The following is a 57,039-nucleotide window of genomic DNA, read 5'->3' as shown; positions in this document are numbered from 1 at the left end:
ACGCGCACGGCCAGATAATGCTCAGCGTCTGTGCATTGAGGGGGACCAGAAGTTCGGTAAGACCCGGTAAACCGCCGCTCATGGAGCCTTCATCGCCCACGGTCGGCAGGATTTGACCGGTTGAAACGGTGAACACGGTAAGCACAACAATCGCAATCAGCGGGGAAGGGATGCTTTTGAGATAGCGCGGCACCCACAGCACGATCAGCAGCGTCAGCACGAACAGGCCCACAACCAGCGGGCTTCGGCTCCAGAAATGCGGCACCTGAGCGAAGAAGATCAAAATGCCCAGGGCGTTAACAAACCCGGTCATGACCGACTGGGGAATAAAGCGCATCAGCCTTGCCATGCCCAGCACGCCAAACAGAATCTGAATCACGCCTGCCATCAGCACGGCGGGAAGAATGTACTGTACGCCGTGCTGATGCACCATGGGCCCAATAACCAGCGCTACGGAACCGGCCGCTGCCGTGACCATCGCCGGGCGACCGCCCAGCACGGACAGGGCAAGACACAGCACCACGGAGGCGATCAGGCTGACCTTCGGGTCAACGCCCGCCACCACGGAAAATGAGATGACCTCGGGGATCAGCGCCAGGGCGGTAATCACGCCCGCCAGCGTTTCACGCGTCAGCTGCTTAGGGGAACGCAGTACGTTGGCTACGCGGTCTTCGGGGGATACAGCAGAATGGGGTAAGGACATAACAGTTCGCTGGTTAGGGCAGGCTTCCGTGCGCGCGATCACAAAACGCAACATACTAGCCAGTAAAACCGCGCTTTACCAGACGCATCGATAATTCCTCACAAACAATCCATCATTAAATTTCACAATTACAATAATTTCGTAACCTTTAAACAATATTTAAAAGTTGTTACCGTGCCCCCGCAGCTTTTTTCACCTGCAATTTCCACGCATCAAGCACTTTTACACTAAGGCATAAATTATGAAAAAAATGACTGCCATGCTCTTTTCTCTGGCCGTGGGGCTTAACACCGTCTCTATGGCGGCGAAAGCTGACGCACCAAAAGAGCAGGAAACGGACGTCCTTTTAATTGGTGGCGGTATCATGAGCGCCACGCTGGGAACCTATCTGCAAGAACTGCAGCCGGACTGGTCAATGACCATGGTCGAGCGCCTTGACGGCGTGGCGCAGGAGAGTTCGAACGGCTGGAACAACGCCGGTACCGGCCATTCGGCACTCATGGAACTGAACTATACGCCGCAGAAAAAGGACGGTTCCATTAGTATCGAGAAGGCGGTAGAGATCAACGAAGCATTCCAGGTTTCTCGCCAGTTCTGGTCTCATCAGGTCAACAGCGGCGTGATGCACGACCCGCACTCCTTCATCAACACCGTACCGCACATGAGCTTTGTGTGGGGTGAGCAGAACGTCAACTTCCTGCGCGCGCGCTACGCCGCTCTGCAGCAGAGCACGCTGTTCCGCGGGATGAAATACTCTGAAGACCACGCGCAGATTAAAGAGTGGGCTCCGCTGGTCATGGAAGGTCGTGACCCGAACCAGAAAGTGGCGGCGACCCGTACCGAAATTGGTACCGACGTTAACTACGGTGAAATTACCCGTCAGCTGGTGACGTCTCTGAAGAAAAAAGAGAACTTCAACCTGCAGCTCAGCACCGAAGTGCGCGGTTTCAAGCGCAACGCGGATAACAGCTGGAGCGTGACCGTTGCCGATCTGAAAAACAATGAAGCTGAACACGTCATCAGGGCGAAGTTTGTCTTTATCGGTGCGGGCGGCGCGGCGCTGAAGCTGCTGCAGGAGTCCGGTATTCCGGAAGCGGACGACTACGCGGGCTTCCCGGTGGGCGGTCAGTTCCTGGTGTCCGATAACCCGGAAGTGGTGAACCGTCATCTGGCAAAAGTGTACGGTCAGGCTTCCGTGGGCGCGCCGCCAATGTCTGTTCCGCACATCGACACCCGTATGCTTGACGGCAAACGCGTGGTGCTGTTTGGGCCGTTCGCGACCTTCTCCACGAAGTTCCTGAAAAACGGTTCTCTGTGGGACCTGCTCAGCGCAACCACCACCTCTAACGTCAAGCCGATGATGGACGTGGGTCTGGATAACTTCGACCTGGTGAAATACCTGATTAGCCAGGTGATGCTCTCTGACGACGATCGTTTCGAGGCGCTGAAAGAGTACTATCCGCAGGCGAAGAAAGAAGACTGGCGTCTGTGGCAGGCGGGTCAGCGCGTACAGATCATCAAGCGCGATCCGAAAGAGGGTGGCGTGCTGCGTCTGGGTACCGAAGTGGTAAGCGATAAGGATGGCACCATCGCCGCGCTGCTGGGTGCGTCACCGGGTGCGTCTACCGCTGCGCCAATCATGCTGCACCTGATGGAAAAAGTGTTTAAAGATAAAGTCGCCAGCCCGGAATGGCAGGCGAAGCTGAAAACCATTATTCCATCCTATGGCACGAAGCTGAACGGCAACGTGAGCGCGACGGAGCAGGAGCTGGAATACACCAGCCGCGTACTGCAGCTGCAGTACATCAAACCGCAGGCTGCGGATGCTGCGCCAAAAGCGGAGCTGAAGCCTCAGCCGGAAAACAAACCGGTTGCGGATATCGCGCTGTAAGGTAAAAAAGCCGGGTGGCGCTGACGCCTACCCGGCCTATGTTCGGTGTTGTTTTGTAGGTCGGGTTAGGCGAAGCTGCCACCCGACTTTTAACGTACTACCGCTTGTCCGACAGTCTCTTCTGCCTTCCACACGCGATACTTCACTTCCACGTTTTCAGGCGTATAGACCACGATCGGCAACTTGCTGTTGTAGCGCAGCAGGCTATTGTCGCCCAGATACGCCGTCACAAATTTCTTCTCTTTCTTGCCATCCGGGCAGGCCATCATGGTGGAGACCGGCGAGGTGACTTTATCAAAGACGTAGTAGTCGTAACCCCAGCCTTCCAGCGTTTTGCTTTCCAGCTGACCACCCAGGCGATGCTGGTTGCAGTCCACTTCCAGCGTCTTGCCAATTAACAGTTCCACTTTGAAATTCGCTTCATCCTGCTGTGCCGGCAGCTGAATCACCTGACGCTTCATCCCTTTATCCGCTTTCGGATACGGGGCGACTTTTTCCAGCGGCTGCTCTTTAGGTGTTTCGCTGGCGAAAGCACTGGTGCTGACACACGCGGCGGCGATGAGTGCGATGGCAAATTTAGGTGCGTTTTTCATTGTCATTCCTTTATGTCAAAACGATCCTGCACAGGTTAACATATCAACTATAAATGATTGGTGTTATTTACTTACATTTTCAATATCAATAGCGTAATAAACCACATATTTGCCATTTAGGTAGATGTTTGTCCTGGCGTGGAGTCCGGCAGGCGTTTGTGTTATTTTAGATCCTCTATAATGTTATTCATCTGTAAAAGGGAAGAGAGATGGTTCGAGCAAAACTGAAAACGCCTGAAGGCCGCAAGTTCCTCCTGGCGCTGCTGGTCGTGTTTATGATTGCTGCCGCATGCGTGGGGCGGGCCACCATTGTTGGCGTCATCGAACAGTACAACATTCCTCTCTCTGCCTGGACAACCAGCATGTATGTCCTGCAATCGGCGATGATCTTCGTCTACAGTCTGGTGTTCACCGTTCTGCTGGCCATCCCGCTGGGCATTTTCTTCCTGGGCGGACGTGAGAAGCACTAAGCCTTCACCTCAGATAATGAAGCCAGCCTGCGGGCTGGCTTTTTTTATATCAGATGATTTTTATTCGCATTTCCAGGATATTCTGTTTCGAACAAGACTGTTCGACATAAAGCAGGAGATGCGCAATGTTATCCCGGTTTGCAACGCTCAGCCGGATCCCGAAAGGAGTCTGGGTTGTGGGCGGCGTCAGTATGCTGATGGATATCTCTTCGGAGATCATTCATAGCCTGCTGCCGTTGTTTATGGTTACGACGCTGGGAGCCAGCGTGATTTTCATTGGTTTGATTGAAGGCCTGGCTGAGGCCACGGCGCTGTTTATCAAGGTGTTTTCCGGCGCCATCAGTGACTATCTGGGCAAGCGTAAAGGGCTGGCTGTTCTGGGCTACGGTCTTGGCGCGTTGAGTAAACCGCTGTTTGCTATTGCCTCTTCCTCCGGCATGATCCTTGGGGCTCGCTTAATCGACCGGGTGGGGAAGGGGATCCGGGGAGCGCCGCGCGATGCGCTGGTCGCTGACGTTACGCCGCCGGAACTCCGCGGCGCGGCCTTTGGTTTGCGTCAGTCGATGGACACCATTGGCGCATTTCTCGGGCCGTTGCTGGCCGTAGGCTTAATGCTGCTGTGGAACGATGATTTTCGTACCATTTTCTGGATCGCGGTGATCCCCGGCGTGCTCGCCGTGGCGCTGCTTTTCTTCGGCCTGCATGAGCCTAAAACCCCTGTCGAGCATAAACGAACGAACCCTATCAAAAAAGAGAACCTCAGGCGCCTCGGGAAAGGCTGCTGGTGGGTTATTGGTCTGGGGGCCATCTTCACGCTCGCACGTTTCAGTGAAGCATTTCTTGTGCTTCGCGCTCAGCAGTCGGGTGTGCCGCTGGCGCTGATCCCGCTGGTGATGGTGGCCATGAATCTGCTCTATTTCCTCTCTGCCTATCCGTTTGGCAAGTTATCTGACGGGATGTGCCACACCCGATTACTGCAGTGGGGGCTGGTGATGCTGATTGGAGCAGATGTTGTGTTGGCGCTGAGCACCCACTGGGCTGGAATGCTTCTGGGCGTTGCGCTTTGGGGAGTGCATATGGGGATGACGCAGGGGCTGCTGGCGGCAATGATTGCGAAAACTGCGCCTGCGGATTTGCGCGGTACCGCCTACGGCATTTTTAGTCTGGTCAGCGGCGTGGGATTGTTAGTCGCCAGCCTGGGGGCAGGAGCCATCTGGGAGACGTTTGGCGCAGAATATACGTTCTATGCCGGAGAGGTGATTTGTTTGGTTACGCTGGTGTACCTGCGCAAAACCCCGGACGAGGCGAAATAAAAAAACCAGCCATAAGAGGCTGGTTTTCAATGTGATTTTGGTCGGCACGAGAGGATTTGAACCTCCGACCCCCGACACCCCATGACGGTGCGCTACCAGGCTGCGCTACGTGCCGACGCATGAAAAGAATACTACTCGATTCCGTTTTGAATGCAAGGGAATCCGTCGCTAACTGGTTTATTATTAATCAGTTAGCGATGAAGCGCTTCTCATCCGTCAGAACCTGCAGCAGCAGGCTCAGCTGCGGCTTCTGGTCTTTCAGTCGTTCACCCTGCAGGTTATACGTCTGATAATTCCCGTTGTTGTTCAGCACCAGCGTCAGCTTCGGCGTAGTCACCACCAGCGTATTATTACCCGCAGCCGTGACCCAGTTATGGCGGCGCGCGGCGCTGAAGAGATCCTGGCCCTGCGAATACTCGTTTGCTGGCGTGCTGACGTGCAGCAGGCGTTGCATCAGGGTGGTCATCACATCTTTATGCTCGGTAAGCATATTGATGCGCTGCGCCGGGGTGCCCGGCCAGTGGATCACCAGCGGAACCTGCAGGTTCGGGCGTGACCAGCTCATACTCTTCGTCTCGTCACCTAACGGGACGCCATGGCCTGCGGTCACGATCACCACGGTGTTATCAAGCTTGCCGGACTCACGTAGCGCGTCAAGCACGCGACCAATCTGCGCATCAACATCACCCGCCGCGCGGCCGTAGCGGCGCGCAAAATCACTCTTATTGCTGTTTGCAAGCGTTGTGCCGTTAAAGGCAACCCATGAGAACCAGCGGTTATCTTCCTGGGCGTAGCGCTGCAGCCAGTTTATCCATTGGCTGGCGGTCTGTGCATCAGACTGATTTTGTGCCGTCGGCAGTGAGAAATCAGACAGCAGCGCCTGGCGGTAGAGCGGGCTGTTAAAGCCATCGGATGAGAACAACCCTAACTGATAGCCCTGCTGATTCAGCCCGGTGATCAGCGCCGCAGGTGTGCGGGTAGACAGTACGCCGTCCATATAGCCAGCTGAAATGCCATAGAAGAGGCCAAAGATGCCCGCGTCGGTTGTGTTACCGGAGCTCATATGTTGAGTAAACGAGACGTTTTGACTCGCGAAATTGGCCAGCGCAGGCATCTGCTTCTCGTAACGGGAATAGTTCAGTCCATCGACTGTGATAAGCAGGACGTTTTGGCCTCGTCCCATATCGCGGTAGTTCAGGTCGCTCAGAGGATACTGCACGCTGACAGCTTCCGGGTTACCCTGCTCGATAAGACGGCGCTGATATTCCTGCGCATCAAGCAGGCCGTGTTTTTCGAGGAAGCGACGGGCCGTCATCGGATATGAGAGCGGCAGGTTCGCGCGCTGCATGGTAATAGGACGATAGAAGTTCGCATCCGCCCAGATATACATGATGTGCGAACTGATAAAGGAGACGAAGAAGAGCGCGGCGACGGGCTTCGCGTAATGGCGTCGCCGGGTCAGGCTACGCAGTTTTTGCCAGCTCCAGGTGGCAAACAGCATCTCAATCAACAGGATCACCGGGACGCTGATAAACATCAGCTGCCAGTCACGGGCCGTTTCGTTCTGGTCGGGGTTAATCACCAGTTCCCAGACGATGGGGTTGAGATGCAGGTGGAAGCGGGTGAACACTTCACTGTCGATAAGCAGCAGCGTCATCCCCACCGTCGCAAGGATGGCGGACAAGAATCGCATCAGACGCTGCGACATGACGATAAACGTCAAGGGGAACAGGATCAGCAGATAGGTGGCGAAAACCAAAAAGCTAAAGTGACCGACAACGCTTATCCAGGAGTAGATACGCCCGGTGAGCGTTGTTGGCCAGTCTGCGACAAACAGATAACGACAGCCAATGACCGTCGCCAGCAGAATGTTGAACAGGGCAAACCAGTGCCCCCAGCTGACCATCTGGGAGACTTTTTCACGGTAGCGCTGACGATTCGTCACCATAAACTGTTGTTCGTATCCCTTAATGGGCCGGGTCGTTGCTGACGGACGACTGTAAAGCCTGGGCGAAAGATTTTGCGATCGCCTGACGCTGAGCCGGAGCAACGCTGGTGTTAATCAGGTTGGTGACCATATTTCCCAAAACCATCAGGGAGAGATCGGTCGGCGTTTTATGTTTTTCCAGTACGTTGACCAGCTCACTGAGCAGTTGTTCAACGTGTTCATCACTGTAGCGGGAATGTTGTGGCATAAATCAAAATCAGTTTGTTGATGAAAGGGCAACATATTACCGTAGCAACAGCTTTTTTTCCCCTTTTTTATCTGTTGTTGCACACATGTCCTGGTGGTGGTTGAATACCGCCCGGTCTAAAAGGAGAGTTTATCATGAGTCTGGAAATCAACCAGATTGCCTTGCACCAGCTTATCAAGCGTGATGAGCAAACCCTTGAAGTGGTGCTGCGCGATTCGTTACTGGAACCCACTGCGACCGTTGTGGAGATGATGGCAGAGCTGCATCGCGTCTACAGCGCCAAAAATAAAGCCTATGGCCTGTTCAGCGAAGAGAGTGAACTGGCCGATAGCCTGCGCCTGCAGCGCCAGGGTGAAGAGGATTTCCTGGCGTTTAGCCGTGCGGCAACCGGGCGTCTGCGCGACGAGCTGGCGAAATATCCGTTCGCCGATGGTGGGATCGTGCTGTTCTGCCACTACCGCTACCTGGCGGTCGAGTATCTGCTGGTTACCGTGCTGAATAACTTAAGCAGCATGCGCGTGAATGAGCAGCTGGACATCAGCTCGACGCATTATCTGGATATCAACCATGCGGATATCGTGGCGCGTATTGATTTGACCGAGTGGGAAACCAACCCGGAATCGACCCGCTACCTGACATTCCTGAAGGGGCGCGTGGGCCGCAAAGTGGCGGATTTCTTTATGGACTTCCTCGGTGCCAGTGAAGGGCTTAACGCCAAAGCGCAGAACAAAGGGCTGCTCCAGGCGGTTGACGATTTCACAGCAGAAGCGCAGCTCGATAAATCCGAGCGCCAGACGGTGCGCCAGCAGGTTTACAGCTACTGCAACGAACAGCTGCAGGCAGGGGAAGAGATTGAGCTGGAGTCGCTGTCAAAAGAGCTGGCAGGCGTCAGCGAAGTCAGCTTCCAGGAATTTACCGCAGAAAAGGGCTATGAGCTTGAAGAGAGCTTCCCGGCGGATCGCAGCACGCTGCGCCAGTTAACCAAGTTTGCCGGCAGCGGCGGCGGGTTAACCATCAACTTTGATGCGATGCTGCTGGGGGAACGTATCTTCTGGGATCCGGCCACCGATACGCTGACCATTAAGGGTACGCCGCCGAATCTGCGCGATCAGCTTCAGCGCCGCACCTCGGGCGGTAAATAGCAGGCACAAAAAACCCCGCAGAAGCGGGGTTTTTTTCGACAGGTTTGCGATTACGCGCGAACGAAGTCGATGTGAGTCAGTTTTGGCTTGAACGCGTGACGCTGAACAGCCTGAACTTTCACTTTTTCTTCTTTACCGCCAACAACGATGGTCAGAACTTCGCTGTAGAATTCAGCTTTGGTCTGCAGGTTCCACAGTTTGTCGTGATCCAGTTCGATTGCAACTGGAGCAGCTTCGCCACCGTAAACGATAGCCGGGAACTTGTTAGCGGTACGCAGGCGGCGGCTCGCACCCTTACCCTGCACGTTACGTACTTCTGCTTCGATAGTAAACATTGATTTCTCTCTGTATTTAAAACCCTACTACAGGCGACCCAGCAGCAGGTGAGTGTTCTGCCTCACGGATGTGAAGCGGGCGGCATTTTATACTCAAATGCCCCTCACATCAATGAAAAGTCCCGCTAACCGCGCAATTCGTTGGCGCGACGGAAGCGACCTTCGTAGTCAAAGAGTTTCTCGCGCACCTGCCAGAACTGGCCTTTCTTACGGGCGACCACAAAATCCGGATGGCGCAACAGCACCTGCTGGCGCACGATATCGGCCACGGTGATCCAGCGCAGGGGCACGCCCGGGGTGCGGGTGTGCGGGCGGATAAACAGCTGTTCGAAGGCCGTTCGCTGGGCAGGCGTCTGAAGCCGGAAGCGCTCGCTGACGTCCGCCCCGTCTTCGTCGTAATAGGTGATTTTCAGCCATTCGCCTTTTTCATCGGCGCCGGGCTGCAACGCCATGCCGGAACAGCGCAGTACCAGCGCATCTTTCAGCTTTAATGCTGCTTTCAGCATGTCGTCCGGGTCAACCAGCACCGTGTCACATTCCCGACAGCGGCGAGCGGCAATGTCGTTTTCGGCGTTGCACTGCGGGCAGTTTTTAAAGCGGAAACGAAAATCGCACTGCTCGCGATGCCCGTCATCATCTTCAAACCAGCCCTGACAGCGGCGGCCAAAATGTTCGATCAGCGTGCCGTCGGCGGTGGTTTTGCCCCAGAAAGTGTTGGCAAACCCACAGGCAGGGCAAAAGACCTGCACGGGCACGTTGTCGCTTTTCCCTTTTGGCGCGCCGACTTCAGGCGTATAGAGATCGTGCGGGTTACCTGCATAATCCAGAATCAGGCAGTCGGTTTTCCCGGGGGCCAGGCGCAGGCCGCGGCCAACAATTTGTTGATACAGACTCACCGATTCGGTCGGGCGCAAAATGGCGATCAGGTCGACGTGCGGTGCGTCAAAGCCGGTGGTCAATACCGACACGTTAACCAGATAGCGGAACCGCTGGGCTTTAAACGCGTCAATCAGGCTGTCGCGCTCCGGGCCGGGCGTCTCGCCGGTGATGAGCGCCGCGTCGCCGGAAGGCAGTAACCCGGTGATTTCCCGCGCGTGCTCAACGGTGGCGGCAAAGATCATCACCCCTTTGCGCGTCTGCGCAAACTCCTCTATTTGGCTGATGATGTGCGGCGTAATGCGCTTTTGCTTTTTCAGCTCCTGGTTAAGATCCGCTTCGCTGAATAACCCGTTGCTTTGCGCCTGCAGGCGGCTGAAGTCGTACTGCACCACCGGCATATCCAGCCGTTCAGGCGGCGTCAGGTAGCCATGTTTAATCATGTAGCGCAGCGGAAGCTCGTAAATGCAGTCGCTAAACAGGGCCTTGTCATCGCCGCGCACCATGCCGTGATAATGGTAGCGATAGATCCAGCCTTTCCCCAGGCGAAACGGGGTCGCCGTCAGGCCCAGCAGGCGCAGGTGAGGGTTCACCGCTTTCAGGTGTGACAGGATTTGCTGATACTGGCTGTCGTCGTCATCGCTGATGCGGTGACATTCGTCGACAATCAGCAGCGAAAATTCGCTGCGAAACAGATCCAGATTGCGGGCCACCGACTGCACGCTGCCAAACACCACTTTGCCGTGGCTCTCTTTACGCTTTAGCCCGGCGGCGAAAATGTCGGCTTCCAGCCCAAGTGCACAATACTTGGCATGGTTTTGCGCGACGAGCTCTTTAACGTGCGCCAGTACCAGCACGCGACCGCGGGCCAGACGCGCCAGCTCGGCAATGACCAGGCTTTTGCCTGCGCCGGTCGGGAGCACAATCGCCGCCGGCTCGCGATGTTTACGGAACCAGGCGAGGGTGGCGTCAACGGCTTCCTGCTGATAGGGACGAAGTGTAAAAGTCATGGGGTCTCGGTTTCGTTATTCCGCACATATACCCGTCATACTTCAAGTTGCCTGTGCGTTGGCTGCACTCGTTCACCCCGGTCACTTACTTATGTAAGCTCCCGGGGATTCACTCCTTTGCCGCCTTCATGCAACTCGAATTATTTAGGGTATAGATAGTATGCCACGAAACTTTTTCCCTTGAGTGGCGCAACCAGACCATTATACTGAACCGTTCCAGACTGCTTCTTTTTTCGGACCTGTTGTCCGACTTCCTGCACCATTAAGGCTAAAAAGATTTCATGCGACTTGATAAGTTTATCGCTCAGCAACTCGGCGTAAGCCGCGCTATTGCCGGGCGCGAAATTCGCGCCAGCCGCGTTACCGTGGATGGCAACATTGTGAGAGACAGCGCCTTCAAACTGCAACCTGACCATCAGGTGGAGTATGACGGCAATCCGCTGACCCAGCAGCATGGTCCGCGCTACTTCATGCTCAATAAGCCGGAAGGCTACGTCTGCTCAACGGACGATCCGGATCACCCGACGGTGCTCTATTTCCTCGACGAACCGGTGGCGCACAAGCTGCATGCCGCAGGCCGCCTCGACATCGACACCACCGGTCTGGTGCTGATGACCGACGACGGGCAGTGGTCGCACCGCATCACCTCTCCACGACACCACTGCGAGAAAACCTACCTCGTGACGCTGGAGTCGCCGGTGTCGGATGACACGGCAGAGCACTTCGCGAAAGGCGTTCAGCTGCATAATGAAAAAGATCTGACCAAACCGGCGGTGCTCGAAGTCATCACCCCGACGGAGGTCCGCCTGACCATCAGCGAGGGGCGCTACCATCAGGTGAAACGTATGTTTGCCGCGGTGGGGAACCACGTTGTTGGCCTGCATCGTGAGCGGATTGGTGCGATCGAACTCGATCCCGAGCTGGCGCCAGGCGAATATCGCCCGTTAACGGAAGAAGAGATCGCCAGCGTCGGTCTGCCTTCGCACTAATTTCAGGAGAACTCTGTGACCACCAGGCCACACTCGTCGTTCAAAATCGTCTTCATTCTTGGCCTGCTGGCCATGCTGATGCCGCTGTCTATTGATATGTACCTGCCTGCGCTGCCGGTGATTTCTGCACAGTTTGGCGTCCCGGCGGGCAGCGCGCAGATGACGCTCAGCACCTATATTCTCGGCTTTGCCCTCGGCCAGCTGTTTTATGGCCCGATGGCGGACAGCCTTGGACGCAAGCCCGTCATTCTGGGCGGGACGCTGGTCTTTGCGGCCGCTGCGGTTGCCTGTGCGCTGGCGCAGACCATCGATCATCTGATTGTCATGCGCTTCTTCCACGGTCTGGCGGCGGCAGCGGCAAGCGTGGTGATTAACGCCCTGATGCGCGATATCTACCCGAAGGAAGAGTTCTCCCGCATGATGTCGTTCGTGATGCTGGTGACGACGATTGCGCCGCTGGTGGCACCCATGGCCGGTGGTGCGGTGCTGGTGTGGTTTAGCTGGCATGTGATTTTCTGGATCCTGGCCCTGGCCGCGCTGCTGGCCTCCGCGATGATTTTCTTCTTTATTGATGAAACGCTTCCCGTCGAGCGCCGGCAGAAATTCCACATCCGAACCACCATCGGCAACTTTGCCTCGCTGTTTCGCCACAAGCGCGTGCTCAGCTATATGCTGGCAAGCGGGTTCAGCTTCGCCGGGATGTTCTCATTCCTGAGCGCCGGGCCGTTTGTCTACATCGAGCTGAACCACGTTTCCCCGCAGCACTTCGGCTATTACTTTGCCCTTAACATCGTCTTCCTGTTCATCATGACCATCATCAACAGCCGCTTTGTCCGGCGGGTGGGGGCGCTGAACATGTTCCGCGCCGGGCTGTGGATACAGTTTGTTATGGCGATCTGGCTGGTGGTGAGCGCGTTTCTGGGCGTGGGCTTCTGGGCGCTGGTGGTCGGCGTGGCGGCTTTTGTCGGCTGCGTGTCGATGGTGTCATCCAATGCGATGGCGGTGATCCTGGATGAGTTCCCGCACATGGCGGGGACCGCATCATCTCTGGCAGGGACGTTCCGCTTCGGCATCGGTGCTATCGTTGGCGCGTTGCTTTCGATGGCCACCTTTACGACGGCATGGCCCATGCTGTGGGCGATGGCTTTTTGCGCAACCAGCTCGATACTCTTCTATCTTTACGCCAGTCGACCGCGAAAAGCGGCCCACTAAAACACAGAGAAGGCCCGGCAGGGCCTTTTTTGTTGATGCATATCAACCAAACCCTCGTTCGTTTATTCCGTGTTTGTTTATTTTATGTAAAATCTATTTGTGTAAAAAGTCACATCATTGTATTCAAAAAGGTTGAGTTAGATCGCAGAAACGGGTACATATAGCGCCGACGCGAGCCTGGAAACGGATAAAAAAGCGCTGAATAGTGCAGGCTGGCGATGATGTGTTACTATAAATGTAAATAAATTGTGAAGTAAATTTTGCTTCCGGGGAACGAACGTGAATACATTACAACTCTCCATTGTCCATCGCTTGCCCCAGAGCTATCGCTGGTCGGCGGGTTTTGCAGGTTCGAAAGTTGAACCGATTCCGCAAAACGTCGCGGGCTCCGAAAATTGTCTGGTGGCACTCAAGCTGTTGAGCCCGAGCGACGAAAATGCATGGCGGGTGATGGAGCGTCTCAGTCAGGCCCTGACGGATATTGAAGTGGACAGCTCCGTCCTGGAATGCGAAGGTGAGCCGTGCCTGTTTGTGAAAAGCCAGGACGAGTTTGCCGCCACCTGCCGTCTGAAGAATTTTGGCGTTGCCATTGCTGAACCTTTCTCCGGCCAGTACCCGTTCTGACCGCTAGTCTGCCGACAACAGCTGGCGCGTGTAGCGCTGCGTTGGCGCGCTAAATACGCGCTGGCACTCACCCTGTTCGACCACTTCTCCCTGTCGCAACACTATCACCTGATGACATAGCGCCCGCACCACCTGTAGATCGTGGCTGATAAAGATATAGGCCAGCCGGTGCTTTTCCTGCAGCCCTTTCAGCAGGGCCAGGATCTGCGCCTGAACGGTTCTGTCCAGCGACGACGTCGGTTCATCCAGAATAATCAGCTCCGGTTTCAGAATCAGCGCGCGGGCAATGGCGATACGCTGGCGCTGCCCACCGGAAAATTCCGCAGGGTAGCGGTGGCGCATCTCGGGATCTAGACCCACTTCGGCCATGACCCGAATGACCTCCTGCTCGCGCTGCTGCGCGCTCAGGCCGGGCTGATGGACGCGCAGACCCTCTTCGATAATCTGTAACACGCTGAGCCGCGGGTTAAGCGAGGAGTTAGGATCCTGAAACACCACCTGCATGCGGGGCCGCACGGGCAGCATCTGACGGCGGTTCCAGCGGTGCAGCGGCATATCGTCAAAGAGGATCTCGCCCTGGGAGGCGATCAGGCGCAGCAGCGCCAGACCGGTGGTGCTTTTACCCGAGCCGGATTCGCCCACCAGCCCCAGGGATTCTCCCGGGCTCAGCGAGAAGCGGATGTTTTTCAATACCGGGTTCCGATCGACAATGCGCCGCAGAATACCTTTGCGGATCGGGAACGAGACGGACAGATCCTCAACGCGCAGCAGCGGTGTGCTGTCAGCCGTGAGAGGAACCGGGTCGCCGGAGGGTTCGCTGTCAAGCAGGCGCTGCGTATAGGGGTGCTGCGGCGCGCTCAGCAGCGTTGACGCGGTATTCTGTTCAACACAGCGTCCGTTTTGCATCACCGCGACGCTGTCGGCCAGCTTTCTCACAATGCTCAGGTTATGCGTAATAAACAGCAGGCTCATGTTCAGCTCGTCACGCAGTTCCCGCAGCAGCGTCAGTATTTGCGCCTGTACCGTTACGTCCAGCGCCGTTGTGGGCTCGTCGGCAATCAACAGTTCGGGGCGCGTGAGCAGGGCCATGGCGATCATCACGCGCTGGCGTTCGCCGCCGGAGAGCTGGTGCGGAAAATCATTCAGCCGTTTGGCCGCGTTGCGTATGCCTGTTCGCTCCAGACAGTCCAGAATTTCTCCGCGTGCGGCCTCTTTGCGCATCCCCCGGTGCAGGGAGAGCACTTCATAGAGCTGTTTCTCCAGGCTGTGCAGCGGGTTGAGGGAAACCATCGGCTCCTGGAAGATCATAGCGATTTTGTTGCCGCGAATGCCGCGCAGGGTCTGTTCATCGGCGTGCAGCAGCGAACGGCCGTGAAACAGAATATCCCCTTGCGGATAGCTCACCGGCGGAGAAGGCAGCAGCCGCAGGATGGAGAGCGCCGAAACGCTCTTGCCAGAACCCGACTCGCCCACCAGGGCCAGCGTTTCCCCGGGCTGGATCTGCAGCGACAGGTCGGTAACCACGGTGCGCGTCTCGCCCTGCGTTGAAAAAGCAATCGACAGGTTATCAATACTCAGAAGAGGCTGGGTCATTTTATACCGCCTTGTTCGGATCGAAGGCATCGCGCACGGCTTCGCCAATAAAAATCAGCAGCGACAGCAACACGGCCACGGAAAGAAAGGCGGCGATGCCTAACCACGGTGCCTGCAGGTTGTTTTTACCCTGCAGCAGCAGTTCGCCGAGCGACGGGGAACCCAGCGGTAGCCCGAAACCAAGAAAATCCAGCGAAGTGAGGGTGGTGATGGAGCTGCACAGAATAAACGGCAGGAAGGTGAGCGTTGCTACCACCGCGTTGGGCAGCATATGGCGGAAAATGATCCCGCGGTCACTCACGCCAAGGGCCTGCGCGGCGCGAATATAGTCGAAATTGCGGGTGCGCAGAAACTCCGCCCGCACCACGCCCACCAGCGCCATCCAGCCGAACAGGACGGTGATGCCTAATAGCCACCAGAAGTTGGGCTGTACGACGCTGGAAAGCAGGATGATCAGAAACAGCGTCGGCATGCCTGACCAGACTTCAATAATCCGCTGGCCCCACAGGTCAATTTTCCCGCCGTAGTAGCCCTGAACGGCACCCGCCACGACGCCCATTACGCTTGAGAAGATCGTCAGCATCAGCCCAAAGAGAAGCGAGATTCGCGTGCCGTACAGGATGCGGGCCAGCACGTCGCCGCCGTTCGCATCGGTTCCCAGCCAGTTTTGCGTGGAGGGCGGGGAAGGGAAGGGGGTCGTGGTGGCGAAGTTAATGCTGTTTGCGCCAAAGCGCACCGGTGCCCAGAGCGCCCAGCCGTGCCTGTCGATTTGATCGCGAAGCCACGGATCCTGATATTCAGCCGGGGTCGCAAACGGGCCGCCAAAGTCGCTTTCGGTGTAGCTGGCGATAACCGGCACGTACCAGCGGTCGTTAAAATGCACCAGCAGCGGTTTGTCGTTGGCGATCAGCTCCGAACACATGCTTAAGGCAAACAGCACGGCAAAAATCCACAGCGACCAGTAGCCGCGGCGGTTGTGGCGAAAACGGGCCCAGCGGGCCTGGTTGACGGGGCTTAAACGCGGCATCAGCGGCCCTCAAAATCGATTCGGGGATCGACCAGCGTATAGCTGATATCACTGATGATATTCAGCAGCAGGCCAATCAGGGTGAAAATATAGAGTGTGCCAAACATCACCGGATAATCGCGCGACACGGTAGCCTCATAGCCCAGCAGCCCCAGGCCGTTGAGCGAAAACATCACCTCTATCAGCAGCGAGCCGGTAAAAAACATGCCGATGAACGTGGCCGGAAATCCGGCGATCACCAGCAGCATGGCGTTGCGAAACACGTGTTTCCACATGATCTGCTTCTCGCTCACGCCCTTGGCGCGGGCCGTGACGACGTACTGTTTACGAATTTCATCGAGAAAGGCGTTTTTGGTCAACATGGTCAGGGCCGCAAACCCGCCGATGACCGTGGCCAGCACCGGCAGCGTGATATGCCAGAGGTAGTCGGTGATTTTCTGATACCACGGTAGGGAGCTGAAATCGGCGGAAACCAGCCCCCGCAGCGGGAAGAGGTCGAAATAGCTTCCCCCGGCAAAAAAGACGATCAGCAGGACGGCAAACAGAAACGCCGGGATGGCATAGCCAATAATGATGAACGTGCTGCTCCAGATATCGAACCGGCTGCCGTTGTACACCGCTTTGCGGATCCCGAGCGGAATAGAGACCAGATAGATAATCAGCGTTCCCCACAGCCCCAGCGTGATCGAAACCGGCAGGCTTTGCTTGATCAGCGTCAGCACTGACGCACTGCGAAACAGGCTATCGCCAAAATCGAAGCGGATGTAATCCCAGAGCATTTTGAAATAGCGCTCGTGAATCGGTTTGTCAAAGCCGTAGCGGTGGGTGATCTCGGCGATCACTTCCGGATCCAGCCCGCGTCCGCCGCGGTAGTGGCTTTCACTGATATTCCCTACGCCGGTTCGCGCATGGCTGGCGCCCATCCCTTCACCGCCGCCGCCGGGCATGCCGCCGCTGTTGCCAAATTCAATGGCGGCAATGGCCTGATCGACCGGCCCACCGGGGGCGATTTGCACGATAAAAAAGTTAATCGTGATGATGGCCCACAGGGTGGGGATGACCAGCAGCAGACGGCGGAGAAGATAGGCACCCATGATAATTCCTTATCGCCGCTCAGCGGGAAGTCTGGCGGCTTTGTTAACGTCATACCACCAGGTATCAAAGCCCAGGGAGTAGACAGGGCGCACGGCAGGCACGGAGAACTTATCCCAGCGCGCAAGGCGATCTTCGCCCATATACCACATCGGCAGCATGTAGTAGTTCCAGGTTAAGACCCTGTCGAGGGCGCGCCCGAGCGGCAGGAGCTTTTCTTTATCCCCCTGCGCCGCCACGATTTTCGCAATGAGCGCATCAATCGCCGGGCTTTTAACCCCCGGCGCGTTGTACGAGGAGTCGATGTAGCTGGAGGCCCAGGAGATTTGCAGGTCCGAGCTGGGCCACGGCTGGGCGGGCCACAGGCGCTGCATCATGTCGTAATCACGGCTGCGCATGCGGCTGGTGATCTGCGCGTTATCCACCTGGCGAATGTTCATGGTCACGCCCAGCCGCTCAAGATTGTGCTTAAACGGCAGCACCCACTGATCGTTGCCTCCGGACGAGAGCAGCAGCTCAAAGCTGAGCGGCTTACCCGTTTTGGCATCCACACGCTTTTGATTTTTCAGGTGCCAGCCCGCGTCATCCAGCAGCTTGCTGGCCTTCAGCAGGTTGTCACGGTCGTAGCCGTCACCCTTTGATGCGGGCGGCTGAAACACGGTGGTGAACACCTGCGGCGGAACCTCCGCTTTTAGCGGCGCCAGCAGGACCAGCTCGTCGGCTTTCGGGTAATCGCGCGCGGCGTACTCGGTATTCTGAAAATAGCTGTTAGCGCGGCTGTAGGCACCGTAAAACAGCGCTTTGTTCATCCACTCAAAATCAAAGGCCAGGGAGATGGCTTCCCGCACCCGGCGGTCATTAAATACCGGACGCTGAATATTAAACGCCAGCCAGCGGGTGTCCTGGGCAGACTCATTTTTGTGCTCGTCTTTGACGATATAGCCTTTTGCGAAATTTTTGCCGATATAGCGGGTCGCCCAGTTTTTGGCGCTGCTCTCGACGCGCAAATCGAAGGCCCCGGCTTTGAACGCTTCAAACGCCACGTTATCGTCGAGGTAGTAATCATAGCGAAGGGTGTCGAAGTTCCAGCGTCCGCGGTTTACCGGTAGATTGGCCGCCCAGTAGTCTTTGACGCGGGAATAGACGACATATTGCCCCATGCGCCAGTCGGTAATGCGGTAAGGGCCGCCAGCCAGTGGGGGAGTCGAAAGGGGATCGCTTAGCTTATGATTTTTCCAGAACGATTCAGGCATTATCGGCAGCGAGAACAGGCTCAGCATGTTCTCTTTGTTGGGGTCACTCAGCTCGATGCGCACGGTGAGCGGCGCAATGGCTCTGACGGACGCGCCCTTATATACGATGCGGAACTGGGGCACGCCTTCGGTCATAAATTTATGGAAGGTGAACGCGACGTCGCTGGCCTTCACCGGCGTGCCATCGTGAAAACGTGCCCGCGGGTTAAGCGAGATTTCCGCCCAGGCGAAGTTATCGGCGTAACGCACGTTCTCGGCAATCAGCGGATAGTAGCTGCCGGGTTCATCGTCAGACGTGACAAAGAGCGTATCGTAAAGCGATTCCGTCCGCGCCGCCGCCACGCCGCGCAGGGCGAAGCGGTTGAAGTTGTCGAAGGTTCCCGTGGCGGAAAGCGTCACCTTACCGCCCTTCGGCGCGGCAGGGTTGACGTAATCGAAGTGCGTAAAATTGACCGCGTATTTCGGCTCGCCAATCACCGCGAAGGCGATATTTTCTTTGATGGCTTGCGCCTGGCTGGACAGGCTGGTGAATGCCAACATCAGCAACATAAAGCGCATAAGCATCTCGCGGCGGCTCCCTCTTTTACAGACCGGCTCGGTTAAGCTGAATAATAAGTGACGTCGCGGACAATGTGAAATTAATCGCCCTCGGGCGAAATATCAGGACGCCATTCGCGGAACTGCGCCAGCGGCATCGGACGGCTAATCCAGTATCCCTGCAGGAAGTTAACGTCGTGTTCGCGCAGCCAGGCCGCCTGTTCCGGCGTCTCCACCCCTTCGGCGACGGTCGACATATTCAGTCGTCTTGCCAGCGTCAGAACGGCATCCAGCACCGGCGACGTCACGGTCTCAGTACCGATCGCATTCACAAAACCACGGTCGATTTTGAGGTAGTCCATGGTGAAATGCTCAAGATAAATTAGCGCGCTGTGGCCGGTACCAAAATCATCAATGGCGATTTCAAACCCTTCGTTATGCAGCCATTCGAAGAGGCTGTTGGCTTCCCGATGATTCAGCATGTCACGTTCGGTAATTTCCAGCACGATCTGGAAATAATCCGGCGGCAGTAGCGCTTTGAAGGTGCGCATATCGTCCTTGAAGCTTTCCGCATGCAGATGCCCCGGCGCAATGTTGATGCCCACCTTTGCGCCCGGAGGTAACAGCGTTTGTAATACGGGAGCATCGTGAATGATAAGGTCAAAGAGATGCAGCGTCAGCGGCACGATCAGCTTCTGCGCTTCGGCAAAATTGATAAACGCGTCAGGCGGAATTTCCCCCATTGTCGGGTGCTTCCAGCGCATCAGCACTTCAAGCCCGGTCATTTTGAGCGATTTGGCATCAACGACGGGCTGATAGACCACGTAAAACTGGCCGCGCTTGATGGCGCTTAAAATCTCTTTACCCGGGTTGAGCCGAATGCTGAGGATGTAGTAGTTGAGCGAACCGGCACAAATGCCGCAGACCAGCCCGAAGAACACGGCGTAGAGAATTTCATCGCTGGTCCATGCGTCCGCATACAGGTTGATGGTCAGGGGGATGCCTTTCAGCGTCGCGGCCCGGACCGGGATTTCATGCAGATCGCTCGCGTTAACCAGCGTGCTGGACCGCGTTGACAGCGCATGATCGCCAATGATGATGGCTATACCGGTGAATTCGTCCTGGCGCGCGGTGTAGAGCAGGTAAGGCGTCAGATTGATATTCACCGAGGTGAACACGCCACCGTCCTTCACTAAGGGGTTACGGTACCAGATGGCAATGGCAGGCTTATTGGGCAACATAGGGGTGCCTGGAAGCAATGCCATATCAATCTGCTTATCGATATGCAGCTCGGGTATCAGCTCCTCCATCGGGAAATTCATCGGGCCTGTGGCGGAAGAACAGAACGCCATTTTGTCTCTGACCAGCAGGAACGCGCGAACGTTAATGCTAAAGGCCGCGCGCGAGGTGAGTTCCTGATTGACGTCGTGACAGCTGTTTAACGTAAGCGGCTGGAGGGTGTCGACAGCGTTTTTTAACTCATCGAAATAGCTCTCCATATAGATGCTCACATCGCGGATCAGGGTGTCGAATTTGACTTCCCGCTTGTGGTAGCTCCAGAAAAATTGCAATGAACCCAGGAGCAGGGCGGCGATCAGGCCTGTGATAATGCTGAGGATTAATATCTTGCGATTGCTGGAGAAGTAGCGGGTGAACATAGACGTCGTGATTCCTGAAATGCCGCTGGATGTATTCAGTGTAATGGGCAAAAAAAAACACTGCCGAAGCAGTGCTTTTTTTCATCATATCGTCAGCCAAGGGATAACCAACGATACAATAGTCATATTAACTGCGGGTCAGTACGCGGCGTGCTTCGTTGTAGCGCTTCTTCCAGTACGGTTCATTCATGCTGGAAATGGTCACACCGCTGCTGGTGGAGGCATGTACGAACTGGTCGTTACCAATGTAGATGCCAACATGTCGACCTGTAGAACCGGCACGGAACAGGACTAAATCACCGGTGCGCAGTTTGGTACGTGAAATCGACTTGCCCATCTCCTGCTGTTCATAGGTTGAACGCGGAAGATCTAACCCAAATTGCTCACGGAACGTACGCTGTACAAAACCGGAACAATCAATACCTGTTTTTGTGCTGCCGCCAAGACGATAGCGCACGCCTTTCCAGTCAGCATACTGGTCCATAATGCGGGACTTCACGTCCAGATTACGTACCATATTTTCAAATTCATCCTGAGAGGCTTGCAGTGACGAGGAATCTTCCATTCCCACAACACGCGTCTCAGGATGCATATTCTTTGCGGTGTTCGATGTACTACATGCAGATAACAGTACCGCGACTGCTATCGCCGGGATCCCCCGTAAGATATATCTCAGAAACGGTTGAGATTTGACCATTTTGTTTATTATCCCTTGAAGTCCTTAACGACAAATATCGTTATAAAAATGCCAAACGTGACGAGACTAATTATCTGTTCACATTGAGACAATTCTTTCTGGTCACATTTGTGGCATAGCGCACAAAATTATTCACCATCGAAATAATTATCCCTATGGGGCAAAACGAGTTCGAGATTAACCGATTGCCAGGGGTATTGCGAGTAAAAAAAGCCTTTTTTTTATAAGAAAATGTGATACAGAAAGTAAAAATCCGTAATTGCTTAAAATGCGGTCAGATCCGAGGCTTTATCGCGCAATTGCTTCATTTTTATCATGAATGTGATGACAAGAATATGACACTGGGAAAAGATCGTGGCGGGAAGGCTATCAGGGATCATGTCGATCCCTGATAGCTCACGTTAATTTAGGTTAGTTATTTGTTCAATTATTGTTGCGTTTTACCGGGAAGGTAACGATCGAACAGCGCTATTATCCTGTCGCTCAGTGGGGTCATCAAACACCACGGCAGCGCAATCAGCGCAACGGAGAGCGAACCGACGGCAATATCGGTGAACCAGTGAGCGCCAATCATTACGCGCGGGAAGGCAAAAACCACAAAAATAATCAGGGCTATGGCAAACGCTTTTCTGCCGAAATAGCGAAGCATAATTGCGGAAAAAATAAGCAGCATCATGCCGTGATCGCCGGGGAAACTGTCCTTCGACGCATCTTTTGTTGGAATATGCAGCAGTTCACTCACGCGATAAATATCGGTGAAAAATAGCGTTGGGCTGGAGCGCTTAACCGGAATAATCGCGGTGGCCAGCTGGTTAATGACGACGGCAAATAGCAGCATCACCAGACCGATAATCAGAATACGCCGGCGCCCGGCTTTGTCCTCTTTCAGCCAGAAAGAGAGCATCAGGCAGCCCATCGCCAGCAGCGAGAAGCCGTCGAAGGCGCGGTTGTTGGTAATTGCTACCAGCCACAGGAACGCGTTGCTCTTCACCAGCTCCTGGTTGAAGAAGTGGAAAATGGCAGAATCCAGCGGGAACCAGAAACCATGATCCGCCGGGATATACCAGGAGAAGAAAAGCGCCAGACCGGCGACATTAAGCAGTAATATCAGGGGAAATCGAGTTGTCATAACGTTCTGTATAGTGTGAAAACAGGGGCAACGTTAGCCGCCTGAACTTAAACGAATCCTCAACAGGCTGGACTGGAGGGCATTCCAGTCGGCGTTAACCGCACTAATTAACTCTATACGGCTGTCAGGCGGCGCCACATTTTGCGTTTCAATAAAGAAATCGTCGCCCTGACGGTTGATTCGCACCAGCCCGTCTGGCGTGCGCATGATCCCTTTCACGCGATCGACGGGCGCAAGTCGGGCCCACTCGAGGATCCCGATGGTGTCGAAAACGGTTTCAGCATCAAAAATCCACCCGCAGGCCTGATATCCCTGACCGCTGTTCAGGTTACGGCGCCAGCGCTGGTGCTCCGGCAGACTCAGGGCTGCCAGGCCCTGCTTAACCGGGTGACTGTGCGCATGCTCCGCGCTGGCGGGCAACGCGGTGAGGTTCAGACGTGGAAGGTCAAGCAGGGCGCTATCAATATTCCCCTGGGTGGCCTGCACCCGCGTGCGATTGCCGCCGAAATGCTGCCACCACGACTCCAGCGCGGCCTGGCTTTCAGCCGTGGCGCGATCGGCTTTATTCGCGACTATAACGTCAGCCGAGGCGAGCTGATCGCGGAAGTTCTCATTGGCCAGCGACTTGTCATCCAGAAGCTGACGCGGATCGAGCAGGCACAGGGTGGCGCGCAGATCGATCCACGGCTCGTAAACCGGGGCGGTCAGTAGATCGAGGATCTGCTTCGGGTGACCCAGCCCGGTGGGTTCAATCAGCAGGCGGTCAGGTTTGCCCTGACGCAGCAGGGTATTGAGCCCGACCTGCATCGGCAGGCCATTGACGCAGCACATGCACCCGCCGGGGATCTCTTTAATCATTGCGCCGCTGGATGACAGCAGCGCGCCGTCAATGCCCACTTCGCCAAATTCATTGACCAGCACGGCCCATTTCTCGGCCGGATCTTTATTTGCCAGCAGGTGGAGAATTGAGGTGGTTTTACCGCTGCCGAGAAAACCGGTGATGAGGTTGGTTTTGGTCACGTGCGCTCCGGATGAGAATGGTGATGCTATAACACTATTCTCTATCCTGGCGAAAAACGTGCCCTGTGAGAAGGGGAAGGGCGAACGGAGGCCTCATCCGTTCGCATTAAGCGCAATAATCGTTAAAGATTTAACGTTTCGATAACAGCCTGACGCGCGCCGTGGCGGGTAATGCGCTCATAGGCCTGGCTGACAGCCTCCACAAAAACGCGATTATGCGCAAGATCGTGACCAAAGACCTCGCTCAGCCCCAGCAGCGCGTGGACGCGGTTGGCGTCGCTGCTGGCATTGACGATGGCGCGGATTTTATCGCTAAGTGGATCGCGTACGTCAATCGCGTTTCCACGTTCGTCGGTACCGCTGACGTAGCGTATCCAGCCGGCCACGCCCAGGGCCAGCAGCGACCACGGCGTATTTCGCTCAAGATGAACGCGGATCCCGTCCAGCATTCTTTGGGGCAGCTTCTGGCTACCGTCCATCGCGATTTGCCAGGTCCGATGCTGGAGGGCCGGGTTGGCAAAGCGTTCGATCAGGCTATCGGCGTATGCCGTGAGGTCGACATCCTTGACGCGCAACGTGGGGGCCTGCTCGTCCAGCATCAGCCGACGGGCTGCTTCACGGAACGCCGCGTCCTCCATGCATTCATTTATATGGGCGTAGCCCGCGAGGTACCCCAGATACGCCAGGAAAGAGTGGCTGCCGTTGAGCATGCGTAATTTCATCTGCTCCCACGGCAGCACATCCTGCACCATCTGGACACCCGCGACTTCCCACTCGGGACGCCCGGCGACAAAATTATCTTCTACGACCCACTGAATGAACGGCTCGCAGCTGATGGCGCACGGATCTTCCACGCCGAGCGCGTCGGTGATTTCCGCCAGCGAGGCCTCCGTTGCGGCGGGCACAATCCTGTCGACCATCGTCCCCGGGAAACTCACGTGGCTATCAATCCATTCAGATAACCCTGCGGAACGTTTTTGCGCCATGCCCAGCACCGCGTTTTTCACCACGTGCCCGTTGTCAGGGATATTGTCGCAGGACAGCACGGTAAACGCAGGCAAGCCGCGCTCGCGGCGGCGGTGGAGGGCTTCGACCAGGATCCCTGGGGCCGAATGTGGCTCGGAGGGGTTTTCAAGGTCGTGGACGATCCGGGGGTTATTCAGATCGAGTTTTCCGGTCGCGGGATCGATGCAATAGCCTTTTTCCGTGATGGTGAGCGAGACAATCGCGACCTGAGGCTCACAAAATTTCTCAATAATAGCGGGCAGGGAGTCCAGCTTTGCATTCAGGCATTCATGGACGGCACCGACGATAATGGCCTCATTTCCTTCAGCCCCTTTTTCCAGCACGGTGAACAGATGATCCTGCGCGCGCAGCTGGCTCATCAGCACATCGCCGCTGAAAAGGCTAATCTCACAAATCCCCCAGTCGCCGCCTTTTTCATTCAGCACCCGATTTGTTAACAATGCCTGGTGCGCACGGTGAAACGCGCCAAAGCCAAAGTGGACGATGCGGGAGCGTAATGACTGGCGATCGTAGCGCGGTTGCTGAACCCGGGCAGGAAGGGCGGTGGAGGCAATTGTCTTCATGAGATACACACCTGATTAACCATTAATTAACAATGCTAGTGTAAAGTTATATGACAGCAAATAAAATTGGTAAGCCGTAAATATCCCCGTTATGTGAGTTTGATCAATCAATGTGTGGCGGTGTATTGACCCTTTACGGCAAACATGTATGGTAGTCGTCATTGCAGTAGCACATATTGGTATAACAACTTAAGAGGGTGAGGCAATGGAACAAACCTGGCGTTGGTACGGGCCGAACGATCCGGTTTCTCTTGATGATGTGCGTCAGGCTGGCGCAACGGGTGTCGTCACGGCGCTGCATCATATTCCAAACGGTCAGGTCTGGCCGGTAGAGGAAATACAGACGCGTCAGGCGCTGCTGGCGGAGAAGGGATTAACCTGGTCTGTGGTAGAAAGCATTCCGGTTCATGAAGATATCAAAACCCATTCAGGGGAGTACCAGACCTGGATTGCTAACTACCAGCAGAGCATCCGTAACCTTGCGGCCTGCGGCATTGATACGGTCTGCTATAACTTCATGCCTATCCTCGACTGGACGCGAACCGACCTTGAATATCAGATGCCGGACGGCTCGAAAGCGCTGCGTTTCGATCAGATTGCCTTTGCGGCATTCGAGCTGCACATTCTGAAACGCCCTGGCGCCGAAGCGGATTACACCGCGGAAGAGCAGCAGCAGGCGCGCGCGTGGTTTAACGCTGCCAGTGACGCGGACATCGAAAAGCTGACCCGTAATATTATTGCGGGCCTGCCCGGGGCTGAAGAAGGGTATACGCTGGATCAGTTCCGCGCGCGCCTGGCGGAATACGGCGATATTGATAAGCAGCAACTGCGTGAAAACATGGCGTATTTCCTGCGCGCTATCGTGCCGGTTGCGGAAGAGGTAGGGGTTCGCCTGGCCGTGCATCCGGACGATCCACCACGTCCTATCCTCGGCCTGCCGCGTATCGTGTCTACGATTGAAGATATGCAGTGGCTGAAAGAGACGGTAAACAGCATCTATAACGGCTTTACCATGTGTACCGGCTCCTACGGCGTGCGTGCGGATAACGACCTTGTGCGGATGATTGAAACCTTCGGCGATCGTATCCACTTCACGCATCTGCGCGCGACCTGCCGCGAAGAGAATCCAAAAACCTTCCACGAGGCGGCGCACCTGGGCGGCGATGTGAATATGGTGGCGGTGGTAGACGCCATTCTGGCGGAAGAGGCGCGTCGTAAGCAGGCGGGCGATGTGCGTCCTATCCCGTTCCGTCCGGATCACGGTCACCAGATGCTGGACGATCTGCGTAAGAAAACCAACCCGGGCTATTCGGCGATTGGCCGTCTTAAAGGCATGGCGGAAGTGCGCGGCGTTGAGCTGGCGCTGAAAATGACGAAGTATCCGGAACTTCTGTAACCGGAGTTGCCGGGTGGCGGCTTCGCCTTACCCGGCCTACAAAAACACAAAAACCGGCTTCAGGGCCGGTTTTTTTCGTGGGTCGGGTAAGCATAGCGCCACCCGACAAACGCCGCAATCAGTCAGCGCGACCCATATAGCGTTTTTCTTCGATATGGATGCGGATCTTCTCGCCAGCAGAGAGGTATTCCGGTACCTGCACAACCAGGCCGGTCGTCAGGGTAGCCGGTTTGTTGCGGGCACTGGCGGATGCGCCTTTGATGCCAGGCGCCGTTTCAACGATTTCCAGATCGACGGTCTGAGGCAGTTCCAGCGCCAGCAGTACGCCGTCCCAGGTCAGAACCTGCATGTCAGGCATGCCGCCTTCAGGGATAAACAGCAGCTCTTCTTCAATCTGATCTTTGGTGAAGATGTACGGGGTGTAATCTTCTTTATCCATGAACACGTATTCGTTGCCGTCGATGTAGGAGAAATCAACATAGCGACGGGTCAGGGTCACGGTATCGACGATATCGTCACCTTTAAAGCGCTCTTCCACTTTCAGGCCGGTACGCACATCGGCGAAACGCATTTTGTACAGCGTTGCTGCACCACGGGCGCTCGGGGCCTGAATGTCGATATCTTTCACAATCAGCAGTTTGCCGTTGTAATTCAGCACCATACCTTTCTTAATTTCGTTCGCTCTTGGCATTGCAGTAATCCTGTTTACGGGAGGTAAAAAATATCGCGCCAAATTACTCGCGCGCGGCCTTTCAGGCAAGAGGAATTCGTGGCTTTTGCTATCAATACGCAAAAGGTGTTACTGTGCGCGCGATGCCCGACTCGCGGGCGATCGTCAGCGAAAGAGAGCATTTATGGATTGCCGTCCCGATTGTGGCGCGTGCTGTACTGCACCGTCCATTTCAAGCCCCATTCCAGGAATGCCCGAGGGCAAGCCTGCCAATACCCGCTGCGTTCAGCTCTCGGAAACCAACCTGTGCATGATCTTTGGCTCACCGTTGCGCCCGAAAGTCTGCTCCGGGCTTCAGCCCGCTGCCGAAATGTGCGGCAGCACGCGAGAGCAGGCGATGACGTACCTTCTTGAACTTGAAACGCTCACCGCGCCTTAAACGTCTTTAATTCTCGCCAGGCAGCCCATCGTCAGCGTACACATCACCAGCGCAATCCAGAACACCGTGTGATAGTTCCAGATTTCGGCCACGACACCGGCCATTGAGCCCGCGATAATCCAGCCCACGCGGGTGGTATTAGTATAAAGGGTGGTGGCTGAGCCTGCCTGACCCGGCATCAGATCCTGGAAATAGAGCATGCCTATCCCGGCGAGAATGCCAATATAGATGGCGTTCAGCAGCTGTAACGCCAGCAACAGCCCAGGCGTATGTACCGTCAGCATACCGATATAAAACAGCAGACCGGCGACAGCGGCGATGCGCATTAAAAACCGCTTTCCGAAGCGCTTAGCGTAATAGCCCGCGATGAGCATCGTCGGGATCTCAAGCCCGGCCGCGGTGCCCATCATGATGCCCGCCAGCTTCTCCGACAGGTGCAGTTCATCAATAATAAACAGCGGCATATTGATGATATACAGGCTGTTGGTGCCCCACATCAGCGTGCAGATAACAAACAGGAGCAGGGCATCGCGGCGGTTACGGCGCGGCGCTTCCAGCACGCCCGTTGCCACTTTCGGCTCTTTGCGCATGGACGGCAGGAAGAACCACACCAGCGCGCCGCACGCCACAAACGCAACGGCCGCACTCAGGTACATCACCGTAAAACCAAAACCCATCGCCAGCGCGTAGGCCAGCGGCGGACCAATCACCCATGCCAGCGATACCTGCGCACGCAGGACAGAGCTGAACATCACCGCTTCACGTCCGGTATGGTCGGCGTGTTCGCGGGCAAGGGCGAACAGCTGAGGGTTCGCCGTTGAGCCAAAGCTGCTCAGAAATACCCCGACGAAGAGCAGAATGAAATAGTTGCGGTTCCAGGCAAACAGAACGCAGGCCATGACCCCCAGCAGACAGCAGAAAACAATCAGGCTTTTACGATCGCCTTTTCTGTCGGATCGCCCCGCCAGAAACTGACTGACCAGGATGCCGATGATGGCGCTTCCGGTAAAAAAGAAGCCTACCATCGCCGGACGGACGTGAACCTCATTTGTGAGGAATAAGCTCAATGTCGGCGTCTGTAACGCACCGGCAATGCCCGTGAAGAAGGCAACAACCAGGAATGCCGCAGAGGTCAAATCAAAGGGCTTCGGCGAGACCGCCGCAGGGGTGTTATGCATGTTTTATAATTAGCGAGTAGCAGAGAGGGGCGGAGTTTACGCCGTCAGCTAAAAAATAAACAGTGGGTGCGGTCAATGATGCCACGAAAAATCAAAATGGCATTTCAACTTACACTTCACCGGGCTGACCTTAGCTGAAACTGTCTTGCTGAACTTCAGCAAAATTCAGCTGAAGGAAGAAGAAATGTGCTGTATCTCTAAATTCTGAGATCGGAAATACGAGTTTACTTGCAAGACATTGCAGAAAGCGCAAGACTTTTTGAAACGTTTCAGCGCTATCTTGTTTTAACAAACGGAGCAGGCTAGCGCATTTTTTCTCATTAAAGCTGAAACGATTCAAGTTCAGCAGGAGTGGAGAACCATGTTCCAGTTATCTGTTCAGGATATCCACCCGGGCGCTCAGGCCGGGGATAAAGAAGAGGCTATTCGCCAGGTTGCCGCTGCGCTTGTGCAGGCGGGTAACGTCGCGGACGGCTATGTCAACGGCATGCTGGCGCGCGAGCAGCAGACCTCAACCTTCCTCGGCAATGGCATTGCCATTCCGCACGGCACAACCGATACCCGCGATCAGGTGTTGAAAACCGGCGTTAAGGTTTATCAATTCCCGCAGGGCGTGCTCTGGGGCGACGGTCAGGTGGCCTATGTGGCTATCGGTATCGCGGCCAGCAGCGACGAACACCTAGGCTTGCTGCGTCAGCTGACGCATGTCCTGAGCGATGACGATGTGGCTGAACAGCTTAAGTCCGCCACCACAGCTGAAGAGCTGCGTGCGTTGCTGATGGGCGAAAAACAGAGCGAAGCGCTGAAACTGGATAATGAAACGCTGACGCTGGATGTGGTTGCCTCCGATCTGGTGACGCTGCAGGCGCTGAACGCGGGCCGTCTGAAAGAAGCCGGCGCGGCGGATGCCACGTTTGTGACGCGCGTGATTAACGATAAGCCGTTGAATCTGGGTCAGGGTATCTGGCTGAACGACAGTGCTGAAGGCAACCTGCGCAGCGCTATCGCCGTGAGCCGCGCGGCCAATGCGTTTGACGTAGAAGGCGAGCCTGCAGCCATGCTGGTGACCGTGGCGATGAACGATGAACAGCCGGTTTCCGTGCTGAAGCGTCTGGGCGAACTGCTGCTGAACAACAAAGCTGAAAAACTGCTGAACGCTGATGCCTCCACCGTGCTGGCACTGCTGACCAGTGATGATGCGCCGACTGAAGACGTGCAGACCGCTGAGTTCGTGGTACGTAACGAGCACGGCCTGCATGCCCGTCCGGGCACCATGCTGGTGAATACCATTAAACAATTCGAGAGTGAGATCACCGTGGCGAATCTTGATGGCACGGGCAAACCGGCCAACGGCCGTAGTCTGATGAAAGTTGTCGCGCTGGGCGTGAAGAAAGGGCACCGTCTGCGTTTCACCGCGCAGGGTGCGGATGCTGAACAGGCGCTGAAAGCGATTGGCGATGCCATCGCGGCGGGTCTGGGGGAGGGCGCATAATGAGCAGACGTGTTGCGACTATTACGCTGAACCCGGCTTATGACCTGGTAGGATTTTGCCCGGAAATTGAGCGCGGCGAAGTCAACCTCGTGCGTACCACTGGCCTGCATGCTGCGGGTAAAGGGATTAACGTCGCGAAAGTGCTCAAGGATCTCGGTATCGACGTCACCGTAGGTGGATTCCTCGGTAAAGATAACCAGGATGGTTTCCAGCAGCTGTTCAGCGAGCTGGGCATTGCCAACCGTTTTCAGGTTGTTCAGGGCCGTACCCGTATCAACGTTAAGCTGACGGAGAAAGACGGTGAAGTGACTGACCTGAACTTCTCTGGCTTCGAAGTGACGCCGTCAGACTGGGAGCGTTTTGTGAACGATTCTCTGACCTGGCTCGGTCAGTTTGACATGGTCTGCGTCAGCGGCAGCCTGCCGTCCGGCGTGAGCCCGGAAGCGTTTACCGACTGGATGACGCGCCTGCGCAGCCAGTGCCCGTGCATCATTTTTGACAGCAGCCGCGATGCGCTGGTTGCGGGCCTGAAAGCCTCGCCGTGGCTGGTGAAGCCGAATCGCCGCGAGCTGGAGATCTGGGCGGGTCGTAAGCTGCCAGAATTAAAAGATGTGATTGACGCTGCCCATGCGCTGCGCGAGCAGGGTATCGCTCACGTAGTGATCTCGCTTGGTGCAGAAGGCGCGTTGTGGGTTAACGCGTCTGGCGAATGGATCGCCAAACCGCCGTCAATGGAAGTTGTGAGTACCGTTGGCGCAGGGGATTCCATGGTTGGCGGCCTGATTTATGGTCTGCTGATGCGTGAATCCAGTGAACATACTTTACGTCTTGCCACTGCCGTTGCTGCCCTGGCCGTCAGCCAGAGCAATGTCGGTATTACCGATCGTACCCAGTTAGCCGCGATGATGGCGCGCGTTGACTTAAAACCTTTTAACTAACAGCAGGAGAGGAATAATGAAAACGCTGCTGATCATTGACTCCGGTCTCGGACAGGCTCGCGCCTATATGGCGAAGACCTTGCTGGGCGCGGCGGCACAAAAAGCACATCTGGAGATTATCGATAATCCAGGCGATGCAGAACTGGCCATTGTACTGGGCGACAAAATCCCGGCTGACAGTGCGCTGAACGGCAAAAAAGTGTGGCTGGGCGATATTAATCGCGCGGTGGCACACCCGGAACTCTTCCTTAGCGAAGCGAAAGGTCACGCGTCTGTCTACAGCGCGCCTGTCGCAGCGGCACCGGCTGCGGCCACGGGTCCGAAACGCATTGTTGCGGTGACGGCCTGCCCGACGGGGGTGGCTCACACCTTTATGGCGGCTGAAGCCATTGAAACCGAAGCGAAAAAACGCGGCTGGTGGGTAAAAGTTGAAACGCGTGGCTCCGTCGGTGCCGGCAACGCTATCACCCCAGAAGAAGTGGCTGAGGCCGATCTGGTGATCGTGGCGGCGGATATCGAAGTGGACCTGGCGAAATTTGCCGGTAAGCCAATGTACCGTACATCTACCGGCCTGGCGCTGAAAAAGACCGCGCAGGAGTTTGATAAAGCGCTGGTAGAAGCGAAGCCGTATCAGGCAACCGGCGCGCGTCAAACCGCGACAGAAGGTAAGAAAGAGTCTGCGGGCGCCTATCGCCATCTGTTGACCGGCGTGTCTTACATGCTGCCGATGGTGGTGGCGGGTGGTCTGTGTATCGCTCTCTCGTTCGCGTTTGGTATCACCGCGTTTAAAGAGCAAGGCACGCTGGCCGCTGCGCTGATGCAGATCGGCGGTGGCTCAGCCTTTGCTCTGATGGTGCCGGTACTGGCGGGCTTTATTGCCTTCTCCATCGCTGACCGTCCTGGCCTGACGCCGGGCCTTATCGGCGGTATGCTGGCCGTGAGCACGGGTTCCGGCTTTATCGGCGGGATTATCGCGGGCTTCCTGGCCGGTTACGTCGCGAAGCTCATCAGCTCGAAGCTCAAGCTGCCGCAGAGTATGGAAGCGCTGAAACCGATCCTGATCATCCCGCTGATTTCCAGCCTGGTGGTCGGTCTGGCGATGATTTACCTGATTGGTAAGCCGGTTGCGGGCATCCTGGCGGGTCTGACCCACTGGCTGCAAACCATGGGTACCGCAAACGCGGTTCTGCTGGGTGCAATCCTCGGCGGCATGATGTGTACCGACATGGGTGGTCCGGTGAACAAAGCGGCGTACGCCTTTGGTGTTGGCCTGCTGAGTACCCAGACCTACGCGCCAATGGCGGCGATCATGGCGGCCGGTATGGTGCCTCCTCTGGCTCTCGGCCTGGCGACGATTATTGCCCGTCGTAAGTTCGATAAAGCACAGCAGGAAGGCGGCAAAGCGGCGCTGGTGCTGGGTCTGTGCTTCATCACCGAAGGGGCGATTCCGTTCGCGGCCCGTGACCCAATGCGTGTACTGCCTTGCTGTATCGCGGGTGGCGCGGTAACGGGGGCAATCTCCATGGCGATTGGCGCGAAGCTGATGGCACCACACGGCGGTCTGTTCGTGCTGCTGATCCCTGGCGCTATCACGCCGGTGCTGGGCTACCTGCTGGCCATCGTTGCCGGTACGCTGGTGGCGGGTCTCTCTTACGCGGTGCTGAAACGTCCGGAAGCGGAAGTCGTGGCAAAAGCAGCGTAAGCGATAAACAACAAAAAAGCCGGGTTGCATTACGCACCCGGCTTTTTTTATGCCGCCTGTTCAGCGGTTTGCTGTGCCTTCAGCCAGGCAATCTCTTCTGCCCAGATATCCGGATTAATGGTTTCCAGCACCATCGGAATACCGTCGAAGCGGGCGTCCTGCATAATGAAGCGGAACGCATCGTGGCCAATGTTGCCTTCGCCGAGGCTGTGGTGGCGGTCAACGCGGCTGCCAAAGGCGCTTTTCGCATCGTTTAAGTGCATGCCGCGCAGGTACTTAAAGCCCACAATGCGCTCGAACTCATCAAACGTGTTTTTCGTTGCCTCGGTTGTGCGCAGGTCATAGCCGGCGGCGAACGCGTGGCAGGTATCAATGCACACGCCAACGCGGGATTTATCCTCCACGCCGTCGATAATCGCCGCCAGATGTTCGAACCTGAAGCCGAGGTTGCTGCCCTGACCGGCGGTATTCTCAATCACCGCGGTGACGCCTTTGGTCTTGTCCAGGGTGATGTTGATGGACTCGGCAATGCGCGCCAGGCAGGCATCTTCGTCGATCTGCATCAGATGGCTGCCCGGATGGAAGTTCAGCAGCGTCAGCCCGAGCTGTTCGCAGCGCTGTACTTCATCAAGAAACGCCTCGCGGGATTTTTCCAGCGCCTCTTCAACCGGGTGACCGAGGTTGATCAGGTAGCTGTCGTGGGGAAGGATTTGGCCTGGCCCGTAGTGGTACTTCTCACAGGCAGCCTTGAAATCATCAATCACTTCAGCGGTGAGCGCTGCGGCGCGCCACTGGCGCTGGTTTTTGGTGAACAGGGCGAAAGCGGTCGCCTCGATTTCGGCGGCGCGAATGGCGGCATTCGCAAGGCCACCTGCAGCGCTGACGTGCGCTCCAACATATTTCATAAAAAAACTCCTGCTAACCCGAAACGCTTATGATAGCGGGTTAGCAGGAGAAGGACGAGATGGTTTATGCCATCAGGCTGTGCACCGCGAGGTTAATGGCACCGCCGCCGACAATCAGCCAGATGAAGAGCACCAGCGCCATCAGCAGCGGTTTGGCACCGGCTTTTTTCAGCGCGCTGACGTGCGTTGTCACCCCCAGCGCTGCCATGGCCATCGCCAGCAGCACGGTATCCAGCATCACCAGCATATCCACCACCGCTTTCGGCAGCAGGTGGAAGGAGTTGAAAATCGCCACCACGATAAACAGGATCGCAAACCACGGAATGGTGATTTTGCTTTTCTCGCTGCCGCCTGCCGGTGCCAGCTGCTTAACCCGCGCCGCGAGGAAAATCAGGAACGGTGCCAGCATCATCACGCGCAGCATTTTGGCAATCACCGCCGCGTTTTCAGCTTCCGGGTTAATGGCATGTCCTGCCGCCACCACCTGGGCCACTTCGTGCATGGTCGAACCGATGTAGATGCCGTAGGTTTCCGGGCTAAACCAGTGCGCCACCAGCGGATACATCGCCGGGTAGAGGAAGATCGCCAGCGTACCGAAGATCACCACCGTCGCCACCGCCACGGTCACCTTGCTGGCTTCGGCTTTAACGACGGGCTCTGTTGCCAGCACCGCCGCGGCCCCACAGATACTGCTCCCGGCACCGATCAGCCAGCTGGTTTGCTTATCCAGGCCAAAGACTTTCTGGCCGATAAAGCAGGCCAGTAAAAAGGTGCTGGTCAGGGTCAGGACGTCGATGGCAATCCCGCTCACCCCCACGTCTGCAATCTGCGAAAAGGTGAGGCGGAAGCCGTAAAGGATGATCCCGAGACGCAGCAGGTGCTGTTTGGCAAAGATCACGCCGCCGTCGCAGGATTTCCAGATATGTGGGTAAACGGTATTTCCCACGACCATGCCGAGCAAAATGGCGAGCGTCAGCGCGCTAAAACCCGCGCCTGCGATAGCCGGGATGCTGCCGCCCCATAATGCAACGGCGGTCACTGCTGCGCTAAGCGCGAGGCCCGGCACGAAGTGCCACACTGTACGATGATGTTGTAAGGTGATTTCTGACATAACCTTCTCCTTTGTCTGGCTAAAGGTTACGGCGCTCTGGCTTAAAAATAAAATTGATTATATACTTATAATCAATCTATATAAGTGGTAAGCAACCATGCACATTACATTGCGTCAGTTGGAAGTGTTTGCCGAGGTGCTGAAAAGCGGCTCGACGACCCAGGCGTCACAAATGCTGGCGCTCTCGCAGTCTGCGGTCAGCGCGGCGTTGACCGATCTTGAAGGACAGCTGGGCGTGCAGCTTTTCGACAGGGTAGGGAAGCGTCTGGTGGTCAACGAGCACGGTCGTCTTCTTTATCCACGCGCGCTGGCGCTGCTGGAGCAGGCTATCGAAATCGAACAGCTGTTCCGCGAAGACAACGGCGCGATCCGCGTCTATGCCAGCAGCACCATTGGGAACTACATCCTGCCGGAAGTGATTGCCCGCTACCGCCGGGATTTCCCGACCCTGCCGCTGGAGATGAGCGTGGGCAATAGCCAGGACGTTATCAACGCGGTGATCGATTTCCGCGTGGATATCGGCCTCATCGAAGGGCCTTGTCATAACGTCGATATCATTGCCGAGCCCTGGCTGGAAGATGAGCTGGTGGTGTTTGCGTCCCCGGCCTCGTCGTTATTGCAGGGCGAGGTGACGCTGGAGCGCCTGGCGCAGGCGCAGTGGATCCTGCGCGAACAGGGCTCCGGCACGCGTGAAATTGTCGATTATCTGCTGCTTTCCCATCTGCCGCATTTCCAGTTAGGGATGGAGCTGGGGAACTCTGAGGCCATCAAGCACGCGGTGCGTCATGGCCTGGGGATCAGCTGTCTTTCCCGGCGCGTCATTGCCGAACAGCTTGAAACGGGGTCGCTGGTTGAAATCCCGGTTCCGTTGCCGAAGCTGGTGCGTACGCTGTGGTGCATTCATCATCGTCAGAAACACCTTTCCAGCTCGCTGCAGCGTTTTCTGCGCTATTGCGAGATGTAATCTTCCCCTCATCCTGACCCTCTCCCCAAAGGGGAGAGGGAAAAATTATGCTTTACTTATAATCCTGGCCGAGTCATGAAGCTCTCTTATAACTGAGTATTTCTGCCGGAAGGAACGCGGATCGTCTGCTACAATCGCGCCTCATTTATTAAATGGACAGCATTTTCATATGGTTTCAGAAATTAAAACCACAGAAGCGCCCACGCTACGTCGTGAACTCAAGGCGCGTCACCTGACGATGATCGCCATTGGAGGCTCAATCGGTACAGGTCTTTTCGTTGCCTCTGGCGCAACGATTTCGGCAGCCGGCCCGGGTGGGGCACTTTTCTCTTATATCCTGATTGGCCTGATGGTGTACTTCCTGATGACCAGTCTCGGCGAACTGGCCGCGTACATGCCGGTATCCGGTTCGTTTTCGACCTACGGTCAAAAATACGTTGAAGAAGGCTTCGGCTTCGCGCTGGGCTGGAACTACTGGTACAACTGGGCGGTCACTATCGCCGTTGACCTTGTCGCCGCGCAGCTGGTGATGAACTGGTGGTTCCCCGATACGCCGGGCTGGATCTGGAGCGCCCTGTTCCTGGCCGTCATCTTCCTGCTGAACTACATCTCCGTGCGCGGTTTCGGCGAAGCGGAATACTGGTTCTCTTTGATCAAAGTGGCAACCGTCATCATCTTTATCGTCGTCGGTGTGGCGATGATCGTTGGTATTTTCAAAGGCGCAGAACCTGCGGGCTGGAGTAACTGGACAACAGGCGATGCGCCGTTTGCCGGTGGACTGTCGGCGATGATTGGCGTGGCGATGATTGTCGGTTTCTCCTTCCAGGGGACCGAGCTGATTGGTATCGCTGCCGGTGAGTCAGAGAACCCTGAGAAAAATATTCCGCGCGCGGTCCGTCAGGTCTTCTGGCGTATCCTGCTGTTCTACGTGTTCGCGATCCTCATTATCAGCCTGATCATTCCGTACACCGATCCAAGCCTGCTGCGTAATGACGTTAAAGACATTAGCGTCAGTCCGTTCACGCTGGTCTTCCAGCACGCCGGTCTGCTTTCTGCTGCGGCAGTGATGAACGCCGTTATCCTGACCGCTGTGCTTTCAGCCGGTAACTCCGGGATGTACGCGTCCACCCGTATGCTCTACACGCTGGCATGCGACGGTAAAGCCCCGCGTATCTTCGCGAAGCTGTCCCGTGGCGGCGTTCCGCGTAACGCGCTGTATGCCACCACGGTGATTGCCGGTCTGTGCTTCCTGACCTCTATGTTTGGCAACCAGACGGTGTACCTGTGGCTGCTTAACACGTCCGGGATGACGGGCTTTATTGCCTGGCTGGGGATTGCCATTAGCCACTACCGTTTCCGCCGTGGCTTCGTCAAGCAGGGTCACGATATTAACTCGCTGCCGTATCGCTCCGGCTTCTTCCCTCTGGGTCCCATTTTCGCCTTCATTCTGTGCCTGATCATTACGCTTGGACAGAACTATGAAGCGTTCCTGGCGGATACCATTGACTGGGGCGCCGTCACGGCAACCTACATTGGCATTCCGCTGTTCCTCGTCATCTGGTTTGGTTACAAGCTGACGAAAGGAACAAAATTCGTTCGCTACAGTGAAATGGAATTCCCGGAACGATTTAAACAATAACCGCACTTCCTCTCTATTAGCCCGCTCGTTTGAGCGGGCTTTTTTATTCCCACATTCTGAAACAAAGATATATTTCTTAACAATTCAATTGATAATAATTATCGTTTGCTTTATCGTTATCAAAAATAAGCGTGCTACCGACCCACCGCAGATGTGGGCGGCAGGGAAGACGCTGTGAGCAATGATGATTTGATTGAGTTGTATTTACCTCATGGAGATATGGAATGTTTAGGTTGAATCCCTTCGTCAGGGGAGGACTTTGCGCGTCCGCAATGTCCCTGGCCCTGCCTGTTATCGCAGCGGAATCCGGCGACACAATGGTTATCACGGCCTCCGCGACCGAGCAAAACCTGAAAGACGCACCGGCAAGCATCAGCGTCATCACCCAGGAAGATTTGCAGCGCAAACCCGTTCAGAATCTGAAAGATGTGTTACGGGAGGTGCCGGGCGTTCAGCTCACGAGCGAAGGGGACAACCGTAAAGGGGTAAGTATTCGTGGACTGGACAGCAGCTATACGCTGATCCTGATCGACGGCAAGCGCGTCAATTCCCGTAACGCAGTGTTCCGCCATAATGATTTCGACCTCAACTGGGTGCCGGTTGACGCCATCGAACGAATTGAAGTGGTGCGCGGCCCGATGTCTTCTCTTTACGGCTCCGATGCGCTGGGCGGCGTGGTGAACATTATCACCAAGAAAATCGGCCAGAAATGGACGGGTACCCTGAGCGCCGATTCCACAATTCAGGAACATCGCGACCGTGGAGACACCTATAACGGGCAGTTCTATACCAGCGGGCCGCTGGTGGACGGCCTGCTGGGGCTGAAAGCCTACGGTAGCCTCGCGAAGCGTGAGAAAGACGGTCAGCAGAAGTCCTCTACCACGGCGAGCGGTGAAACGCCGCGCATTGAGGGCTTCACTAGCCGCGATGCGAATGTGGAGTTCGCCTGGACGCCGTCTGAAAATCACGACTTTACGGCGGGCTACGGTTTCGATCGTCAGGATCGTGACTCGGATTCCCTCGACAAAAACCGCCTTGAGCGTCAGAACTACTCTCTCAGCCACAACGGTCGTTGGGGCGTCGGCAACAGCGAGCTGAAGGTCTACGGCGAAAAGGTGGATAACAAAAACCCGGGCAACAGCAATCCGATCACCTCCGAGAGCAACGCGGTGGACGGAAAATACGTGCTGCCGCTGGGCGACATCAACCAGCTGCTGACCTTTGGCGGCGAATGGCGTCACGATAAGCTGAAGGATCCGGTCAACCTGACGGGCGGTTCCAGCAGCAGTACGTCGACAAGCCAGTATGCCCTGTTCCTTGAAGATGAGTGGCGTCTCTTTGAACCTCTGGCGCTGACCACCGGTATCCGTATGGACGACCATGATACCTACGGCGACCACTGGAGCCCGCGCGCCTATCTGGTCTACAACGCGACCGATACCGTAACGGTGAAAGGGGGCTGGGCGACCGCGTTTAAAGCGCCATCACTGCTGCAGCTGAGCCCGGACTGGGTCACCGGCTCGTGTCGTGGTGCCTGTGAGATTGTCGGTAACCCGGATCTGAAACCGGAGACCAGCGAGAGCTTCGAGTTCGGTCTTTACTACAGCGGGGAAGAGGGCTGGTTAGAGGGCGTGCAGGCCAGCGTCACCACCTTCCAGAATAACGTCGATGACCGCATCAGCATCAGCCGTACGGCCAATGCGAAACAGGCCCAGAGCTACCCTAACTACGTTGGCCTGAATGCCGACGGTGAACCGATTTTCCGCTACTACAACGTTAACAAGGCGCGCATCCGCGGGGTGGAGACCGAGCTGAAATTCCCGCTGGCGGAAGACTGGAAAGTGACCCTTAACTATACGTACAACGACGGTCGTGATATCAGCAACGGCGGCAACAAGCCGCTGTCCGATCTGCCGTTCCACACCGCCAACGGGACCGTTGACTGGAAGGCGACGCAGGACTGGTCGTTCTATGTTCAGGGCAACTACACCGGTGAGAAACGCGCGCTGACCAGCAGTGAACCAACGCCGGGTGGCTATGTCATCTGGAATACCGGCGCCGCGTGGCAGGCGACGAAAAGCGTGAAGCTGCGTGCGGGCGTGCAGAACCTGCTGGACAAAGATCTGAGCCGCGACGATTACAGCTACACGGAAGATGGCCGTCGCTACTTTGTCGGCGTGGATTATAAGTTCTGATGGGGTAATGTGCCGGGTGGCGGCTGCGCCTTACCCGGCCTACATAAGGGCACAGGCCCGTAGGCCCGGTAAGCGAAGCGCCACCGGGCAAAACAGGCAGCGCTTATGCAAATAAATGCTCCGCATGGAAGCGGAGATGATCTTCGATAAAGGACGCAATGAAGTAATAGCTGTGATCGTATCCCGGCTGAATGCGCAGCGTCAGCGGCCAGTCCTTCTGGCGCGCGGCTTCAGCAAACACCGCAGGCTGCAGTTGTCCGGCGAGGAACTGGTCCGCATCACCCTGATCGATAAGGGTGGGAATCGCCGCTTCCGCTTTGCTGGCCAGCATTAGCGCACAGCTGTCCCATTCCTGCCAATTCGCTTCATCTTCCCCCAGATAGTTCGCGAAGGCTTTCTGCCCCCACGGCACCTGAGTAGGGTTCACAATTGGCGCAAATGCCGACACGCTGACGTATTTTCCTGGATTTTTCAGCGCCATGATGAGCGCGCCGTGTCCGCCCATGGAGTGGCCGCTAATCGCGCAGCGGTCGCTTACCGCAAACCCGGACTGTATCAGCGCGGGCAGCTCATCGCGAAGGTAATCATACATGCGGTAGTGGCGCGCCCAGGGCTGCTCGGTCGCATTGAGATAAAACCCGGCGCCTTTGCCCAGGTCGTATCCGGCATCGTCGGCCACATCATCGCCACGCGGGCTGGTGTCTGGCATCACCAGCGCAATGCCCAGCTCGGCGGCAATACGCTGCGCGCCCGCTTTGGTGGTGAAGTTTTCGTCATTGCAGGTCAGACCTGACAGCCAGAACAGAACCGGCGGATTTTCCGTCGGGGGCAGGAAAACGCTGAACGTCATCGCACAGTTCAGGACGGTGGAGTCATGCCGCCAGCGCTGCTGTCGACCTTCAAAACAACGGTGCTCTTCGAGCAGTTCCATGCAGGGCTCCTTAATGAGAATGCGTATTCATAAAAACCATAATACAGCCTTTTCATTGACCTGTGAGTAACTTTCACTTTCGCCAGAGGGCGAGATGCTGCATCATAAATTTACTTTTCTTTAACAATTGGAGCGGTCATGGCGCTGCGTATTGCGCTCAGTGGGTTTATCGTGCTGGTGGTGGCGATGGGGATAGGGCGCTTTGCTTTTACGCCCCAGGTGCCGCTGATGATTGCTGCCGGACAGCTTACGCTGACCAGCGCGGGTCTGGTGGCGGCGATGAATTATCTGGGCTATCTGGTGGGCGCGTGGGATGCGATGCGTGCGCACCGCTTCGTTGAAACGCGCCTCTGGCTTGGCATCACCGGCGCGGTTGCGCTGACGCTGCTCTCCGCGGCGGCGGAAAACGCCGTCGTGCACGGCCTGCTGCGTTTTGTCATCGGCTGCATGAGCGGCTGGTCGATGGTACTCATTGCCGCCTGGACCAACGAACGGCTGGGGCAGCTCGGTAAACCGGGGCTGAGCGCTGCGGTGTTTGCCGGACCGGGGGCGGGCATCGCCCTGAGCGGGCTGCTCGCCGTCTATATCCAGGCGAAATCCCTGTCGGCCGGGGCGGCATGGCAAATCTACGGCGTGCTGGCGCTGGTGCTGATTGCACTGGTGGCGCGCTACCTGCCGCGATCCGGGCAGCTCCATCGACCCGGCACCGCGCCGGAGCCGCTGCTGCTGACGGCGGATTTAAAGCGCCTGGTCTGGAGCTACAGCCTGGCCGGGTTTGGCTATATCCTCCCGGCGACCTTCCTGTCGCAAATGGCGGCGGTGCGTTTTCCCGGCAGCATGTTTGCCCAGTTTGTCTGGCCGATTTTTGGTCTCGCCGCCGTGGTGGGCATTGCGCTAAGTATTCTTTTACGCCACACCTCAACGGCTAACCGCAGGCTGGCTATCGTGCTGTGGTTACAGGGGGCGGGCGTGCTGGCGGCCTGGCTGCTGCCGGGGATTGGCGGTTTGCTGACGGGCGGGCTGCTGGTGGGAGGCGGCTTTTTGTGTGCCGTGCAGCTCTCTCTTTTATACGGTCGCGAGCTGGCGCCAAACCACACGCGCTATATGGCCGGCCTGCTCACCACCGGGTATGCGATAGGGCAATTGATTGGCCCGATGACCTCGGCGTTATCAACCTGGCTTACCCACCGGCTGGAGCCCGCGCTGGGGCTGGCGGGCGTGGCGCTGTTCGTCGGCGGAGCCCTGGTCTGGAATCGTCACGCTGAAAGGCAACAGCAATTGCAATAATTATCGTCGTGAATACTGGATTATGTGCGCCGCCTCACGCACAATGAACGCATACTTTTGCCACAACGAGGGCAAAAGACGCCACACCTGCAGGAGAACAAAATGTCATCACTCAGTAAAGAAGCTGCCCTGGTCCACGAAGCCCTGGTTGCGCGCGGTCTTGAAACGCCACTGCGTCCGCCCGTACAGGATTTGGACAATGAAACCCGCAAGCGTCTGATTGCCGGTCATATGACCGATATCATGGAGCTGCTGAATCTCGATCTGAGTGACGACAGTCTGATGGAGACGCCGCACCGCATCGCGAAAATGTACGTCGACGAAATTTTCTCGGGTCTGGATTACGCCAACTTCCCGAAAATCACCGTCATTGAAAACAAGATGAAAGTGGATGAGATGGTGACGGTCCGCGATATCACGCTGACCAGCACCTGCGAACACCATTTCGTGACCATCGACGGTAAAGCGACCGTGGCGTATATCCCCAAAGATACGGTGATTGGCCTGTCGAAGATCAACCGCATCGTGCAGTTCTTTGCTCAGCGTCCGCAGGTGCAGGAGCGCCTGACCCAGCAGATCCTGACCGCGCTGCAAACGCTGCTCGGCACCAATAACGTGGCCGTCTCTATCGACGCGGTTCACTACTGCGTGAAGGCGCGTGGCGTGCGCGATGCCACCAGTGCGACCACCACAACCTCGCTGGGCGGTCTGTTTAAATCGAGCCAGAATACCCGCCAGGAGTTCCTGCGCGCCGTACGTCACCACAACTAAGTCTTACAGGGCAGGGACCATGGAGCGAAACGTCACGCTCGATTTTGTTCGCGGCGTCGCCATTCTCGGTATCCTGCTGCTTAATATCACCGCCTTCGGTTTGCCGAAGGCGGCTTATCTCAATCCTGCATGGTATGGCGACATCACCCGCAGTGATGCCTGGACGTGGGCGATCCTCGACCTCTTTGCGCAGGTCAAATTCCTCACGCTCTTTGCCCTGCTGTTTGGCGCAGGCCTGCAGCTTCTCCTCAAACGCGGTACGCGCTGGATCCAGTCGCGCCTGACGCTGCTGGTTATCCTCGGCTTTATTCACGGCCTGTTCTTCTGGGACGGCGATATTCTTCTCGCGTATGGGTTAGTCGGGCTCATCTGCTGGCGTCTGATTCGCGATGCGCACAGCGTTAAAAGCCTGTTTAACACCGGCGTGATGCTCTATGTCATGGGGCTTGCCGTATTGCTGCTGCTGGGGATGATCTCCGGCGAGGCGACTAACCGTGCCTGGATCCCGGATGCCGCTAACCTGCAGTACGAGCAGTTCTGGAAGCTGAAAGGCGGTACGGAAGCAATAAGCAACCGCGCGGATATGCTGGGGGACAACCTCCTTGCGCTGGGGGCGCAATACGGCTGGCAGCTGGCGGGCATGATGCTGATGGGCGCGTCACTGATGCGCACCGGCTGGCTGAAAGGCGAATTCAGCCTGCGTCACTATCGCCGTACCGGCGTCGGTCTGGTGCTGCTCGGCGTGCTGATTAATCTCCCGGCGGTGATGGTGCAGTGGCATATCCACTGGGATTACCGCTGGTGCGCGTTCCTGCTCCAGGTGCCGCGTGAACTGAGCGCGCCGTTTCAGACCATCGGCTACGCGGCGCTGATCTATGGCTTCTGGCCAACGCTTTCCCGCCTGTGGATCGTCAGCGCTATCGCCTGCGTGGGCCGTATGGCGTTGAGCAACTACCTACTGCAAACGCTTCTCTGCACCACGCTTTTCTATCGCTTTGGCCTGTTTATGAAATTCGACCGCCTCACGCTGCTGGCGTTTGTTATCCCGGTCTGGGTGGTTAACCTGGCGTTTTCTGTTCTCTGGCTACGTTATTTCCGCCAGGGACCGCTGGAGTGGGTGTGGCGTCAGTTAACCGCACATGCTTCAGGGGTATCATTGAAAAACACATCCAGATAACGATCTGGATCACAATCATTAACAAAACGGATGTAAGCGTTTTCATGAGTGTGAGCTTCTTCACGTAGTCCCCTTTCTCTCGCTGCCAAAATAGCCACCTTGCTAAACACAGGGGGTGTCTGTGAGTTGCTGCAATCCTTTGAAGGATGGTGAATATGATCACCATTCGTGACGTCGCCCGTCAGGCGGGCGTTTCTGTGGCTACCGTCTCGCGCGTGCTGAACAACAGCGCGCTGGTCAGCCCTGAAACCCGTGAAACCGTAATGAAAGCCGTGACCCAGCTCGGGTACCGGCCAAATGCCAATGCGCAGGCGCTTGCGACGCAGGTCAGCGACACCATCGGCGTGGTGGTGATGGATGTATCAGATGCCTTTTTCGGCGCGCTGGTGAAAGCGGTCGACGTGGTCGCCCAGCAGCATCAGAAATACGTCCTGATCGGCAACAGCTATCATGAGGCGGAAAAAGAGCGCCATGCCATCGAAGTGCTGATCCGCCAGCGCTGTAACGCCTTGATTGTCCACTCAAAAGCCTTGAGCGATGAAGAGCTAACCGGCTTTATGGATCAGATCCCGGGCATGGTGCTGATTAACCGTATCGTCCCCGGCTATGCCCATCGCTGCGTCGGGCTGGATAACGTCAGCGGCGCCATGATGGCCACGAAAATGCTCATTAACAACGGGCATCAGCGGATTGGCTATCTGGCCTCCAGCCATCAGATCGAAGATGATGACCTGCGGCGCGAGGGGTGGCAAAACGCCCTGAAAGAGCACGGCATTATGCCATCCGAAAGCTGGGTGGGAACCGGTACGCCGGACATGCAGGGCGGTGAAGCGGCGATGGTCGAGCTGCTGGGCCGCAACCTGCAGCTGTCTGCGGTGTTTGCCTATAACGACAGCATGGCGGCAGGGGCCCTGACTGCGCTGAAGGATAACGGCATTGCGGTGCCACAGCATTTATCACTCATTGGATTTGATGATATTCCGATTGCCCGTTACACCGACCCGCAGCTGACAACGGTGCGCTACCCCATTGCCTCTATGGCGAAACTGGCGACTGAGCTGGCGTTACAGGGGGCGGCAGGGCTGCTGGATCCGGGCGCAACGCACTGTTTCATGCCGACTTTAGTGCGTCGCCACTCCGTCGCGGCCAGGCAAACTGTGGTTCCGATCACTAACTGATTACATGAGGTGATGTAACCGTTTTCAATCTGTGAGTAAATTCACAGTATCTTAACAAGGCGCTGACTATGATGTCAGCGTTTTAGGAGCTGAAACGCTATGTAACGGTGATTATTCACTTTCACTATAGCCAACGTGCCGCAAACAACGAATAAAACGCATTTCTGGAGCGTTACCGAACACGGAAGATAGAAATTTTATAAGTGAACTTCGGCTGTCAGTAACGTTTTATTAACACCTGCCCGCCGATCGTTATTCACAAGAACTACCCTGCATAAAAAAACCGGAGATACCATGAATAAGAAGGTGTTGACCCTGTCTGCTGTAATGGCAAGCATGCTTTTTGGTGCAGCAGCGCACGCTGCGGATACCCGTATTGGTGTGACCATCTATAAATACGACGACAACTTCATGTCTGTTGTGCGTAAAGCGATTGAGAAAGATGCGAAAGCAGCGCCAGACGTTCAGCTGCTGATGAACGACTCCCAGAATGACCAGTCCAAACAGAACGACCAGATCGACGTTCTGCTGGCGAAAGGCGTGAAAGCCCTGGCCATCAACCTGGTTGACCCGGCTGCAGCAGGCACGGTTATTGAAAAAGCGCGCGGCCAGAACGTGCCGATCGTCTTCTTCAACAAAGAACCTTCCCGTAAGGCGCTGGATAGCTACGACAAAGCGTATTACGTTGGTACCGACTCCAAAGAGTCCGGTATTATTCAGGGCGATCTGATCGCCAAACACTGGGCGGCGAACCCGAACTGGGACCTGAACAAAGACGGTCAGATTCAGTTCGTGCTGCTGAAAGGCGAACCAGGCCACCCGGATGCTGAAGCGCGTACCACTTACGTTATCAAAGAGCTGAACGACAAGGGGCTGAAAACCCAGCAGCTGGCGTTAGATACCGCGATGTGGGATACCGCTCAGGCGAAAGATAAGATGGACGCGTGGCTGTCCGGCCCTAACGCGAACAAAATCGAAGTGGTTATCGCCAACAACGATGCGATGGCAATGGGTGCGGTAGAAGCGCTGAAAGCGCACAACAAATCGTCCATCCCGGTATTCGGTGTGGATGCGCTGCCAGAAGCGCTGGCGCTGGTTAAATCCGGTGCGATGGCCGGTACCGTGCTGAACGATGCCAACAACCAGGCGAAAGCGACCTTCGATCTGGCGAAAAACCTGGCCGATGGCAAAGGCGCGGCAGATGGCACCAACTGGAAAATTGAAAACAAAATCGTTCGCGTACCTTACGTGGGCGTAGACCAGTCCAACCTGGCTGAGTTTATCGGTAAATAAGTTAGCGGTACTGTCTCCACTGGGCGCAATTCGTTGCGCCCTTTTATAACGCGATATGCGAGGCCAACAAGGTATAATTATGGTCAGCACAACTACTCAGTCATCCGGTGAATACCTGTTGGAAATGAGCGGTATCAACAAGTCATTTCCCGGCGTTAAGGCACTCGATAATGTTAATTTAAAAGTTCGTCCTCACTCTATTCACGCCTTAATGGGTGAGAACGGTGCGGGTAAATCAACATTATTAAAATGTCTTTTTGGGATCTATCAAAAAGATTCTGGCAGCATTCTTTTTCAGGGGAAAGAGATCGATTTCCATTCAGCGAAAGAAGCACTGGAAAACGGTATCTCGATGGTTCACCAGGAATTAAACCTGGTGCTGCAGCGTTCAGTCATGGATAACATGTGGTTGGGGCGTTATCCCACCAAAGGTGTCTTTGTCGATCAGGACAAAATGTATCGCGACACCAAAGCGATTTTCGACGAGCTGGATATTGATATCGATCCGCGCGCCCGCGTGGGAACATTATCCGTCTCCCAGATGCAGATGATCGAAATCGCCAAAGCGTTCTCCTATGATGCGAAAATCGTCATCATGGACGAACCGACATCGTCATTAACGGAAAAAGAGGTTAATCACCTTTTTACCATTATTCGCAAGCTGAAAGATCGCGGCTGCGGCATTGTGTATATCTCTCACAAAATGGAAGAGATCTTCCAGCTGTGCGATGAGATCACCATCCTGCGCGACGGCCAGTGGATTGCCACACAGCCGCTGGAAGGACTGGACATGGACAAGATCATCGCCATGATGGTCGGCCGTTCCCTGAACCAGCGCTTTCCGGACAAAGAAAACAAGCCGGGTGAAGTGATTCTGGAAGTGCGCAATCTGACCTCATTGCGTCAACCGTCTATCCGCGATGTCTCCTTCGACCTGCACAAGGGTGAAATCCTGGGGATTGCCGGGCTGGTGGGGGCAAAGCGTACCGACATCGTGGAAACCCTGTTTGGCATTCGTGAGAAAGCCGAAGGCACCATTACGCTGCACGGAAAGAAAATCAATAACCACAACGCCAACGAAGCCATTAATAATGGTTTTGCGCTGGTGACGGAAGAGCGTCGTTCGACCGGTATTTATGCCTATCTGGATATTAACTTTAACTCGTTAATTTCTAACATTCGCAATTACAAAAACAAAGTCGGGCTACTGGATAACTCCCGCATGAAGAGCGATACCCAATGGGTGATTGACTCCATGCGCGTGAAAACGCCAGGCCACCGCACCCAAATTGGTTCGCTGTCAGGCGGTAACCAGCAGAAAGTTATTATCGGCCGCTGGTTATTAACCCAGCCAGAAATTCTGATGCTGGATGAACCGACCCGCGGTATTGACGTCGGCGCGAAGTTTGAAATTTATCAGCTGATTGCCGAGCTGGCGAAAAAGAATAAAGGGATCATTATTATTTCTTCCGAAATGCCGGAATTGTTAGGGATCACAGACCGTATCCTGGTTATGAGCAATGGTCTCGTCGCCGGTATTGTTGACACCAAAACGACAACGCAAAACGAAATTTTGCGTCTTGCGTCTTTGCACCTTTAAGATCAGGGGCTCCTCATGAGTGCGTTAAATAAAAAAAGTTTTCTCACTTACCTGAAAGAAGGCGGTATTTACGTTGTTCTTTTAGTACTGCTGGCTATCATTATTTTCCAGGACCCTACGTTCTTAAGCCTGCTGAACCTGAGTAACATTCTGACCCAGTCCTCCGTGCGTATTATCATTGCGCTGGGCGTGGCGGGCCTGATCGTGACCCAGGGGACGGACCTTTCTGCCGGTCGTCAGGTAGGTCTGGCGGCGGTTATCGCGGCAACCCTGCTGCAGTCGATGGAAAACGCCAACAAGGTCTTCCCGGAAATGGCCACTATGCCGATTTTCGTGGTGATCCTGATTGTCTGCGCCATCGGTGCGGTGATTGGTCTGATCAACGGTATTATCATCGCCTACCTGAACGTGACGCCATTTATCACCACCCTGGGTACGATGATCATCGTTTACGGTATCAACTCCCTGTATTACGACTTTGTCGGTGCTTCACCCATCTCGGGCTTTGACAGCGGCTTCTCGACCTTTACGCAAGGGTTTATTGCGCTGGGCAGCTTCCGCCTGTCGTATATCACCTTCTATGCGCTGATTGCGGTGGCCTTCGTCTGGATCCTGTGGAACAAAACGCGCTTTGGCAAAAACATCTTCGCTATCGGCGGTAACCCGGAAGCGGCGAAAGTGTCCGGCGTAAACGTTGCCCTGAACCTGCTCATCATCTATGCCCTTTCCGGGGTGTTCTATGCCTTCGGCGGGATGCTGGAAGCCGGCCGTATCGGCTCTGCAACCAACAACCTTGGCTTCATGTACGAGCTGGATGCGATCGCAGCCTGTGTGGTGGGCGGCGTCTCCTTCAGCGGCGGTGTGGGTACCGTACTCGGCGTGGTGACCGGTGTGATCATCTTCACCGTCATCAACTACGGGTTGACCTATATCGGCGTGAACCCGTACTGGCAGTACATCATCAAAGGCGCCATCATTATCTTCGCCGTTGCGCTGGATTCACTGAAGTACGCGCGTAAGAAATAATCGTCTCTCGCGATACCTGGCCCGCTCACCGAGCGGGCTTTTTTTATGCCTTATGCCAGCTGTGACTCCTCTCGGGTCACAATGCGTTCAAACCAGTCGAGTTCAGAGAGCTTGCAGGCGATCCACTGTTCGGAAAAGGCGTCGCCCAGGCTGTCGGTGAGGTACTGACAGCGGGCAAAAGTCTCAATCGCCTCCTGCTGAAACAGCGGCAGTTCAGGTTGATCGTGCTGCGGTTCGGGCAACTCCTCCTCGTCGATATTTTCCAGCCCGTACAGCATGCCGGTCAGAATAGTAGCAGCCACCAGATACGGATTGGCGTCAGCCCCGGCCAGCCGGTACTCGATACGACGGTTGTGGTCTTCCGAGCAGGGAATACGCAAAGCGGCGGAGCGGGTGTTATAGCCCCAGGAGTTAAATACGGGTTCCGTCAGGTTTTTACGCAGGCGACGAAACGCGTTGACGCCTGGCGCAAGAATGGCGATAGAGGCGGGCATTAGCGCCAGCTGGCCCGCGATGCACAACCGCACCATGCTGTTCAGCGCGTTAACCGGGGAAGCAAAGACGTTGTCGCCGCGGCTGTCGTTGAGGCTGAAATGGAAGTGCAAGCCGCTGCCGGAAAGTTCGCTGAAGGGCTTGGCCATAAAGTTGGCCTGCAGGCCGTGCTTTTCGGCAACGTATCGGGTCAGGCGACGCAGCGCCAGCACGTTATCGCAGACCTCAACGACGCGATGGCTGTGCTTCAGGTTTAATTCGTACTGACCGGACTCGGCTTCCGCTACGACCCCTGACAGCGGGATGTGCTGCAGGTGCGCCAGCTGTTCCAGCTCGTCAAACAGCGCGGCATGCGCCGACGAGGTATCCATATGAAAACAGCCCTGATTTTGCGGATCCCGATCGTCATGTCCCGTCAGATAGAACTCGATTTCCGGGGCAATCACCGGGAAAAGGCCGTGCCGGTGGAAGCGGGCCAGCACGTTCTGCAGTATCACGCGCGGCTCAAGCGGGCAGGGGCTATCGTCGCTGTCTTTCATCGTCAGCAGGATCTGCGCGTTGTGCTGTGGATCCTGCGGACAGGGACGCAAAGAGCCGGCGACCGGAACGCACAGCCGGTCCGGTTCATCATAAAGCGGGGCGGCGATTTTTCCTTTCTGATCCATCGAGTAGACCGAAAGGGGAAAGTAACAGCCTTTTTCCAGACTCAGCATGCTCTCCACCGACAGACGCTTGCCACGCATCGTGCCGTTGATATCGTTCAGGTAAACGTCTACATGTTTCGTCTGCGGGTAACGTTCCAGGTAATCGGCTACTTCCACTGAAATGTTGTGCTGCAGGGCGTCAATTTTTTCATCAAGCCAGAGACTGGAATTGAGTGCGCCAGGAAGTGATAAACCGGGAAGGTTAAAATACGGACGGAGACTTTTGAGGAAAAACGCATTCATTATCGAGTTCATAGTCATTCTTCAATGAAGCCGTAGCGGCAGTGAACTCAGCTTAAAAGAGCCGACGTAAAGGGGAGATAAAAAGCGTCAGGCCCGGCGTAAAGAAATTATAAAGGCGGTGCTGTTATTTCTCTTTTTTCTGCATATCGAGCAGCTGCTCGGGCGTGACGGCCGGGTAACCCTGCGCGTCTTCCGGCACTTCATGCATCGCTGGAATCGGCACCAGCGGGCCTAAAAAGCGCGGTTCGCGTTTGAAGATATACAGATCGGCCAGGGCACCAAAGCGGGCACCGAACTCGCGGACGCGCACGCTCAGCATATCTTTTGGCGACGGCACCGCGTAGCACTGTGCCTGAATGCCCATATGCAGGGCGATAAACAGCGCGCGTTCGCAGTGGAAGCGCTGGGTGATGATGATGAAGTCGTTGGTGTCGAAGACTTTGCGCGTGCGCACGATGGAGTCCAGGGTGCGGAACCCGGCGTAGTCGAGCACGATATCGGCAGGATCCACGCCCGCGGCAATCAGGTCCTTACGCATCGTCACCGGTTCATTGTAGCTTTGCAGGGCGTTATCCCCGCTCAGCAGCAGGTAGTTCACCTTGCCGCTGTTGTAGGCATTCAGCGCGCCCTGAATGCGGTAACGGTAATACTGGTTAATGACGCCGGTGCGGTAATACTTGGCGGTGCCGAGCACCACGCCAACCTGACGATAGGGCAGGTCCTGCAGGTCGTCAAAGATGTAGGGGGCGGTTTTCCAGCTCATCCAGCGGTCGAGACCGAGCACGATCAACAGCAGTATGCCGACCAGGACAGACAGGCTGTAAAAAACGCGCTTTAACATGCAGATGGCTCGTGCGTGGATGAAATTTAACTCAGGCTACTTTACCCGCCTGGTTAGCGCAAGAAACAGCGACTCAACTGAGGGGTTTTTCAGCAAACTGGCGGGCATTTCTGCCCGCCGGAAGGATTACGCCAGCAGTACGCGGTCAATTGTCGTACAGCCCAGCGCTTTAAGCGTTGCGGCAGTGGCATCCCACTGGATCAGCGGCGCATCGGCAATCTCGGCCAGAATGGCGCGCTGAATGTCCGGATAGTCATAGCCGTTCAGGCTCAGCAGGTTAAGTGCGCCCTGCAGCGGCGGCAGCGTCGGGTTAAACGCGGCGTTTTCCGCATAGCTGCCGGTGAAGATTCGGCCATCGCGGCACTGCAGCGCCACGCCGCTCGGAGACTTGCTGTACGGCGTGTGGCTCTTGTTGGCGGCGGTAATCGCCGCCTGGCTCAGGTTATCGCCGGACAGGGCGAAACCGTGGTTCTGCTCGTCCATCAGCAGGGTTTTGATCTCCAGATCTTTCGGGCCAAACGCGTCAGGCAGATAATCCCCCAGCGTGTGCGGCGCGCGGCCTGGCAGGTTGATGCGCAGCTGCAGCCCGCTGTTCAGCTCGTTCATGAACTGACGGCAGTGGCCGCAGGGGGTGTAGTTAACGGTAATGGCGCTCAGGGCTTTTTCACCGCGCAGCCAGGCGTGGCTGATGGCGCTCTGCTCGGCGTGAACGGTCTGCTGCATGGTTGCGCCCAGGAACTCCATGTTGCCGCCGAAGTACCAGGTGCCGCTGACGCCCCGCGCAATGGCCCCGACGTTGAAGTGGGAGAGATCGGCCCGCGCGCAGGCAGCAGCCAGAGGAAGCAGTGCGAAAGCCAGCGCGTCTTCATCCAGTCCCGTTGCCTGTTTCAGCATCGTGACCTGCTCCGCGGTCAGCAGGGCGGGGAAGTGTGCATCTGCCAGAACGGGAGCAAGGGCTGACTGCAAATTCTCTGCAAGCTGGGCGAAAGCAGCTTGAAAACGTGGGTGCATGGCGTTTGCCTCATAAAGGTTAATGGATCGGTAGTTTACGGAGCCGTCAGGGCTTTATATGTGATCCGCTTCTCATTATGTATGCAACTTATGAAATCAAAATGAAATTTGCGCGACGCATCGCAAATTTTAGCCCATCACCGCCAGAATCAGCGGGAAAATGAATGGGGCCAGCAGGGAGGTAATAATCCCGCAGATCACCAGCGCCAGGGAGCTAAACGCCCCTTCCTGATAATCCAGCTCCGCGCAGCGGGCCGTGCCCAGCGCGTGGGAGGCGGTGCCCATCGACAGCCCCCGTGCCGCTTTAGTATGAATACGCATCGCGTTCAGCAGGGTGTGGCCAAACACCGCGCCTAGAATACCGACGAAAATGACGCACATCGCGCTGATGGCCGGAATACCGCCGAGGCTGCCCCCAACCGCCATCGCGATAGGCGTGGTCACCGATTTTGGCAGAATAGAGGCGGCAATCTGCGGCGAGGCACCCATCATCAGCGCCACCGACGTACCGGTGATCATCGCCACCAGGCTCCCGACAAAACAGATGGTAATGATGGATTTCCAGCGGGCGCGGATCTGGTGCAGTTGCTCATATAAAGGAAAGGCGAGCGCCACGACGGCGGGCTGCAGCAGGTCGTTTAAGATTTTGCTGCCGGCAAAGTAGCGTTCGTAAGGAATGCCGGTGAGCAGCAGGAACGGAATAATCACCACCATCGCCACCAGCAGCGGGTTCAGCAACGGCATTTTGAAACGCGCGGCAAGCTTACGTGCGGCGAAAAAGACTGCAAGGGTGAGCGGCAGGGACCACCAGATATTGTCCATCATTTTTTTGTTTTCTCCCCAATCACGTTACGTTCGCCATGCACCAGATGTGAACTCCAGCTCACCACCAGGAAAACCACCAGCGTACTGACCGCGCAGGAGACCACAATCGGGCCGAACTGGGCTTTGAGCAAATCAAAATACTGCATGACCCCGACGCCGATAGGCACGAAAAGCAGCGCCATATAGCGAATAAGGACGAAGCAGCCGGGGTTGACCCACTTTGCGGGCAGGATTTGCAGCGCCAGCAACACGAAGAGGATCAGCATGCCGATAATGCTGCCGGGGATGGTGATGGGCAGCAGCGACGCGATGAAAATCCCGGCATACAGGCAGGCGTAAATCAGGACGAATGCGCGCAGATATTGCCAGATAATGTTCAATGATTTGCTCATGGTGATAGTCCTTGCTGAAACGCATTCATCATACAATTAAACCTAAAAATGTGCCATGGATCACATCATGAATTTTGAGCATACCAGACATTCCGGAATGGAACGCCGAGCTTTCCACACACATACAGAGCAGATACTATAGCGCGTCTTTTTTCACAGGTACTGCTATGCGTGTTTTACTGGCCCCAATGGAAGGCGTGCTCGACTCCCTCGTGCGCGAGCTTCTGACCGAGGTGAACGATTACGATCTCTGCGTGACGGAGTTTCTGCGCGTGGTCGATATGTTGTTGCCGGTAAAATCCTTCTTCCGCCTGTGCCCCGAGCTGCACAACCAGAGCCGGACCTCTTCCGGCACGCTGGTGCGTATTCAGCTGCTCGGCCAGTATCCCGAATGGCTGGCGGAAAACGCCGCCCGCGCGGTTGAGCTGGGCTCTTACGGGGTGGATCTCAACTGCGGCTGCCCGTCGAAGCTGGTCAACGGCAGCGGCGGCGGGGCGACCTTGCTGAAAGATCCTGAGCTGATTTATCGCGGCGCGAAAGCCATGCGTGAGGCCGTGCCTTCGCATTTGCCGGTGACGGTTAAGGTGCGCCTGGGGTGGGACAGCGACGCGCGGCAGTTTGAAATCGCCGATGCGGTGCAGCAGGCCGGGGCCACCGAGCTGGTGGTGCATGGCCGTACCAAAGAAGATGGCTACAAAGCCGATCGCATTAACTGGCAGGCGATCGGTGAGATCCGCAAACGCCTCACCATTCCGGTGATCGCCAACGGCGAAATCTGGGACTACGAGAGCGCGCAGGCCTGTCTGCAGGCCACCGGCTGCGATGCGGTCATGATTGGCCGCGGCGCACTGAATGTGCCGAACCTCAGCCGGGTGGTGAAATATAACGAACCGCGGATGCCGTGGGCAGACGTCGTCACGCTGCTGCAAAAATACAGTCGTCTGGAAAAGCAGGGGGACACCGGTTTGTATCACGTCGCGCGAATTAAGCAGTGGCTGAGTTATTTACGTAAAGAGTACGATGAAGCGCTGGGGTTATTTCAGGAGATTCGTACATTACAGACGTCCTCTGATATTGCACGGGTTATTCAGTCAAAGTAATTTATTCATTTGGTGAATAATTTTCTGATTATGTAAATGTATAACAATTTACGGATTGCCACGCATTACTAAAAAAATAAATAGTATCAAGCGTATTTTTCGCCTTTATTTTTTGAGTATATGGCGTAATGAAACGTTCTCTTATTTTATCTCTGAGTGTCCCCTTTGCATTAATTCTGGCAGCCTGCGCACCTGAACATTCCACCGTCTCTCCGCTAAATACACAACCGGCCGCCAAGTCTGTGAATACCTCATTGCATTATACCGACTGGCCGAAAAATGCGTGGTGGAAGGCGTATAACGATCCCCAGCTTAACGGGCTTATTGCGAAAGCATTAAGCGATGCGCCGGATATGCAGATTGCCCGTCAGCGGATTACGCTTGCCGAAGCCCAGGCAAAAGCCACTATGGCTGCCGACGGCCCGCAAATTGATTTTTCCGCCGATGCGGAACGTCAGAAAATGTCCGCCGAAGGGCTGATGGGACCCTTTGCCATTACCGACCCGGCGGCAGGGACCACCGGGCCGTGGTACACCAACGGCACCTTTGGCCTGACCGCAGGCTGGGATCTCGATCTGTGGGGTAAAAATCGCGCGCAGGTCGAAGCCCGGATTGGCAAAGTGAATGCGCAAAAAGCGGAGCTGGAGCAGACCCGTCAGCTGCTGGCCAGCAGCGTGGCGCGGCTTTACTGGGAATGGCAAACGCAGGCCGCCGTGGGGGAGGTTCTCGCGCAGATCAAACATGAGCAGGACAATATTATCGGTGCCGATCGCGAGCTGTACCAGCACGGCATCACCTCCTCCGTGGAGGGTGTCGAAACGGATATCAACGCCAGCAAAACCGAAGAGCAGCTGGCCGAGGTCAACGGGAAGATGAAAGCCATAGAGGCGCGTCTGGTCGCGCTGACGAACTCCTCCTCCGTGAAGCTAACGCGGCACGCCTTGCCGACGGTGGAAGCCTCGTTACCGTCGACGCTCGGATATGAACTGTTGGCACGCCGTCCGGATCTTCAGGAGGCGCACTGGTATATCGAAGCCTCCATGAGCGAGGTAGAGGCCGCCAGAGCGGCGTTCTATCCTGACGTGAACCTGATGGCGTTCTTACAGCAGGATGCCCTCCACCTGAGCGATCTGTTCCGTTCATCCGCGCAGCAGATGGGCGTCACCGCCGGGCTGACGCTGCCAATTTTTGACAGCGGCAGGCTGAACGCCAGCCTGGATATCGCTCAGGCGCAGAACAACCTTTCGGTAGCCAACTACAACAAAGCGGTGGTGGAGGCCGTCAATCAGGTGGCACGCACCGCCAGCGAAGTCGAAACGCTGATGGCGAAGAACGGCCAACAGCAGCAGGTTGAAAAAGATGCGGCACGGGTTGTGGCGCTGGCACAGGCGCGTTTCAGCGCGGGGATTATTGCGGGCTCCCGTGTCAGTGAAGCCAGAATACCGGCCCTCAAAGAGCACCTCGAAGGCGTGCTGCTGAAGGGGCAATATGTCGACGCTACCCTGCAGCTGACCTCGGCGCTGGGCGGTGGCTATCATCATGGCTAAAAAAGGCCATTATCTATACTTACCTCTTTGCAGTTTTTCAGGAGGTGAGTATGACCAGAGTAGCGATTGTTACCGCATCGGATTCCGGGATTGGGAAAACCACGGCCCTGATGCTGGCTGAGCGCGGGTTTGATATTGGCGTCACCTGGCACTCGGATGAGAAAGGGGCGCTGGAAACCTGCCGCGAAGTTGAAGCGCAGGGGCAGCGCGCGGAGGCTATCCATCTTGATTTAAGCACGCTGCCGGAAGGCGCTGAGGCTATTGAAACGCTGATTGCGCGTTTTGGTCGGCTGGACGTGCTGGTCAATAATGCAGGGGCGATGACCAAAGCGCCGTTCCTCGAGATGCCGTTTGACGACTGGCGGAATATTTTCACCGTCGACGTGGACGGCGCGTTTCTCTGTTCACAAATTGCCGCAAGGCAGATGGTGAAGCAGGGGAAAGGGGGGCGGATTGTAAACATCACTTCGGTGCATGAGCACACGCCGCTTCCTGAGGCCAGCGCCTATACGGCGGCGAAACACGCGCTCGGCGGGTTAACCAAATCCATGGCGATGGAGCTGGTTAAGCACAATATTCTGGTGAACGCCGTCGCGCCGGGTGCCATTGCCACGCCGATGAATGACATGGACGACAGCGAAGTGAAGGACGGTTCAATGCCGGAAATCCCGCTGGCAAGGCCGGGCCATACCAAAGAGATTGCCAGCCTGGTCGCGTGGCTGTGCGACAGCGACGCCAGCTATACAACGGGGCAATCGTTTATCGTCGACGGGGGCTTTATGCTGGCGAACCCTCAGTTTAAGCCGGAGGGGTAGATTCCTTTCTCCCTCTCCCACAGGGCTGAGGAATCCCCAGTCATTTTTTACCTGAAGCGATGAACGTTGCTTCAGCAAAATTAATAGATTACAGCGACGCCCTGGTCCGGCTGTAAATCGCCGAAGCGTTTCCGTAAGGCCGGGGCGAGGCGCAGGGATGCGCCGAGAGGGCGTGGCCTGCAGGGATGCAGGCTCATGCCCGACCCGATAGCCTGAAGGAATAAGCTGA

Annotated in this window: 50 protein-coding genes and 1 tRNA gene (1 of these 51 only partly in view); 25 read left to right on the top strand and 26 right to left on the bottom strand. The window is 56.1% G+C overall.

Annotated features, from left to right (window positions below; translation table 11 throughout):
- Positions 1-757, bottom strand: the 5' portion of a protein-coding gene (locus AC0TN7_RS00850; protein ID WP_267216888.1) for a SulP family inorganic anion transporter. It extends 533 nt beyond the left edge of the window; the window shows 757 of its 1,290 coding nt (coding positions 1-757); it begins with the start codon at positions 755-757; the stop codon falls past the left edge of the window.
- Between the two features lie 187 nt (positions 758-944).
- Here AC0TN7_RS00850 and mqo point away from each other — a divergent pair, with 187 nt between their 5' ends.
- Positions 945-2,594 carry a malate dehydrogenase (quinone) gene (gene mqo, locus AC0TN7_RS00845; protein WP_126786710.1) on the top strand — a complete coding sequence of 550 codons (1,650 nt, stop codon included), beginning with the start codon at positions 945-947 and terminating at the stop codon, positions 2,592-2,594.
- 89 nt (positions 2,595-2,683) lie between these two features.
- Here mqo and eco read toward each other — a convergent pair whose 3' ends face one another.
- Complete coding sequence (gene eco / locus AC0TN7_RS00840) at positions 2,684-3,187, bottom strand: serine protease inhibitor ecotin (protein WP_048991686.1); 504 nt, start codon at positions 3,185-3,187, stop codon at positions 2,684-2,686.
- 209 nt (positions 3,188-3,396) lie between these two features.
- Here eco and AC0TN7_RS00835 point away from each other — a divergent pair, with 209 nt between their 5' ends.
- Complete coding sequence (locus AC0TN7_RS00835) at positions 3,397-3,657, top strand: DUF2534 family protein (RefSeq protein WP_008500962.1); 261 nt, start codon at positions 3,397-3,399, stop codon at positions 3,655-3,657.
- 125 nt (positions 3,658-3,782) lie between these two features.
- On the top strand, positions 3,783-4,970 hold the full coding sequence (locus AC0TN7_RS00830) for an MFS transporter (RefSeq protein WP_473701763.1): 1,188 nt from the start codon (positions 3,783-3,785) through the stop codon (positions 4,968-4,970).
- Between the two features lie 38 nt (positions 4,971-5,008).
- On the opposite strand, the gene AC0TN7_RS00825 is transcribed toward AC0TN7_RS00830, so the two are convergent.
- The 3 genes from AC0TN7_RS00825 to AC0TN7_RS00815 all read right to left on the bottom strand — a co-directional run bounded on the left by AC0TN7_RS00825 (position 5,009) and on the right by AC0TN7_RS00815 (position 7,165).
- A tRNA-Pro gene (locus AC0TN7_RS00825) sits at positions 5,009-5,085 on the bottom strand.
- Between the two features lie 72 nt (positions 5,086-5,157).
- On the bottom strand, positions 5,158-6,918 hold the full coding sequence (yejM, locus tag AC0TN7_RS00820; RefSeq protein ID WP_048991690.1) for an LPS biosynthesis-modulating metalloenzyme YejM: 1,761 nt from the start codon (positions 6,916-6,918) through the stop codon (positions 5,158-5,160).
- Between the two features lie 19 nt (positions 6,919-6,937).
- Positions 6,938-7,165 (bottom strand): YejL family protein, encoded by a 228-nt coding sequence (locus tag AC0TN7_RS00815; protein WP_008500958.1) that lies wholly within the window; start codon positions 7,163-7,165, stop codon positions 6,938-6,940.
- A 134-nt stretch (positions 7,166-7,299) separates the two neighbouring features.
- Here AC0TN7_RS00815 and yejK point away from each other — a divergent pair, with 134 nt between their 5' ends.
- Positions 7,300-8,307: a nucleoid-associated protein YejK gene (gene yejK, locus AC0TN7_RS00810; RefSeq protein ID WP_008500957.1), complete on the top strand. Its 1,008-nt coding sequence runs from the start codon at positions 7,300-7,302 to the stop codon at positions 8,305-8,307.
- A gap of 50 nt (positions 8,308-8,357) precedes the next feature.
- On the opposite strand, the gene rplY is transcribed toward yejK, so the two are convergent.
- Both rplY and radD read right to left on the bottom strand, forming a co-directional pair.
- Positions 8,358-8,642 (bottom strand): 50S ribosomal protein L25, encoded by a 285-nt coding sequence (gene rplY, locus AC0TN7_RS00805; protein ID WP_008500956.1) that lies wholly within the window; start codon positions 8,640-8,642, stop codon positions 8,358-8,360.
- A 125-nt stretch (positions 8,643-8,767) separates the two neighbouring features.
- Complete coding sequence (gene radD / locus AC0TN7_RS00800) at positions 8,768-10,528, bottom strand: DNA repair helicase RadD (RefSeq protein WP_473701762.1); 1,761 nt, start codon at positions 10,526-10,528, stop codon at positions 8,768-8,770.
- 281 nt (positions 10,529-10,809) lie between these two features.
- On the opposite strand from radD, the gene rsuA reads away from it, so the two are divergent.
- The 3 genes from rsuA (at position 10,810) to AC0TN7_RS00785 (ending at position 13,353) form a co-directional block, all read left to right on the top strand.
- Complete coding sequence (gene rsuA / locus AC0TN7_RS00795; protein ID WP_148768844.1) at positions 10,810-11,517, top strand: 16S rRNA pseudouridine(516) synthase RsuA; 708 nt, start codon at positions 10,810-10,812, stop codon at positions 11,515-11,517.
- 15 nt (positions 11,518-11,532) lie between these two features.
- Complete coding sequence (locus AC0TN7_RS00790; RefSeq protein WP_045402783.1) at positions 11,533-12,729, top strand: Bcr/CflA family multidrug efflux MFS transporter; 1,197 nt, start codon at positions 11,533-11,535, stop codon at positions 12,727-12,729.
- A gap of 279 nt (positions 12,730-13,008) precedes the next feature.
- Positions 13,009-13,353 carry a YejG family protein gene (locus tag AC0TN7_RS00785; RefSeq protein ID WP_024908185.1) on the top strand — a complete coding sequence of 115 codons (345 nt, stop codon included), beginning with the start codon at positions 13,009-13,011 and terminating at the stop codon, positions 13,351-13,353.
- Positions 13,354-13,356: 3 nt separating this feature from the next.
- Here AC0TN7_RS00785 and yejF read toward each other — a convergent pair whose 3' ends face one another.
- From yejF to AC0TN7_RS00740, 9 genes are all read right to left on the bottom strand, one after another.
- Positions 13,357-14,946, bottom strand: coding sequence for a microcin C ABC transporter ATP-binding protein YejF (gene yejF, locus AC0TN7_RS00780; protein ID WP_463727105.1), 1,590 nt, complete (start codon positions 14,944-14,946; stop codon positions 13,357-13,359).
- Position 14,947: 1 nt separating this feature from the next.
- On the bottom strand, positions 14,948-15,973 hold the full coding sequence (locus AC0TN7_RS00775; RefSeq protein ID WP_463727106.1) for an ABC transporter permease: 1,026 nt from the start codon (positions 15,971-15,973) through the stop codon (positions 14,948-14,950).
- Positions 15,973-17,067 carry a microcin C ABC transporter permease YejB gene (locus AC0TN7_RS00770; protein ID WP_024908182.1) on the bottom strand — a complete coding sequence of 365 codons (1,095 nt, stop codon included), beginning with the start codon at positions 17,065-17,067 and terminating at the stop codon, positions 15,973-15,975. The genes AC0TN7_RS00775 and AC0TN7_RS00770 overlap by 1 nt, the downstream gene beginning before the upstream one ends.
- A gap of 9 nt (positions 17,068-17,076) precedes the next feature.
- Positions 17,077-18,882 (bottom strand): extracellular solute-binding protein, encoded by a 1,806-nt coding sequence (locus AC0TN7_RS00765; protein ID WP_463727108.1) that lies wholly within the window; start codon positions 18,880-18,882, stop codon positions 17,077-17,079.
- A 74-nt stretch (positions 18,883-18,956) separates the two neighbouring features.
- Positions 18,957-20,513: a cyclic di-GMP phosphodiesterase gene (locus tag AC0TN7_RS00760; protein ID WP_473701761.1), complete on the bottom strand. Its 1,557-nt coding sequence runs from the start codon at positions 20,511-20,513 to the stop codon at positions 18,957-18,959.
- Positions 20,514-20,640: 127 nt separating this feature from the next.
- Entirely contained in the window at positions 20,641-21,210 is a 570-nt protein-coding gene (gene mepS, locus AC0TN7_RS00755; protein ID WP_008500946.1) for a bifunctional murein DD-endopeptidase/murein LD-carboxypeptidase, read from the bottom strand.
- A 427-nt stretch (positions 21,211-21,637) separates the two neighbouring features.
- Entirely contained in the window at positions 21,638-22,339 is a 702-nt protein-coding gene (locus AC0TN7_RS00750; RefSeq protein ID WP_032645294.1) for a phosphatase PAP2 family protein, read from the bottom strand.
- A gap of 33 nt (positions 22,340-22,372) precedes the next feature.
- A complete protein-coding gene (locus AC0TN7_RS00745; RefSeq protein WP_024908179.1) occupies positions 22,373-23,359 on the bottom strand; it encodes a CobW family GTP-binding protein in 987 nt (328 codons plus the stop codon).
- A gap of 122 nt (positions 23,360-23,481) precedes the next feature.
- Positions 23,482-24,948, bottom strand: a complete 1,467-nt coding sequence (locus tag AC0TN7_RS00740) for a mannitol dehydrogenase family protein (RefSeq protein ID WP_473701760.1) — start codon at positions 24,946-24,948, stop codon at positions 23,482-23,484.
- A gap of 205 nt (positions 24,949-25,153) precedes the next feature.
- Between AC0TN7_RS00740 and uxuA the strand changes: the two genes are divergently transcribed.
- Positions 25,154-26,344, top strand: a complete 1,191-nt coding sequence (uxuA, locus tag AC0TN7_RS00735) for a mannonate dehydratase (protein WP_048991705.1) — start codon at positions 25,154-25,156, stop codon at positions 26,342-26,344.
- A 118-nt stretch (positions 26,345-26,462) separates the two neighbouring features.
- Here uxuA and yeiP read toward each other — a convergent pair whose 3' ends face one another.
- A complete protein-coding gene (gene yeiP, locus AC0TN7_RS00730) occupies positions 26,463-27,035 on the bottom strand; it encodes an elongation factor P-like protein YeiP (RefSeq protein WP_008500940.1) in 573 nt (190 codons plus the stop codon).
- 163 nt (positions 27,036-27,198) lie between these two features.
- Between yeiP and AC0TN7_RS00725 the strand changes: the two genes are divergently transcribed.
- Positions 27,199-27,453: a YkgJ family cysteine cluster protein gene (locus AC0TN7_RS00725; RefSeq protein WP_032645293.1), complete on the top strand. Its 255-nt coding sequence runs from the start codon at positions 27,199-27,201 to the stop codon at positions 27,451-27,453.
- Here AC0TN7_RS00725 and setB read toward each other — a convergent pair.
- Positions 27,450-28,631: a sugar efflux transporter SetB gene (setB, locus tag AC0TN7_RS00720; RefSeq protein WP_157189479.1), complete on the bottom strand. Its 1,182-nt coding sequence runs from the start codon at positions 28,629-28,631 to the stop codon at positions 27,450-27,452. The two genes, AC0TN7_RS00725 and setB, sit on opposite strands and share 4 nt — an antisense overlap.
- 361 nt (positions 28,632-28,992) lie before the next feature.
- On the opposite strand from setB, the gene fruB reads away from it, so the two are divergent.
- Genes fruB through fruA form a run of 3 tightly spaced genes read left to right on the top strand, consistent with a single transcriptional unit; the run spans position 28,993 to position 32,763 of the window.
- Positions 28,993-30,123 carry a fused PTS fructose transporter subunit IIA/HPr protein gene (gene fruB / locus AC0TN7_RS00715; protein ID WP_208763092.1) on the top strand — a complete coding sequence of 377 codons (1,131 nt, stop codon included), beginning with the start codon at positions 28,993-28,995 and terminating at the stop codon, positions 30,121-30,123.
- On the top strand, positions 30,123-31,061 hold the full coding sequence (gene fruK, locus AC0TN7_RS00710) for a 1-phosphofructokinase (RefSeq protein ID WP_008500936.1): 939 nt from the start codon (positions 30,123-30,125) through the stop codon (positions 31,059-31,061). Before fruB ends, fruK begins: the two co-directional genes overlap by 1 nt.
- A 16-nt stretch (positions 31,062-31,077) precedes the next feature.
- On the top strand, positions 31,078-32,763 hold the full coding sequence (gene fruA / locus AC0TN7_RS00705; RefSeq protein ID WP_024908174.1) for a PTS fructose transporter subunit IIBC: 1,686 nt from the start codon (positions 31,078-31,080) through the stop codon (positions 32,761-32,763).
- A gap of 47 nt (positions 32,764-32,810) precedes the next feature.
- Here the strand turns inward: fruA and nfo are convergent, their stop codons facing one another.
- Together nfo and AC0TN7_RS00695 are read right to left on the bottom strand one after the other, a co-directional pair.
- Entirely contained in the window at positions 32,811-33,668 is an 858-nt protein-coding gene (gene nfo, locus AC0TN7_RS00700; protein WP_024908173.1) for a deoxyribonuclease IV, read from the bottom strand.
- Positions 33,669-33,732: 64 nt separating this feature from the next.
- Positions 33,733-34,779 (bottom strand): YeiH family protein, encoded by a 1,047-nt coding sequence (locus tag AC0TN7_RS00695; RefSeq protein ID WP_248202546.1) that lies wholly within the window; start codon positions 34,777-34,779, stop codon positions 33,733-33,735.
- A gap of 97 nt (positions 34,780-34,876) precedes the next feature.
- On the opposite strand from AC0TN7_RS00695, the gene yieE reads away from it, so the two are divergent.
- From yieE to cirA, 3 genes are all read left to right on the top strand, one after another.
- A complete protein-coding gene (yieE, locus tag AC0TN7_RS00690) occupies positions 34,877-35,743 on the top strand; it encodes a DNA-binding transcriptional regulator YeiE (protein WP_024908171.1) in 867 nt (288 codons plus the stop codon).
- 169 nt (positions 35,744-35,912) lie between these two features.
- On the top strand, positions 35,913-37,382 hold the full coding sequence (locus AC0TN7_RS00685; RefSeq protein WP_024908170.1) for an amino acid permease: 1,470 nt from the start codon (positions 35,913-35,915) through the stop codon (positions 37,380-37,382).
- A 224-nt stretch (positions 37,383-37,606) separates the two neighbouring features.
- Positions 37,607-39,577, top strand: a complete 1,971-nt coding sequence (cirA, locus tag AC0TN7_RS00680) for a catecholate siderophore receptor CirA (protein ID WP_473701759.1) — start codon at positions 37,607-37,609, stop codon at positions 39,575-39,577.
- Between the two features lie 103 nt (positions 39,578-39,680).
- Here the strand turns inward: cirA and fghA are convergent, their stop codons facing one another.
- On the bottom strand, positions 39,681-40,508 hold the full coding sequence (gene fghA / locus AC0TN7_RS00675) for an S-formylglutathione hydrolase (RefSeq protein WP_473701758.1): 828 nt from the start codon (positions 40,506-40,508) through the stop codon (positions 39,681-39,683).
- Between the two features lie 138 nt (positions 40,509-40,646).
- Between fghA and AC0TN7_RS00670 the strand changes: the two genes are divergently transcribed.
- The 7 genes from AC0TN7_RS00670 to mglC all read left to right on the top strand — a co-directional run bounded on the left by AC0TN7_RS00670 (position 40,647) and on the right by mglC (position 48,840).
- On the top strand, positions 40,647-41,795 hold the full coding sequence (locus AC0TN7_RS00670) for a YbfB/YjiJ family MFS transporter (protein WP_473701757.1): 1,149 nt from the start codon (positions 40,647-40,649) through the stop codon (positions 41,793-41,795).
- Positions 41,796-41,897: 102 nt separating this feature from the next.
- Positions 41,898-42,566 (top strand): GTP cyclohydrolase I FolE, encoded by a 669-nt coding sequence (gene folE / locus AC0TN7_RS00665; protein WP_008500927.1) that lies wholly within the window; start codon positions 41,898-41,900, stop codon positions 42,564-42,566.
- 19 nt (positions 42,567-42,585) lie between these two features.
- Entirely contained in the window at positions 42,586-43,743 is a 1,158-nt protein-coding gene (gene yeiB / locus AC0TN7_RS00660; protein ID WP_024908166.1) for a DUF418 domain-containing protein YeiB, read from the top strand.
- A gap of 155 nt (positions 43,744-43,898) precedes the next feature.
- Positions 43,899-44,921 carry an HTH-type transcriptional regulator GalS gene (gene galS, locus AC0TN7_RS00655; RefSeq protein ID WP_024908165.1) on the top strand — a complete coding sequence of 341 codons (1,023 nt, stop codon included), beginning with the start codon at positions 43,899-43,901 and terminating at the stop codon, positions 44,919-44,921.
- A gap of 294 nt (positions 44,922-45,215) precedes the next feature.
- Positions 45,216-46,214 carry a galactose/glucose ABC transporter substrate-binding protein MglB gene (mglB, locus tag AC0TN7_RS00650; RefSeq protein ID WP_024908164.1) on the top strand — a complete coding sequence of 333 codons (999 nt, stop codon included), beginning with the start codon at positions 45,216-45,218 and terminating at the stop codon, positions 46,212-46,214.
- A 79-nt stretch (positions 46,215-46,293) separates the two neighbouring features.
- Positions 46,294-47,814 (top strand): galactose/methyl galactoside ABC transporter ATP-binding protein MglA, encoded by a 1,521-nt coding sequence (mglA, locus tag AC0TN7_RS00645; RefSeq protein ID WP_008500922.1) that lies wholly within the window; start codon positions 46,294-46,296, stop codon positions 47,812-47,814.
- A 15-nt stretch (positions 47,815-47,829) separates the two neighbouring features.
- Positions 47,830-48,840 (top strand): galactose/methyl galactoside ABC transporter permease MglC, encoded by a 1,011-nt coding sequence (gene mglC / locus AC0TN7_RS00640; protein ID WP_008500921.1) that lies wholly within the window; start codon positions 47,830-47,832, stop codon positions 48,838-48,840.
- A gap of 50 nt (positions 48,841-48,890) precedes the next feature.
- Here the strand turns inward: mglC and AC0TN7_RS00635 are convergent, their stop codons facing one another.
- From AC0TN7_RS00635 to AC0TN7_RS00615, 5 genes are all read right to left on the bottom strand, one after another.
- The gene (locus AC0TN7_RS00635; RefSeq protein ID WP_473701766.1) at positions 48,891-50,279 is read right to left on the bottom strand and encodes a glutamine synthetase family protein; all 1,389 of its coding nucleotides are present in this window, start codon (positions 50,277-50,279) and stop codon (positions 48,891-48,893) included.
- A 124-nt stretch (positions 50,280-50,403) separates the two neighbouring features.
- Complete coding sequence (gene sanA / locus AC0TN7_RS00630; protein ID WP_008500918.1) at positions 50,404-51,120, bottom strand: outer membrane permeability protein SanA; 717 nt, start codon at positions 51,118-51,120, stop codon at positions 50,404-50,406.
- Positions 51,121-51,246: 126 nt separating this feature from the next.
- Positions 51,247-52,131: a cytidine deaminase gene (gene cdd / locus AC0TN7_RS00625; protein ID WP_473701756.1), complete on the bottom strand. Its 885-nt coding sequence runs from the start codon at positions 52,129-52,131 to the stop codon at positions 51,247-51,249.
- A 129-nt stretch (positions 52,132-52,260) separates the two neighbouring features.
- Positions 52,261-52,956 (bottom strand): CidB/LrgB family autolysis modulator, encoded by a 696-nt coding sequence (locus AC0TN7_RS00620; protein WP_473701755.1) that lies wholly within the window; start codon positions 52,954-52,956, stop codon positions 52,261-52,263.
- A complete protein-coding gene (locus tag AC0TN7_RS00615) occupies positions 52,953-53,348 on the bottom strand; it encodes a CidA/LrgA family protein (protein ID WP_014884558.1) in 396 nt (131 codons plus the stop codon). Before AC0TN7_RS00615 ends, AC0TN7_RS00620 begins: the two co-directional genes overlap by 4 nt.
- 167 nt (positions 53,349-53,515) lie before the next feature.
- Here AC0TN7_RS00615 and dusC point away from each other — a divergent pair, with 167 nt between their 5' ends.
- The 3 genes from dusC to AC0TN7_RS00600 all read left to right on the top strand — a co-directional run bounded on the left by dusC (position 53,516) and on the right by AC0TN7_RS00600 (position 56,810).
- Positions 53,516-54,448 carry a tRNA dihydrouridine(16) synthase DusC gene (gene dusC, locus AC0TN7_RS00610; RefSeq protein WP_267216901.1) on the top strand — a complete coding sequence of 311 codons (933 nt, stop codon included), beginning with the start codon at positions 53,516-53,518 and terminating at the stop codon, positions 54,446-54,448.
- Positions 54,449-54,576: 128 nt separating this feature from the next.
- Positions 54,577-55,995 (top strand): multidrug resistance outer membrane protein MdtQ, encoded by a 1,419-nt coding sequence (mdtQ, locus tag AC0TN7_RS00605; protein ID WP_267215073.1) that lies wholly within the window; start codon positions 54,577-54,579, stop codon positions 55,993-55,995.
- Between the two features lie 50 nt (positions 55,996-56,045).
- On the top strand, positions 56,046-56,810 hold the full coding sequence (locus AC0TN7_RS00600; RefSeq protein ID WP_024908156.1) for an SDR family oxidoreductase: 765 nt from the start codon (positions 56,046-56,048) through the stop codon (positions 56,808-56,810).
- Positions 56,811-57,039: the final 229 nt, after the last annotated feature.

This window comes from Enterobacter sp. PL_is511, assembly GCF_055816065.1.
The sequence above is the reverse complement of the archived record's forward strand: the minus strand, read 5'-3'. Positions and strand labels throughout refer to the sequence as shown.

What these genes read in the sequence shown, in the direction of transcription:
- setB (WP_157189479.1), bottom strand. Translation starts at nt 28,631, where the DNA reads ATGCATAACACCCCTGCGGCGGTCTCGCCGAAGCCCTTTGATTTGACC.
- fruK (WP_008500936.1), top strand. Translation starts at nt 30,123, where the DNA reads ATGAGCAGACGTGTTGCGACTATTACGCTGAACCCGGCTTATGACCTG.
- yejM (WP_048991690.1), bottom strand. Translation starts at nt 6,918, where the DNA reads ATGGTGACGAATCGTCAGCGCTACCGTGAAAAAGTCTCCCAGATGGTC.
- AC0TN7_RS00750 (WP_032645294.1), bottom strand. Translation starts at nt 22,339, where the DNA reads ATGACAACTCGATTTCCCCTGATATTACTGCTTAATGTCGCCGGTCTG.
- AC0TN7_RS00725 (WP_032645293.1), top strand. Translation starts at nt 27,199, where the DNA reads ATGGATTGCCGTCCCGATTGTGGCGCGTGCTGTACTGCACCGTCCATT.
- rplY (WP_008500956.1), bottom strand. Translation starts at nt 8,642, where the DNA reads ATGTTTACTATCGAAGCAGAAGTACGTAACGTGCAGGGTAAGGGTGCG.
- radD (WP_473701762.1), bottom strand. Translation starts at nt 10,528, where the DNA reads ATGACTTTTACACTTCGTCCCTATCAGCAGGAAGCCGTTGACGCCACC.
- rsuA (WP_148768844.1), top strand. Translation starts at nt 10,810, where the DNA reads ATGCGACTTGATAAGTTTATCGCTCAGCAACTCGGCGTAAGCCGCGCT.
- cdd (WP_473701756.1), bottom strand. Translation starts at nt 52,131, where the DNA reads ATGCACCCACGTTTTCAAGCTGCTTTCGCCCAGCTTGCAGAGAATTTG.
- mdtQ (WP_267215073.1), top strand. Translation starts at nt 54,577, where the DNA reads ATGAAACGTTCTCTTATTTTATCTCTGAGTGTCCCCTTTGCATTAATT.
- fruB (WP_208763092.1), top strand. Translation starts at nt 28,993, where the DNA reads ATGTTCCAGTTATCTGTTCAGGATATCCACCCGGGCGCTCAGGCCGGG.
- galS (WP_024908165.1), top strand. Translation starts at nt 43,899, where the DNA reads ATGATCACCATTCGTGACGTCGCCCGTCAGGCGGGCGTTTCTGTGGCT.
- uxuA (WP_048991705.1), top strand. Translation starts at nt 25,154, where the DNA reads ATGGAACAAACCTGGCGTTGGTACGGGCCGAACGATCCGGTTTCTCTT.
- yeiB (WP_024908166.1), top strand. Translation starts at nt 42,586, where the DNA reads ATGGAGCGAAACGTCACGCTCGATTTTGTTCGCGGCGTCGCCATTCTC.
- cirA (WP_473701759.1), top strand. Translation starts at nt 37,607, where the DNA reads ATGTTTAGGTTGAATCCCTTCGTCAGGGGAGGACTTTGCGCGTCCGCA.
- AC0TN7_RS00635 (WP_473701766.1), bottom strand. Translation starts at nt 50,279, where the DNA reads ATGAATGCGTTTTTCCTCAAAAGTCTCCGTCCGTATTTTAACCTTCCC.
- AC0TN7_RS00760 (WP_473701761.1), bottom strand. Translation starts at nt 20,513, where the DNA reads ATGTTCACCCGCTACTTCTCCAGCAATCGCAAGATATTAATCCTCAGC.
- yejK (WP_008500957.1), top strand. Translation starts at nt 7,300, where the DNA reads ATGAGTCTGGAAATCAACCAGATTGCCTTGCACCAGCTTATCAAGCGT.
- eco (WP_048991686.1), bottom strand. Translation starts at nt 3,187, where the DNA reads ATGAAAAACGCACCTAAATTTGCCATCGCACTCATCGCCGCCGCGTGT.
- dusC (WP_267216901.1), top strand. Translation starts at nt 53,516, where the DNA reads ATGCGTGTTTTACTGGCCCCAATGGAAGGCGTGCTCGACTCCCTCGTG.
- AC0TN7_RS00765 (WP_463727108.1), bottom strand. Translation starts at nt 18,882, where the DNA reads ATGCTTATGCGCTTTATGTTGCTGATGTTGGCATTCACCAGCCTGTCC.
- AC0TN7_RS00835 (WP_008500962.1), top strand. Translation starts at nt 3,397, where the DNA reads ATGGTTCGAGCAAAACTGAAAACGCCTGAAGGCCGCAAGTTCCTCCTG.
- mglB (WP_024908164.1), top strand. Translation starts at nt 45,216, where the DNA reads ATGAATAAGAAGGTGTTGACCCTGTCTGCTGTAATGGCAAGCATGCTT.
- AC0TN7_RS00685 (WP_024908170.1), top strand. Translation starts at nt 35,913, where the DNA reads ATGGTTTCAGAAATTAAAACCACAGAAGCGCCCACGCTACGTCGTGAA.
- mepS (WP_008500946.1), bottom strand. Translation starts at nt 21,210, where the DNA reads ATGGTCAAATCTCAACCGTTTCTGAGATATATCTTACGGGGGATCCCG.
- yeiP (WP_008500940.1), bottom strand. Translation starts at nt 27,035, where the DNA reads ATGCCAAGAGCGAACGAAATTAAGAAAGGTATGGTGCTGAATTACAAC.
- AC0TN7_RS00740 (WP_473701760.1), bottom strand. Translation starts at nt 24,948, where the DNA reads ATGAAGACAATTGCCTCCACCGCCCTTCCTGCCCGGGTTCAGCAACCG.
- AC0TN7_RS00620 (WP_473701755.1), bottom strand. Translation starts at nt 52,956, where the DNA reads ATGATGGACAATATCTGGTGGTCCCTGCCGCTCACCCTTGCAGTCTTT.
- nfo (WP_024908173.1), bottom strand. Translation starts at nt 33,668, where the DNA reads ATGAAATATGTTGGAGCGCACGTCAGCGCTGCAGGTGGCCTTGCGAAT.
- AC0TN7_RS00615 (WP_014884558.1), bottom strand. Translation starts at nt 53,348, where the DNA reads ATGAGCAAATCATTGAACATTATCTGGCAATATCTGCGCGCATTCGTC.
- AC0TN7_RS00775 (WP_463727106.1), bottom strand. Translation starts at nt 15,973, where the DNA reads ATGCCGCGTTTAAGCCCCGTCAACCAGGCCCGCTGGGCCCGTTTTCGC.
- AC0TN7_RS00670 (WP_473701757.1), top strand. Translation starts at nt 40,647, where the DNA reads ATGGCGCTGCGTATTGCGCTCAGTGGGTTTATCGTGCTGGTGGTGGCG.
- fghA (WP_473701758.1), bottom strand. Translation starts at nt 40,508, where the DNA reads ATGGAACTGCTCGAAGAGCACCGTTGTTTTGAAGGTCGACAGCAGCGC.
- yieE (WP_024908171.1), top strand. Translation starts at nt 34,877, where the DNA reads ATGCACATTACATTGCGTCAGTTGGAAGTGTTTGCCGAGGTGCTGAAA.
- mqo (WP_126786710.1), top strand. Translation starts at nt 945, where the DNA reads ATGAAAAAAATGACTGCCATGCTCTTTTCTCTGGCCGTGGGGCTTAAC.
- AC0TN7_RS00695 (WP_248202546.1), bottom strand. Translation starts at nt 34,779, where the DNA reads ATGTCAGAAATCACCTTACAACATCATCGTACAGTGTGGCACTTCGTG.
- yejF (WP_463727105.1), bottom strand. Translation starts at nt 14,946, where the DNA reads ATGACCCAGCCTCTTCTGAGTATTGATAACCTGTCGATTGCTTTTTCA.
- AC0TN7_RS00770 (WP_024908182.1), bottom strand. Translation starts at nt 17,067, where the DNA reads ATGGGTGCCTATCTTCTCCGCCGTCTGCTGCTGGTCATCCCCACCCTG.
- AC0TN7_RS00830 (WP_473701763.1), top strand. Translation starts at nt 3,783, where the DNA reads ATGTTATCCCGGTTTGCAACGCTCAGCCGGATCCCGAAAGGAGTCTGG.
- folE (WP_008500927.1), top strand. Translation starts at nt 41,898, where the DNA reads ATGTCATCACTCAGTAAAGAAGCTGCCCTGGTCCACGAAGCCCTGGTT.
- mglC (WP_008500921.1), top strand. Translation starts at nt 47,830, where the DNA reads ATGAGTGCGTTAAATAAAAAAAGTTTTCTCACTTACCTGAAAGAAGGC.
- AC0TN7_RS00815 (WP_008500958.1), bottom strand. Translation starts at nt 7,165, where the DNA reads ATGCCACAACATTCCCGCTACAGTGATGAACACGTTGAACAACTGCTC.
- fruA (WP_024908174.1), top strand. Translation starts at nt 31,078, where the DNA reads ATGAAAACGCTGCTGATCATTGACTCCGGTCTCGGACAGGCTCGCGCC.
- sanA (WP_008500918.1), bottom strand. Translation starts at nt 51,120, where the DNA reads ATGTTAAAGCGCGTTTTTTACAGCCTGTCTGTCCTGGTCGGCATACTG.
- mglA (WP_008500922.1), top strand. Translation starts at nt 46,294, where the DNA reads ATGGTCAGCACAACTACTCAGTCATCCGGTGAATACCTGTTGGAAATG.
- AC0TN7_RS00600 (WP_024908156.1), top strand. Translation starts at nt 56,046, where the DNA reads ATGACCAGAGTAGCGATTGTTACCGCATCGGATTCCGGGATTGGGAAA.